Here is a 57,671-nt window from a genome sequence, read left to right on the forward strand (position 1 = left end):
CTGTGTTGTGAACGGTAATACATAATTTTTAAATTTTTTTATTTTCATTCAAAATGTATTCCTGCAAAGAAAATGAAACTTAATTACGACAAAGTGGCTGTATTTAATCTCTAAATGCGACTTTATGGCATTTTCGGTTTTAGAAAAACCGCAAATTGGCTGAAGTAGTTAACTACTAAAGTTTGTAAATTTGCATCCTAAACAATAAAAAAATATGTATCCTGAAGAAATAGTAAAACCCATGAAGGCGGAATTAACCGAAAATGGTTTTGAGGAAATGCTGACCGCTCAAGAGGTTGATGAAACATTAAAAAAAGAAGGAACTACATTGGTAGTTATTAATTCGGTTTGTGGTTGTGCAGCCGGAAGCTGCCGTCCGGGTGTATTAATGGCCGTTCACAATGCCACTAAAAAACCAACTCGTTTGGTAACAAGTTTTGCTGGTTTTGATATAGAAGCAGTAAATAGAGTAAGGGAACATTTATTACCTTATCCACCATCATCCCCATCCATTGCCTTGTTTAAAGACGGGAAGTTGGTAAGTATGGTTGAGCGCCATCAAATTGAAGGTCGCCCGGCACAAATTATTGCCCAATATCTTATCCATGAGTTTGAACAATTTTGCAACTAATCGTTGTACTTTGTTATAGATGTGTTAGTAATGTACGAAGTCTCGTTTCTACGAGACTTTTTTCTTTTGGTTGAAATAGATTAATTTACACGTTTGCCATTTTCTAATTATCATTGCACATTCAAAATTTCACATTAACAAACGGTTATGTATCCTAATCTATATTATGTTTTTAAAGATTTATTTGGGGTAGAGTGGAACGGATTGAAATTAATTAACTCATTTGGTTTTTTTGTAGCCATTTCTTTTGTTGTTTCTGCATGGGTATTAACGCTGGAATTAAAGCGTAAGCAAGCAGCAGGTATTTTAACTTATACCGAAAAAACCATTGTAGTGGGTGGCCCCGCCAGTGTGAATGAATTGATTTTAAATTTTATATTAGGATTTGTATTAGGATTTAAAATTATAGGTGCATTTTTAATACCAGCTGCATTGTCCGATCCCCAAGCCTTTATTTTATCCGCTCAGGGAAATTGGCCTTTAGGTATTATTTTAGGAATTGTATTTGCTTTTTTAAAATGGCGTGAAAAAGAAAAAGAAAAGTTAGCAAAACCCGAAAAGCGAATCATACGCGTATGGCCACAAGATAGAGTGGGCGATATTGTTATTTATGCTGCCATTTTTGGATTTGCCGGCGCCAAAATATTTAATAGTTTAGAAACCTGGGATGATTTTGTACAAGATCCCATTGGTTCATTGATTTCTTTTAGTGGATTAACATTTTACGGTGGTTTAATCTGCGCAACAATTGCCTTATATTATTACACAAAAAAACATAAAATTCCTTTTATTGCTCTTTGTGATGCTGCTGCACCTGCACTAATGTTGGCTTATGCCTTAGGCCGAATTGGATGCCAGGTAGCTGGTGATGGTGATTGGGGAATTTTAAATAGTGCCTATATTAGTAATGCCGAAGGAAAATTGGTGCCGGCTACTATGGAGCAATTTAATAGAGCATTACAAGCAAACCAACTTTATTACAGTCAACAATTTTCCACTTTTAAAATTCAACATCTTTCTGTTCAAGCATTCTGGGGTTTACCCAAATGGTTATTTGCTTACAATTATCCTCATAATGTGGTGAATGAGGGTATCCATTTTGCTAATTGCACCGGTAATTATTGCTCCTTCTTACCCATAAGTGTATTTCCTACACCTCTGTATGAAATTATTATGTGTCTAATTTTATTCTTTGTATTGTGGGCTTTGAGAAAAAAAATTACCACACCGGGTAAGTTATTTGCTATTTATTTGATATTAAATGGCTTGGAAAGGTTTTTAATTGAAAAAATTCGCGTGAATACCCGTTACCATTTTTGGGGGTTGCAACCTACACAGGCAGAATTAATTTCCAGTGCACTGGTTATAGGTGGTATTATACTCTTCATTTATTCCAAAAAAATCAAACTAAAACAATATCCGGCTTTATAAATAAAGTCAAGATTTGTACAACTACTTTACTAAGCCAATCTCAAAAGGATTGGCTTTTTTTCGCCTATTTGCTGGTGTTTTGCTTTATTTCCACCAAGTAACATGAATCGATCACTGTAACTTTTAGGTACTTTAACCGTTCCAATTCTATACTTCTCATAACATTCTTCTTCCATTATCGCCATTCATCCTGCAAAATTTGCCATTCGATATAAAACAATGTACTATGTTTTACATACTACTTAGTTTTGTGATGTAATATTTAAAAACCAGAACTTAAAAAATAAAACATGAAAAAGAATATTGTATCACTCATGCTTATGACAGTTTTAATTGTCATTGCCTTTAGTAGCAAAGCTCAAACAGGTAAAACATACACCATTTCGGGTGAAATAACTGGCCAGAAAAAAGGACTGGAATCGGCTAATGTTATACTGTTAAATGAAAAGGATTCTGCCGTTGTTAAAATGGTTATTACCAATAAAACCGGGCAGTACATTATGGAAAACGTATCTGCCGGATCTTATATAATCAAAACAATAGCAATTGGTTACGAAACTTATTTTTCAAATTCATTTAGATTATCTGCGTCACAAAAACTAGACTTTCATTTAAAACCATTAACGCAAGATTTAGCAGCAGTAACCGTTACCTCGAAAAAGCCATTAATTGAACAAAAATTAGATAAAACAATCATTAATGTAGATGCTTCGCCATCTAATACAGGATTAACTGCAATGGATGTTTTAGAAAAATCACCCGGCGTTTTAGTAGATAAAGATGGTAACATTAGCTTAAAAGGAAAACCCGGTGTATTGGTATTAATTGATGGGAAACCTTCTTATTTAAGTTCAACTGACCTTGCTAATATGCTGAAAAGCATGTCAAGCAGTACTATTGATCAAATTGAATTAATGACCAACCCACCTGCTAAATATGATGCTGCCGGTAATTCAGGTATCATTAATATTAAAACCAAAAAAACGAAAACGGTAGGTTATAATGGCAGTGTTACAGTTGGTTATGGGCAAGGTGTTTACCCTAAAAGCAATAACAGCATCAATTTAAATTATCGCAAAGACAAGGTTAATTTGTTTGGGAATTTCAGTTATAACTACTACGGTGGCTTTCAGGATTTGGGCATAACCCGCAATTTTAGAACCAGTAATGGTGAGGATATTTTATCCATATTCAAGCAAAGAGCATTTATGAAACGGCAACAAAATAATGTTTCCTATAAAGTTGGGGCCGATTATTATGCTTCTAAAAAAACAACTTTAGGGGTAGTAGTTAATGGTTTTTCTAATCCATCAACAGAAAATAATTATAACGTTACTGATATATTGAATCCAAATAACCTTTTACAAAGCACAACCTTGGCTTCTTCTAATATTAAAAATAACTTGAATAATATAGCTTTCAATTTGAATGGAAGACATGTTTTTGACAGCACAGGGAAGGAATTGTCTATGGACTTAGATTACGTTCATTACAATACTTTAAATGATCAAATGTTTGTTAACTCTTTCTATGATAATGCTGGGAACAAAATGATGCCTGACCAGTGGTTAAAAGGAAATTTACCGTCAGACATCAATATATATTCAGCCAAATCCGATTACACACAAAAACTAAAGCATAATATTAAAATGGAAGCAGGTTTTAAAGTTAGTTATGTAAAAACCGATAATGTTTCTAGTTATTTTAATCAGTTGGGCAATCAATGGGTAATGGATAGCACGCAAAGTAACCATTTCATTTATGAAGAAAATATTAATGCTGCCTATGTATCCTTCAGTAAGCAGCTTTCAAAAAAATGGAGTTTGCAACTTGGTAGCCGCGTTGAAAACACACATTCAAAAGGTACGCAATTGTTTAATGGCGTTTCATTCGATAGAAATTACACACAGTTATTCCCAACTTTCTATTTAGGATATAAGCCAAATGATAATAATCAGTTCTCATTAAATTATGGAAAACGCATACAACGTCCTGATTATGAAGATTTAAACCCTTTCTATTATTTTTTAGATAAGTACACTTATATGGTTGGAAACCCATATTTATTACCACAAATCAGCCAAAATATTGAAGTGAACCACATATACAAAGGATTTTTAACGACAAGTTTAAGCTATGGTGTGATAGACAACTTTATTACACAAGTATTCAATCAAGTTGATAGTATTCATACCACTTATGTTAAGAATGATAACATAGCTCGGGTTCAAAATTATACTTTAAGTATAAATGCCTCATTTTCACCTGCAAAATTTTGGAAGATAAACTGGTATAACCAATTTAATATCAATAAGTTTAATGGTTACGTAAATGAAGGCCCCATCAGCGTATCCGGCTTTAATTATTCAACCAACTTTTCTAGCACATTTGAGGTAAAGAAAGGTTTAAATGTGGAATTAAATGGGTTTTATCGTACCGTAACGCAGGAAGGTACCATAACTGCGAATGAAATGAGTCAATTAAATCTTGCTATTAGTAAGCAGATTTTTAAAGATAAAGGTACAATTCGGTTAAATTGCCGCGACTTTTTAAAATTACAACATTTTAGTGGATATAGCCGATTTCAAAACATTGATGTTCAATTATATAACACTTGGGATACCAGAGTTTTTAATTTAAGTTTTACATATCGCTTTGCTAAGGGAAAAGCCGGCGCTGCACCAAGAAAATCTGCCGGGGCTATTGATGAAGCCAATCGTGTAAAATCGAACAATTAGAAAGTTTGGAAAACCAACATCCAATAATTCAATCAAGGGATTAATTAATTACAATGCAATGCCATTCATTTATTAATGAGTGGCATTTTTGTTTGAATGATCATTAGAAATTGATTGATTATTTTAAGGTGGTTGTAAGTTGAAAATGAGCTTATTAATGATCCAAATCGTTAGACTTAAAGTATTTCTTTTTTCTTATAATTTATATTATGTTAAATAAAGAAAATCGAAATAAATTGCAACATACACTCTATGACTGTGTTAATATTCCCATCCAATCAATTCAAAAAATCAAAGGTTATACCCGTCTAATACACTCATTGGTTTTGTGGCTGGAAGATTTTAATATTTGATGATATGCACCATCCCAAAGTGCCAAGCGTTTTTTTAGGGCTTCAACCGTTGCCTCTTCAGCTTCTTTCCAAATTTGTTGGTCGTTACCACAAAGATGTGCGGTCATTTGTAATGCCAGCTGACTGTGATGGTCGCCATCCACTTCAATATGTCGATCTAAATAATATTTAAAAATGGAAATGCTTTCAGGAAAGTTTTTATGGATATCGTTTACCATGGATAAAAACATTCCGGGAATCAAATCTTCTCGCCCAAATGTGAAAACGGCAGATTGTAAAAATGCTTTTTCAGTTCCAATAATTTTGAAAGTATAATCGACAAACTCATAAGCTTCTTTGGGGGTATTGGATGCAGTAAGTGCTGCTTTGAGGTTGCCATCCTTCTGCAAAAGGTTAATAAAACCTTCAATTTGTGAAGTATCTGCCCCGCATTGTTTCATAGCATCAATATATAATTCGAAATGGCTTTTTCGGTTACCGAAACTATCAATGTCTGATTCTTCACCCACCACTATTTCATTAATTAGGTATCGCGTATCGGCCAAACCTTTTGGGAACCATGGAACCGATGTGCAAGTTAATTTGTTTTGTAGTGCTTTTAATAAAGACATAAAATCCCAAACAGCATATACATGGTATTGCATAAATACTTTGAGGTCATCTATATTTTTAATGGCTGCATAAACTTTATGATGCATAATTTCCTGCCTCAATGGTTCAATGGTGTGTTTAATTTTTTCTATTTGTTCCGTCATCTTTAATTTGTTAATTGGCTTCGAAATTAAATCGATTAAAGAAGATTTCCTTGGTTTGTTTTTATTGTAGGCTCAACCATTTTAGTTGATTAAACAGTCTATTGTATTAGTATGCAAATAAATTTGTAAAAATGAAAATCCCACAAAGACATGCCTTTGTGGGATTTATTATCGTAAAATGTAAATGTTATTTGCTACAAATATTAATGTCCGCTAGCAGAAATTAACTGGTCATAGAATTTCACTTTTGCATCATAGGCATCGTACAAAGTTGGATTAGTAGTTTTTACTTTATCGCGTTTGTAACTATACATATTATACAAAATATCTAAACATTTGTTATATACATTTTTTTCAGCTTGCGACTTGTCCTTTACAGCATTAAGTGCTCTGTAAGCATTTTCCAACCATAAAATGGTACTATCGGCTAAAGCAGCTGCTGGTTTTTCTAAATCAGCATTAGCTTTTTTCAAAGCATCAACTTGTGGTTTAATCTGAGCATCGTAGGCTGCTTTCTTTTTGGGGTCTTTAATATCAGCTTTCGCGGCATTTAATTTTTGTAATGAACGAATATTATCGCGCATTTTATCATCAATGTTATTAAATTCCAAGTTGTATAAAACACCGGCATTGTATGCAGCTATACCATTCGTAGTATCTTTAGTATAAGCTCGCTCAAATGCGGTTCTTGCTTTATTTTTATAGTACACTTCTTCAGTACTATCCATTTTATCTCTATCCTCTTTTGGAATATTAGCAAACATTTCTCCAAATTGAAGATATTTAGCGGCTGTTAAAGTGCCTGCTGCATCTTCTTTATCAAACAGTTCAGCTTTTTCTTTCAGCGTATAATTTTTATTTAAATAATCTGCTTCATAATCATCCCATTCGCCATTGGGATAATATTTTTTTGCCAAAGACAACCATTTATCAAAAGCTGTTTTATCCTTGTTGTCGCTGGCACTTACTAATAAAAATTTATAAATATCTTCATATTCTTTGCCATTAACACCACTATCGGCTAAGCGGCTGTAGTACTGGTAAGCTTTGTCTAATTTTTTGTCATTTTGATTGGCATATGCTGCGTATAAAATGGAAGTTGTATCAAAGGTCATTTTAGAGGTGCTCCATTTATTTTCAAAAATTACATCACTATACTTTACTGCGTAGCCAAAGTAAAACGCAGCAGAATCCCATTTTTTCGAGTTAAATTCCTTTACGCCTTGGCCAAAAGATGTTACATATAAATTAAAAGGAATGTCCTGTCCACCATTTTCTTTTAAAATTTTATAATCAGGATCCATTTCCTGGTATTTTTTAAAAGCTTCAGCAGCGGTAACTTCAGTATTGGGGTATTTTTCACGGGTTTTATCATCTTTATACAATGCTGCATAAACTTTTGCTTTCCAGTACCAACCTTCTGCCTTTGCCTGTGCTTTAGGTTCTTGCATTAATTTATCTATTTCTGTTTTAGCGTTTTCCAGCTGATTTAAAAGTAAAGCAGTTTGTACCTTTTTAAAATCCTGCGCTTTCAAGGCCGATAAACCAAAACAAAGAAAGGCAAACAATAAAAGTTTTTTCATGAGTGTAAGTTTAAGTTATCTAAAATGGTTATGTATTTACTTAGTTTTCAGGACTTGGATTTGTAGGTTCTTCAGATGGGTTGTTCGTGCTGTCAATATTACTTTCGTTGGTTTCACCATTCTCCGCATCGGTTGTATTTTCCTCTGTTTCAGAAACCTGTTCTTGAATGGTAGATATGGCAGCAATGGCATCATCAGCATCTAACCTTATCAAAATTACGCCTTGAGTAGCTCTTCCCGATTCTTTAATATTAGCAATTGGGGTACGTAAAGTTATGCCCGATTTGCAAGTAATAATTAAATCTTCGGTATCATCTACGGCAGTTATTCCCACTAAATTACCGGTTTTTTCGGTTATATTAATGGTCTTTACCCCTTTTCCACCACGGTTGGTAATTCTATAAACGTCTTCACCATCGGCATCAACTAATGGTGTTCTTTTGCCAAATCCTTTTTCACTAATTACTAATATGGTTTTATTTCTATCTTCTTTATCTACACATACCATGCCAACTACTTCATCATTGGCTTCATCTACTTCAATACCTTGTACACCAATGGCACCCCGTCCGGTAGGACGAACTTTTTCTTCAGGAAAACGAATTGCTCTACCGGATTTAACTGCTAACATTATTTCATGGTTACCATTGGTCATTTTAGCTTCTAAAAGTTCATCACCTTCAATGATGGTAATAGCATTGACACCTGAAGCTCTCGGACGACTAAAATCCTCTAAATATGTTTTCTTAATGATGCCTTTCTTTGTACACAAAACAATGTATTTATCGGCAATAGAGGCTTTGTCTTCTAAATTGTTTACATTTAAAATGGCTTTTACTTTATCATCAGGCGGAATTTGTATAAGGTTTTGAATGGCACGACCTTTACTTTGTTTATCGCCTTCAGGTATTTCATAAACTTTCAACCAAAAACAACGACCTTTTTCAGTAAAGATGAGCATGGTATCGTGTGTTGAAGCCACAAATAAATGTTCAACATAATCTTCTTCTCTGGTTTTTGTACCAATGGCTCCTCGCCCACCTCTTTTTTGCTGACGGTACTCCGTTGCCGTAGTTCGTTTTATATAGCCTAAGTGTGAAATGGTAATAACTACATCTTCTTCTTTAATGAAGTCGAGCATATTCATTTCTTCGGCTAAATATTGAATTTCTGAACGGCGTTGGTCGCCAAACTTTTCTTTTATTTCAATTAGTTCTTTAGCAATTAAATCGTAACGTAATTGTTCACTTGCCAATAATTCTTTTAAATGACGGATTTCATGAATTAAACTGTCAAATTCTTCCACAATTTTATTGCGTTCCATTCCGGTTAAACGTTGTAAACGTAACTCCAGAATTGCTTTAGCTTGTAACTCGGATAAGCCAACGGCTTGCTGATATAATTCTACTGAAACATCCGTAAACAGTTCTTGCGATAAATACCATTTTTCCTCGGCACTTTTTTGCATTAAAGCAATTTTTGCTTCATCGGGTGTTTGGCTGGCACGGATTAATGCTATTACTTCATCTAAGTGGTCTAATGCTTTCAGGTAACCTTCTAAAATATGCGCTCTTTCTTCTGCTTTACGTAATTCAAATTTTGCTCTGCGGGTTACTACCTCCATTCTAAACTGAATAAATTCAGCAATCAGCTCTTTTAAATTCAGTGTTTTAGGTCTTCCGTTTGAAATAGCAACATTGTTAATACCATAACTGGTTTGCAGCTCTGTGTATTTATATAATTGATTGATGATAACGTTGGCAACAGCATCACGTTTTAAATCAATTACAATTCTAGTACCTTCCCTGCTATTGCTTTCGTTATTTACATGGGCAATGCCTTCAATGGTTTTATCATTTACCAACTGCCCTATTCTATCTGTTAATGCATCAAGTCCAACCTGGTAAGGTGCTTCCGTTATAATGATCTGTTCTCTGCCACTGGGTTTGGTTTCAATATGGCATTTGCCGCGTATCACTACTCTTCCCCTTCCGGTTAAAAAAGCTTGTTTAACGCCATCCATGCCATATATAATTCCACCGGTTGGAAAATCAGGTGCTTTAATGTGTTGCATTAGTTCATCAATGGTAATAGCTTGATTTTGAATGTACGCAACACATCCATCAATTACTTCACTTAAGTTATGGGGCATCATATTGGTTGCCATACCAACGGCTATACCACTGCTACCATTGATTAACAACTGTGGAATGCGTGTAGGAAGTACAGTAGGTTCTTGCAATGAATCATCAAAATTCAATTGAAAATCTACTGTTTCTTTTTCAATATCTTCCAACATGGCTTCCGCAAAGCGATGTAATCGAACCTCTGTATAACGCATGGCTGCCGGCGGGTCGCCATCCTGATTACCAAAGTTTCCCTGACTATCAACCATTACATAGCGCATTGTCCATTCCTGGGCCATACGCACCAAAGTGTCATAAATAGAAGCATCGCCATGCGGGTGGTATTTACCCATTACCTCACCCACAATACGGGCTGATTTTTTATAGGGTTTATTACTATTGTTTCCTAATTCATGCATGGCGTACAAAACCCTTCTATGTACAGGTTTAAATCCATCCCTAACATCGGGTAAAGCCCTGCCAACAATTACCGACATTGAATAATCAATGTAGGCAGTTTTCATTTGTTCTTCGATATTTACCTGAATAATACGGTCGTTATCGTTTGTTTTTTCCGGCAATAAATTCTCTTCCATGAATAATGTGTAGTACTAATCAATAAAAAATATTCCTAAACACCGAAAATAGGTGTTTAAAGGGATGGCGAAGATAACTTTTTTGCCGCTAAAATGAGCCATTTTAAGGGCTTTTTTCGTGTATTTATCCACAAAAAAATGCTGCAATGTGCAATAATTTTTAAGCCAAGCTGAAATGCTTTTCATGCACCTCGTAGTTTGGGTATATCTTTGAATAATATTAAAGAAAAACGATTGACTCACTATTTGATTGGTCTTGTTTATGAAATCAATTTTATTATTTGGTGCCGGCAAATCGGCCACTGTTTTAATTGAATATTTAAAGAAAGTTTCTGCACTTAATCACTGGCAGGTTACTGTAGCTGATGCAAATTTAACTGTTGCTCAGGAAAAAGTAGGGCAACATGATTGGGTGAAAGCTGTAAGCATTCAAATTGAGTTGGAAGCTCAACGACAACAGTTAATTCAACAAGCGGATGTGGTAATATCCATGCTGCCACCTGCCTTGCATTTTTTGGTTGCAAAAGATTGTTTGGTATTAAAAAAACATTTACTAACGGCCAGTTATGTTGATGATAATATGAAACAAATTGCCGCAGAAATACAACAGCAAGGTTTATTGTTTTTGTGCGAAATGGGCTTAGACCCCGGCATAGACCATATGAGTGCCATGAAAATGATTGCTGAGATAGAAAAAATTGGTGGAACAATTACTGCATTTTATTCACATTGTGGCGGCTTGGTAGCACCTGAAAGCGATAATAATGCCTGGCACTATAAAATAAGTTGGAATCCCAGAAATGTTGTAATGGCAGGTAGTGCAGGTGCTGTTTATAAAGAGAATAATACAACAGTTGAAATTGACTATAAAAACATATTTTCTAATTGCACCCCTTTAAAGTCGGCAACAATACCGGGTTTGTGTTACTACCCCAATCGTGACTCACTGCAATACATGCAGCAATATGGTTTAAGTAATGTAGCAACATTTAAACGTACTACCATTCGATATACAGATTATTGTAATGGATGGCAATGGTTAGTAAAAGCTAACTTAACCAGTGAAGCTTTGCAATATGATACAGATGGTTTATCGTTTGCAGCATTTTTTGAAACTCATTTTTCTAAAACCAATCAACAACAACTTTATCAGCACATCACTCATTTACCTGAAATGCAGGCTTTGCTGCAAGACATTGGTTGGTTTGATACAAAAACATTCATCAATAAAGGCGTGTGCAGTGCTGCTGTTGCACTACAGTTTATTTTAGAAAATAAATGGGCCATGCAACCCAATGATAAGGATATGGTATTGATGATACATGAAATTGAGTATTTATTAAGTGGTAAAAATATGTTGCATAAAGCCGAATTAAAAGTTATTGGCGAAAATGCCATGCATACTGCCATGGCCAAAACGGTTGGTTTGCCTTTAGGTATTGCAGCTAGTCTATTACTTAAAGGTGAATTGTTATTAACAGGTCTTCACATACCAACCCATCCACATATTTACAATTTAGTTTTACCCTTACTTGAAAAGGAAGGTGTATGTTTTAATACATCTACACAATCGGTTTAATTTGTATGAATCATTCTACCAAAGCAGTGCTTACTGCATTTTATGAAACACAAATAAAGGCACATAATATTGGTATACAAAAGCTAAAAAAATTCATTAATTGGCTCGCAATTTTGCGGGCTCTTGTTTTTATAATTGCAGTATTATGTCTCTATCAATATTTCAACAGCCCTAATCATTTGTTTATTTTTCTGTTCATATTTTTTGTTATAGTATTTTTTGGATTAGTGGCATGGCATATTCAAAAAAAGCAAAAAAAGCAATTACTGGAAAATAAGTTGCGATTAGCCCAAAACGAATGGAATATTATTCATGGAAAGGAAAATGAATTTGACGATGGAAGCGAGTTTTTGCAAATGTCGTCGTATGCTGTTGATTTAGATATTTTCGGAAAAAACTCTTTGTTTCATGCTTTAAACAGAACTGTAACCTTTGCAGGCAAACTTCAATTAGCAAAACGTTTATCAAACACTATTTTAGATAAAAAAACAATTATAGCTTATCAGGAAGCAATAAAAACCTATAGCACGCAATATCCTTTTATTGAAAACTGGATAGCCACCGCCTTGTTACATAAAAAAGAACATAACCCATCAGATTTACTTTTGAAGCAGTGGATAGTGGACTTTAAAAGAATGAAGCATGTTGAATATTACAATGTTATCCGTTGGGTATTGCCTGCCTATACATTAGCTGCATTGTACATTGCATTAGATAGCGGTCAATATTTTTTACTTTCTATTGGTATTGTATTAAATTGGATTCATGTAATCCGAGTAAAAAATCAGAATATTCAAGCTTTCCATTTTCTTAGTAAAAACGAAGATATTATAGCACAATACCATCGGTTAGTAGAAACATTTCAACAGGTGCAACCCGGCAACAGCGATATTTTACAAGAACTAAAAAATAATTGTAAACAGGCTAATAAAAGTTTTCAAGAACTGGCATACATTACTAACCTAATTCATCAGCAGCACAATTTGTTAGCTTCTACCCTTTTAAATAGTTTGTTAATGATTGATGTTCACAGTGCATTATCATTAAATAAATGGCACAATAAATATTCATTAAAATTCTCTAAATGGATAGACTCAATTGCTGAAATTGATTATTTAAATACAATGGCCATATATGCCCATAACCATAGTGCATTTGTGTATGCACAATTGAGTGAAGATGAACTTTTCATAAGTGCAAGGAACATGGCACATCCTCTACTTTCCGAAGATACTCGTGTTCCTAACTCATTTGCTTTTAATAACAAGGGAGTTAGAATTATTACGGGTTCAAATATGAGTGGAAAGAGCACTTTTTTGCGAACTGTAGGTATAAATGTTTTGTTGGCACAAATGGGTGCACCCGTTTGTGCGGATGAATTTTTATTAAGTCCAATGTATATTTTTTCTTGTATTAGAATAACAGATTCATTGCAGGAAAATCATTCTTATTTCATGGCTGAGTTGCAACGATTGTATGATATTAAAACCGCTATAAATACTCATTATCCGGCATTGGTTTTAATGGATGAAATTTTAAGAGGCACTAATTCTGCCGATAAGTTTGAAGGCTCTACGCAATTTCTTGAGCAAATGATGCAATTACCCTGTATTGTTTTATTTGCAACACACGATTTAAAATTAAGCACTTTAGAAAAGGATTATCCGGAAAGTATTTCAAATTATTGTTTTGAAAGTACCATTTCAGATACCGACATTCATTTTGATTATATTTTACGTGAAGGAGTTGCACAAAACAAAAATGCCACATTTTTAATGAAAAAAATGGGCATTATTTAAGTGAATTGAAATTTGAACTTAGCTGAGTTTTCTTACCCAAATGTTTCTAAAACTAATGGGTTTGCTTTTATCTCCATGTGCTTGTAGTTTGATGGGCTCGGCACCATGTGCTTTATAAAAAGGTTGACCAATATAAAGTGTTTGTCCTTTCAATATGGTATTATTTTGAATAAGTACGCCGTTTTGAAAGGCAGTAACCCTAGCCGGTGATTTTAAGGTGCCATCATCATTAAAGCGAGGTGCTGTCCAAATAACATCATACGATTGCCATTCACCGGGTTTACGGCAAGCATTCACTAATGGAGGAAATTGTTTATAAATACTGCCGGCTTGACCATTTACGTAAGTTGTATTTTTATAATTATCCAATATTTGCAATTCATAGCCTGCATCGCCCGGTCCGGTAGATGCCAAAAACAAACCGCTATTGCCCCTGGCCTGGCCTTCGCCTTCAATATCGGCAGGTATTCGCCATTCAATATGTAATTGGTAATCTGTAAACTTTTCTTTTGTTTGAATATTTCCTGCTTTTTTGTTAACGGTCAAAATGCCATTCTTAACATCCCATAGTGCGGGTTGACCGGGATTATTAACACTTTCCCAAGCATTTAAATTCTTACCATCGAACAAAATAATTGCATCGGATGGTGGATTAATGAAAGCAGAAATGCCAGGCGTTACAACTGGCGGTACCGGTGTCCATTGCTCAGTGGCTTCAGGATTATTTTGGGAAAATGCTTCTAAGGATACTGTTAGAACCATTGCGAGTAGTAAAGTTTTTTTGAGTAACATGGTTGGTTGTTTTAAATGTAGATGAAAAATTATTTTCTTTTCTTTTTTTTGTTTGATACACTTTTTGTCGTGTTTTTTTTCTTATTTGAATTGGAATTCGGCACCCATTCATAGTCTAGTTGCCTTTTTTCTAAATTGGCAGCAACTACTTTAATCATTACTTTGTCGCCCATTCTAAACTGTCTGCCACTTCGCCTACCTACTAATGCATATTCCGATTCTACGAGTTTAAATTCATCATAATCGTTTAAATCAACAATACTTACAAGGCCTTCGCATTTATGTTCAACTGTTTCAACCCAAAAACCAAAAGATGCAACACCACTTACCACGCCTTCAAAAACCTCGCCTAATCTATCCTGCATAAATTCTACTTGTTTATATTTATTTCCTGCTCTTTCACATTCCATTGCGGCTCTTTCGCGTTCACTGCAGTGTTTACATTTTTCTTCCATTTTTTTGTCAACAATAGGTTTGTCTTTCAAAATAGATGCTACTATTCTATGCACTAATATATCAGGGTAACGTCGAATTGGTGAAGTGAAATGACAATAATACGCAAACCCAAGTCCGTAATGTCCAATGTTTTTTTCCGTATAAATGGCTTTCGACATGGTTCTAATGCCAAGTTGTTCCAGCACGTGTTGCTCGGGTAAGCCTTGAACTGCTTGCAACATTTCATTAAAACTAGCAGCAATCTTTTCCGGTGTATCAATGTTAAACTGATGCCCATATTTTCTTGCAAAAGCAATAAACGGGGTTAACTTATCCTCATTAGGTTTATCATGAACCCTGTATGGAAAAGGAATTTCTTTTCCATCTTTTGTTTTATGGTTAGCAACAAATTCAGCAATTGATTTATTAGCCAATAACATACATTCTTCAATTAACTGATGTGCTTCTTTACTTTCTTTAATGGTAATACCAATGGGTTTCCCTTTTTCGTTTAAAACAAATCTTACTTCTTGTGAAGAAAAATTGATGGCACCTTTTTGAAAACGTTGTTTACGCCACTTTTGTGTTATGTTATTCAATAACAAAATTTGTTCTGCATAAATTCCCTCTTCTGATTCAATAATAGCTTGAACATCTTCATAAGTAAACCGATGATCTGAATGAATAACTGTTCGGCCAATCCATTGTTTTTTAACTTCGCCTGATGTGGTTATTTCAAATATGGCTGAGAAGGTAAATTTATCTTCGTGCGGGCGTAGGGAGCATAATTCATTTGAAATTTTTTCAGGTAACATAGGGTTTACCCTATCCGGTAAATAAACTGATGTTGCTCTGCTATAAGCTTCATCATCTAATGCAGTATTGGGTTCAACATAATAACTTACATCTGCTATGTGAATACCCAATTCATACAAATTATTTTTAATTTTTTTTATTGAGATAGCATCATCAAAATCTTTAGCATCAACCGGATCTATTGTAAACGTTAAAACATCTCTGCAATCGCGACGTTTTTCAATTTCTTTTTGATTTAACTCGGTAGGAAGCTGTGCTGTTTCAGCTAATACATTTTTTTCAAACGATAAAGGGAAGCCTGCTTGTGCAAGTATTTCCTTCATGGCTGCATCATTTTCATCTTCAGAAGAAAGAATGCCAATGATTTCGCCTTCCGGTTTTTTGTCACCTTTATCCCATTTAATAAGGCGAGCAATTACTTTTTCTTTGTTTTTAGCACCATTTAATTTATCAAGCGGTATAAAAATGTCTGGCATCGGGCGTTCCGTATCGGGTATAAAGAACGCAAAGTTGGTAGATAGCTGTAAGTGTCCAACGAATTCGGTTTGACGGCGAGCTATTACATCAACAATTCTTCCTTCCTTTTTTTTAGTAGTAGCACTTTCTTTGATAATTTTAACGGAAACTGTATCACCATGTAATGCAGTGTTGAAGTTGCCTTGTCGAACCAATACATCGCCATTACCGTTATTTACAACTACATAACCTAATCCGCTTCGTGTAATTTCTAAAACACCGGTAACTACTAAAGATTTTTGCGTGTTTTTAGTAGTGCTATGTTTTTTATTTTTTTGCTTGCTCATGTGTTTTATTAAAATTTACAATGTATTGCTCAACTGCCGATTCAAACAAAGATGCTTCATCAAATAAAAACCTGTGCTTTATAGGTAAAACATATAATGGTAAATCTACCAATTCCTGCTTAAATTTGGTAAGTCTTACTGCATCTTTCTCAGTTGTAAGAATCATTTTTTGAGGTACATCAATTGCTTTATAGCGTTCTATAATTTCTTTTAAATCATCAATAGTAAAAATGTGATGATCATTATAGTTTTTTTGATAGTAAGTAGCCGCTTGTTGGTGCAAATAATCTTTTAATGGTTTAGGATTGGCGATTCCACAAACTAAAAGCACTTCATCGTTTTCGGTAATGGGTTTTAGTTCATGCGTTATAATGTGATAAGGGGTATCATATTCAATTGTGGTAAAATACACCAATTGGGTATTTAAGGGATGTAAATTGCGTAAAATTTTTTGTTTTTTATCGAAGGTTAAATCAGGTGGACATTTGGTAACTATAATAATATCAGCTCGTTTTACAGAACGACGTTCATCACGCAAATCACCGGTAGGTAGAAAGAAATCGTAAATGTATAAATTGTTGTAGTCGGTTAAAACGATATTTAATCCTGCTTTAACTGCACGGTGCTGAAAAGCATCATCCAAAATTATAACTTGTAAATCGGGTACGTCGTGCAATAATTGTGGAATTGCCACTAATCGTTCTTCACCAACTGCAACGGGCACATTAGGAAATTTAAGATGAAACTGCATGGGTTCATCACCTATTTCTAAGGCAGTTGTGTTTTCATTGGCTAACGCATATCCCTTTGTTTTTCGCTTATACCCCCTGCTTAACGTGGCTACTTTGTAGGTAGGGTGTAAAAAATTCAGCAAATATTCTACCATAGGCGATTTTCCTGTTCCTCCTACCGCTACATTACCAATGCATATTAATGGAAAATTAAAAGTTGTTTCGTGTAGTAAAAAATTCTTATCGTACAATTTATTTCTAATGAATATTATAATGCCATATGCAATTGCAAATGGCAACAATAAAACCCTAAATGATTTCAAAAAAAAAGCATTAAAATTCATATCGTTTATTCGGGGTAATACAATAAGTTAAAGGTACGTCAAAAGGTTGGGTATCACTTATTTTAACTACAGGCTCAAAATAAGAAAATCCGATGGTGATAATGTTTTTATTGCATTGAATAAGGTATTTATCATAAAATCCTTTTCCATACCCTACTCTATACCCTTTTAAATCAAAAATTAATAGGGGTACCAAAACTAAATCAACCATCTCGGGTGCAAGCCAATCCCCATCCGTTGGTTCAGCTATACCCCATTGATTAATGGAAAATATGGTATCATCATTTGTAAGCCTGGCCTGCATAGTATTGCTTTTGGTATCTGTTACAGGATAGGCTATTTGTAATTCGGGATAAAAATATTTTAAATAGCGAGTAAATAATTGCGTATTGGGTTCATTGTGTTGTAAAAGCGGCCAATAGCTTAAAACATAATGAAGGTTATTAAAATTCAAATTTTGAAATTGTAATAACATTAAATCATCTGCAATCAGTTTATCTTTTTCAGACAATTGCTTGCGCTTTTCTAAATAAATTTTTCTTAATTCATTTTTAGTCATAGCAATTCTAATAATCGCGCTTTTATTTTAGCTGCTTGCTTTTGTACAAACCAATGGTTAGGATTTTCGGTAAATGGAATATTGCCAATGTAAGGAATGCCTGACCAATTCACTATTTCTTGTTCATATTGTAAATAATGATCATTAAAAATCCATCCAATTACTTTAATATTTAAATCTTTGCAAACTTTAGCAGTTAATAATGAATGGTTAATACTTCCTAAATAATTTCTGCTAACAAGTATAACCGGGGTTTGTAATGTTGTAATAATATCGGCAATGAATTGTTGTTGATTAATAGGCACCATTAACCCACCGGCACCTTCAATTATTAAGTAAGGGTTATTGCTTTTAGGAATAGATTGTTGAATTTTATTAATATCAATAGTAATATTTTCCGCTGCAGCAGCAATATGTGGCGATGCGGGCATTTTTAGCCGATAGGCTTCAGGATGTATTTGAGTAACTTCATTACTAATTAAATTTTTTACTGTACCGGCATCTGTACCTTCGTCAAGCCCTGCCTGTATGGGTTTCCAATAATCGGCTTGCAGTGCTTCTGTAACAATGGCACTGATTAATGATTTACCAACTCCTGTACCAATTCCTGTAATAAAAATTCTTTGCTGACTCATAGAAATTTATATATCATTTTATGATGTTAGTGCAAATTTTAATTATCTGAACTAAAAAAAGAAAATACCGTTGTGCCATAGTTTCTTTCAAACTGATAGCATTTAAAGTTTTGATAATTGTTTCTTGGTGTATGTTCTAAAACAAAGTAACCACCTGGCGCAATCATTTGTTGTTCAACAATAATTCTGGGAATATCATCAATATTTCCCAGGGCATAAGGCGGTCCTGCAAAAATAAAATCGAATTTATCTTTGCAACTACTTAAAAAGTTAAAAACATCTTGCCGGTATATTTGAAATTGATTAGGCAATGCACCTAATTGTGTTAAGTTATTTTGTATGAAGGTTGCCATGGTATTGTCTTTTTCAACAATAGTTAAAAAACCTGCACCTCTGCTGGCCAACTCATAACTAATAGCACCGGTGCCTCCAAATAAATCTAATGTTTGTATGTTATGGAAGCTGATTCTGTTTTGTAAAATATTGAATAAACCTTCTTTAGCAATATCGGTAGTGGGGCGCGTAAAAGGCATTTTGGCCGGTGGTTTAATTTTTCTCCCCCCCCATTTACCGGAAATAATCCTCATAAAACAACATTAAAAAAGGGTTGCAAATAATGTTCGGGATAATAATTTTTTTCAATTAATATTTGTTCGCCTTTAAAACCAGGCTGCCACTGCACATCGGGTATTAACTTTTTAATGGCAGTATGCATTTCATCTGACTCATGTAAAATTCCACTAATATGAACTTTCAAAGGCAAAGTTTGCATATTATAGGTATTTAATATGCTTACTAATCTAAAAATAATATCTTCAACACAAGTATAGCAATAACTTTCTGCTAAATGCAATTGCTGTTGTTGAAGACTAACTATAGAAAAACTTCCGGGATAAAATTGTATATGCCAATAATTTTGAAATTCGCTGCCTAATTTTAAAGCAGTTTCAATTTGTTTGCGTAAACTATTATAAACCGGAATTTCAGAAAAACTTACATGAAACATCTGCCGTAAATCTGCCGGTAATTGACTTGCTATATAGATTTGTTTATTTTGTATGTAAATACCATCATAATTTAAATCGTTACTTTTCCACCCATGCAAAATTTGCAGAAAATGATGGGTAAGATCATTTTTATAAAATTTTTCAGGAATAATGGTTTGTTGAAATCCATTAATAAAAATTTGTTTTGATGCATAATTTATGTCAAACAAAATAGATTGTAAACGTACTTCCTGAAATATCTGATACCAGTTATGTTCAAATTTATTAAAAGTAAAAAGTTCAACTGCGGTAATTGATTCTGATGCAGTAACAACTTCAATAATAGCAATATAATGTAACCCAACTTCAATAGTTAGTTGCTTTTCTATTGCAGCAAGCTCCTCTCTGTCAAGGCTATATTGACTTATTTCTTTTTCAACCATTTTTCAAATATACAATTACTGTTTAAAAAAAGAATAGTGAAGTTTTTAATATTGCCCGTGTTTATTGTAGTAGTTTTGTTGAAAGTATGAACAGCATAACCCAAGCTAACACCGATTATAGAGTATCAGTTTCCAACCGACAAATTTTAAAAATTGCGTTGCCAATTGCTGCTGCTACGCTGGTTCCACAATTAAATTTTATTATTAATAATGTTTTTTTAGGCCATTTAGGTGAAGAGCAGTTGGCAGTAGCCGGAATAACAGGTGTATATTATTTAATTTTTGCGGTTATTGGTTTAGGGCTGAATAATGGCATGCAGGCTATTATTGCACGACGGGCCGGAGAAAACAAAATTGAAGCCATTGGTAATTTATTTGCTCAAGGTGTTCGTATTTCTTTTGCATTGGCTATATTAGGAATACTTTTAACTTGGATTGTAGTTCCCTTTATTTTAAAACATACTTTACACAATGCATTGCATGTAGAAATGGCTGTAAAGTTTTTGCGCATTCGCATTTTTGGCATTGTATTTTTATTTTTATATCAATTACGCAATGCGGTTTTGGTGGGTACTAACCAAAGCAAATACTTAATTATTGGAACAGCTGCAGAATCAATAGCCAATGTTTTTTTTGATTATACCTTAATTTTTGGGAAGTTTGGATTACCACAATTAGGATTTAATGGTGCAGCTTACTCATCAATCATAGCTGAATTTACCGGCCTTATGGCTATTTATTTTGTAATTAGAATAAAAGGAATTGACAAACAATTGCATTTATTTCAGTCATGGAAATATGATAAATCAAACACGCTGCTCATATTTCGAATTTCTGCGCCTTTAATAGCACAATTCTGCTTGAGCATTGTAAGTTGGGAGTTTTTTTATATTCTTATTGAACACCATGGGTCAATGGATTTGGCCATTTCCAATATTATGCGCAACATTTTTGGATTTTTTGGTTGTTTTACCTGGGCTTTTGCAGCTGCCACCAATACAATGGTAAGTAATATTATTGGACAACAAATGCATGATAAAGTAATACCATTAATCAAAAAAATAATGCTATTATCTCTGCTATTTGCAGGTTGTGTTTTTTTGTTGATTAATATTTTTCCGGTTGTGTTTCTATCATTTTATGGACAAGGCCAAACATTTATACAACATGGTATTCCTGTATTAAGGGTAGTTTCAACTGCATTATTACTCATGTCGGTTTCAACCATTTGGTTAAATGCAGTAACCGGTACCGGAAGTACCCAGGTAAATTTGGTGATAGAATTTGTAGCCATTTTAATGTACTGTATTTACAGTTATTTTACATTAGAACAATGGCATTTACCAATAACCATTGGTTGGGGAAGTGAATGGGTTTATTGGATAACTTTATTTATTCCCTCTTTTTGGTACATTAATAGTGGTAAATGGAGGAAAAAAACTTTTTAAAAAAGAATAATTACATTAAAGAATCTAATAATTTCTGTCCTTCTGCTTTTAATGCGGCATCATCGGGCGTTCTTATAGGTAATTTTACCAATTGTTGTAATATTTCAATAGCTTTTGAAGGATTATTATTGGCCTTGTAGCTTTTTGCCAAAATAAGATAATTTAAAACATAGTAAGGTTCTGTTTTGCGGCATTTTTCCAAATAAACAATGGCAGAATCGTAACTGGTTGCAGGTACACCACCGGGATACATGGTTTTTAGGGCTAATTTTTTTGCCCAGTTTAATTCGTTCATTTCATAATGCCAACGCCCTTCTACAAAATTAGCCATGCCCAAATTAGGGTTAATGCTAAGTGCTTTGTCGGCATTGGTTTTTATATCTTTTACATATTGAACCAGTTGTTTTTTATTGCTCTCAACTTCAGTCATTTTAGCCGAAGCCAAAGCTAATGCATAGTAACTTTCTGCTGCTTCAGGATGAGCAGCTACTGCTCTTTGAGCATAAGCCAATGCGGACTGAAAAGTTATGCGTTTATCATTGGCAATAGGTAATCTTTCGCCTGTAGAGCAACTTAGTTCTGTTGCTTTAACTAAGGCTTTTAAATTATTAGGGTCAGTTACTAAAATCTTTTTATATAAATCTAATGCCTGCTGCTCATTTAAAGCAATTTCAGCATTGCTGGCTTGTTTAAACAATACATTGTTATCCTGGGCAAAAGTTTTATGAATGTTCAATCCAATTAAACAAAGTATTGTTAGGCTATAATGCAGTAATTTTTTAGTGAACATAGGCAATCTATTTATTTACGAATCAAATTATCGTTTATGAAAAAAATTAAGATCTGTCTAGTTCAAAACTAACACTTACAGAGCCTTTAAAATCAGCTATGGGCGGATTTAACTTTTTTATTGAAATTACAACCTTTTGTGCCATTGTAAAGTGGGTAAATATTTCATTAGCTATATCAACTGCAATTGATTCTAATAATGGCGTAGGTTTTTCCATTCTATGTTGCACTAATTTGAATAGTGCAACATAGTTAATGGTATCGTTAATACTTTGAAATGTGTGGGGAATGGGCGGCGTATAATCAACGCGCAAATTTACTTCAAACTCATTACCGGTAATTTTTTCCTCCTTATACAATCCATGGTATGCCCAAAAAATTACGTTATTTAAGTGTACAGATAGCATAGCAGCAAGCAATTAAATATGCCCTTTGGCGCTTAAATAACGTTCGGCATCTAAAGCAGCCATACATCCGGAGCCAGCAGCCGTAACAGCTTGCCTGTAAGTTTTATCTTGAACATCACCGGCAGCAAAAACACCTTCTACATTGGTTTTTGTGGTTCCAGGAATAGTTTTAATGTAACCTGCTTCATCCATTTCTACCCAGGGTTTAAAAATTTCACTATTCGGCTGGTGGCCAATGGCAACAAAAAAGCCACTAATGGGAATGGTTTGTTTTACATTGGTTTTATTGTTTTTAATAATAACACCTTCAACTTTTTTATCGCCTAAAATTTCCTCGGTCTCGCTATTCCAGTAAACTTTAATATTGGGGGCTTTTAAAACTCTTTCTTGCATTATTTTACTGGCACGCATTTGATCGCGGCGAACAATCATATGCACTGTTGTACATAATTTTGAAAGGTAAAGTGCTTCTTCAGCCGCGGTATCGCCGGCACCTACAATAGCCACTTCTTTTCCTTTAAAGAAAAAGCCATCACAAACTGCACAAGCACTTACTCCATAACCATTTAAACGTTGTTCACTTTCTAAGCCCAACCATTTTGCAGAAGCGCCGGTAGAAATAATAATTGCATCTGCTTCAATTAATTTTTCATCATCAATCCAAACTTTGTAAGGTTGTGCACTAAAATCAACTTTTGTTGCAATACCATACCGAATATCGGCCCCCATTCTTGTAGCTTGTTTTTCAAAGTCTATCATCATATCAGGGCCTTGTACACCATTTGGGTAACCGGGGTAATTTTCTACTTCTGTTGTAATGGTTAATTGACCGCCCGGCTGAATGCCTTGATATAATACGGGTTTCATGTTGGCACGAGCGGCATAAATTGCTGCTGTATAACCTGCGGGACCTGAACCTATAATTAAAATATGAACTTTTTCTACAGTTGAATTATCCATGCTAATAAATTTTTGGCAAAGGTAAGGAATGCCGTATTTGAATTTTGTGCCTAAAGTAACAGAGTGCAGAAACAAAAACCCCCTGTTGTTAAAACAGGGGGTAATTTCATTTTTTAATTAACCCAAATAAGCTTTTAATGCATTGCTGTATCTGGCTTTTTGTAAGCGTTTTATGGCTCTTTCTTTAATTTGACGGATACGCTCTTTGGTTAAATCGTACTTTTGACCAATTTGTTCAATGGTTACACCATTTTCTCCATCTAAACCAAAGTAAGCATTCACAATTTCGGCTTCACGAGGGCTCAATGATTTTAATACTCTTTTGATTTCTTCGCGTAATGAGTCTTTCATTACATCGTCGTCAGTATCATCGCTGCCTTCTAATAAGTCGCCCATTGCTACATCCTCAGCTTCATGTACCGGAGCATCTAATGAAGTATGGCGGGTGTTACTTTGGAAAATGTTGTTAATTTCTGTTTCACTCATTTCCAAAATTTCACTCAATTCTTCAGTAGAAGGTTCACGCTCATGCTCCTGTTCAAAAGCCATATAAGCCTTGTTGGCTTTGTTATAAGTGCCAATTTTGTTTTGAGGCAGGCGGACTAATCTTCCCTGCTCTGCCAATGCCTGTAGTATCGATTGGCGAATCCACCACACGGCATAAGAAATAAATTTGAAACCTTTGGTTTCATCAAAGCGTTGTGCCGCTTTTATTAAGCCGAGGTTACCCTCGTTAATCAAATCGCTAAGTGAAAGGCCCTGGTGCTGATACTGCTTAGCTACAGATACCACGAAACGTAAGTTGGCCTGCACCAATTTGTCGAGCGCTCTCTGATTACCCATTTTAATTTTCTGAGCCAGTGTTGTTTCCTCTTCGGGAGTAATCATTGGAATTTTAGAAATTTCCTGCAGATACTTTTCTACGGCTTGAGAATCTCTGTTGGTAATCTGGGTTGCAATTTTGAGCTGCCTCATAGTATATAGTTACAATTTATTTACAACAACATATAGACGCTAAAACATGCCATTTGGTTGCAAGCATAGCGTTAAAATTATTCCCATAAATTTCAAAAGTGTGCAAATCTACATTAAATACTCTGATTAAACGAATGTTTTTGTAAAAAAGTGCCTTTTTAAAAAAAATTAAATCTGCTTACTACCTGCAAAAAATTATAAGAACGCATTTATCTTCGCAAACCTATGCCTTTAATTATCGATTATCGTTCCGATACGGTTACTCGCCCAACACCGGCCATGTTAGAAGCCATGTTTTCAGCCAAAGTTGGTGACGATGTTCTGGGGGAAGATCCTACCGTTCAATTACTGGAACAAAAAGCAGCCGCAATTTTTGGGATGGAAGCCGGTTTATTTTGCCCCAGTGGTACTATGACCAACCAAATTGCCATAAAAGTACATACTCAACCGGGTGATGAGGTAATTTGTGATGCATTATCGCATATTTACCTTTATGAAGGGGGGGGTATTGCATTTAATAGCGGAGCTTCTGTTAAACTATTACAAGGAAATAATGGCAGAATTACTGCGCAACAGGTGGCAGGTGCAATTAACCCCAATGATGTGCATAAACCCCAAACTACCTTGGTAAGCCTTGAAAACACCAGTAATCGTGGTGGGGGCAGTTGTTATACTTTAGAGGATTTGCAGTCCATTCATGAAATATGCCAACAAAACCAGTTAAAATTACATTTAGATGGTGCCCGATTGTTTAATGCTTTAGTTGCAACCGGGCAACAAGCAGAAACCTATGGAAAGATTTTTCACTCAATTTCCATTTGCTTAAGTAAAGGATTAGGTACACCTGTTGGCAGTGTTTTATTAGGTACTGAAACTTTTATTGCTCGGGCCCGCCGTATAAGAAAAGTATTGGGCGGCGGTATGCGACAAGCAGGTTATTTAGCAGCGGCCGGTATTTATGCGCTTGATCATCATGTTAAAAGATTGGCACTAGACCATGAACATGCCAAAACCATTGCTGCTGCTTTGCAAAAAAAGGATTTTGTGGGAGAAATGATGCCCGTTGAAACCAATATCATCATTTTTGAAGTGAAAGGCAGGTTCACACCCAAATCTTTGGCTGCTAAATTGGAAGAAAAACACATTAAAGTGATGCCGATTTCACCTACTCAGGTGAGAATGGTATTGCATTTAGATATACACACCACTATGGTAGACTATACACTAGAAACATTAGAAGAATTATAAAACTACAGCTATTATTTTTTGATTAAAATTGAACATTTATGCTACCGAAAATAAATCCCACCAATACACAAGCCTGGTTTTTACTAAAAAAACACCACGATGAAGAAATGAATCGTCGCCATATGCGCGATTTGTTTGCGGCAGATAAAGATCGATTTGAAAAATTTTCTATTCAGTTTGAAGATATTTTATTTGATTATTCCAAAAATATCATCAATCAAAAAACCCTGCAATTATTGTTGCAATTGGCCGATGAATGTCATTTGAAAGAAGGTATTCATGCTATGTTTGCCGGTATAAAAATTAATGAAACAGAGCATAGGTCGGTTTTGCACACAGCATTGCGTAATTTTTCCGATACACCCATTTTAGTTGATGGTAAAGATGTTATGCCCTTGGTTAGAAAAGTGCTTAACCATATGAAAACATTTTGCCGTCAAATACATGAAGGTGAATGGAAGGGATACACCGGAAAAAAAATTAAACATATTGTAAACATAGGTATAGGCGGCAGTGATTTAGGCCCGGTGATGGTTACAGAAGCATTAAAGCCTTATTGGATAAAAGGCATGCATGCGCATTTTGTTAGCAATGTTGATGCCACTCAATTGGTTGAAATACTAAAAGAAGTTAATGCTGAAGAAACGCTTTTTCTAATTGCTTCTAAAACTTTTACCACTCAGGAAACCATGACTAATGCACACTCAGCAAGAGATTGGTTTTTGAAACAAGCAAAAGATGAAGCCCATGTTGCCAAACATTTTGTTGCATTAAGTACCAATGAAAAAGAAGTAACAAAATTTGGTATTGATAAAGCAAATATGTTTGAGTTTTGGGATTGGGTTGGCGGACGTTATTCCTTGTGGAGTGCCATTGGTTTATCCATTGCACTTACTATCGGCTATGATAATTTTGAGCAGTTATTGAAAGGAGCCTTTGCCGTTGATGAACATTTTAAAACCGAACGTTTTGAAAAAAATATACCGGTCATCATGGCGCTTGTAGGTATTTGGTATATTAATTTTTTTGGTGCACAAAGCGAAGCTATCCTTCCTTACGACCAATACATGCATCGTTTTCCGGCCTATTTTCAACAAGGCAATATGGAAAGCAACGGAAAAAGTGTTGACAGAATGGGCAATCCGGTTAATTATTCAACAGGCCCGGTTATTTGGGGTGAACCCGGTACTAATGGTCAACATGCATTCTATCAATTAATTCATCAGGGTACACCCTTAATTCCTTGCGATTTTATTGCTCCGGCTAAAAGTCACAATCCCTTGGGGGATCATCATACTAAATTACTTTCCAACTTTTTTGCACAAACAGAAGCTTTAATGAATGGTAAAACAGAAGCTGAAGTGAAAGAAGAATTAATGAAAGTAATGTCTAATGAAGATGAAGTTAAAAAATTAGTGCCATTTAAAGTTTTTGCGGGTAATAAACCCACCAACTCCTTTTTATTAAAAGAAATAACCCCCTACTCTTTAGGTAGCCTAATTGCGCTTTATGAACATAAAATATTTGTTCAAGGTTTAATTTGGAATATTTTCAGTTTTGACCAATGGGGGGTTGAATTAGGAAAACAATTGGCAGGAAAAATTCTGCCTGAATTAAATGATGATAAAATGGTAACATCGCACGATTCATCTACCAATGCATTAATTAACCATTACAAAAAAATGCGGAAATAAAGCATGGAGTTGTGTAATATCAGGCCTATTGAACCCAAAGATAATGCTGCTTTAGCCACAATTATACGCACAGCATTAGAGGAATTTAATGCGAATAAGCCCGGCACCGTTTATTTTGATGCAAGTACCGATGATTTGTATAACTTATTTCAAAACCACGACAAAGCAAAGTATTTTGTAGCTGAACATAATGGTGAAATTTTAGGTGGTGCCGGCATTTATCCTACAGAAGGTTTACCTGAAGGTATGTGTGAGCTGGTAAAAATGTACTTGAAAAAAAGTGCTCGTGGTAAAGGATTAGGTAAATTTTTAATTGATAAATGTTTGCAAACGGCAAAAGAAGAAGGATTTAGCCAGGTTTATATTGAAACCATGCCCGAATTAAGTAAAGCAGTTTCAGTTTATGAAAAATTTGGTTTTACCTATTTAACAGGGCCAAAAGGGAATTCAGGGCATTCCGGTTGCACCATTTGGATGTTGAAAAATTTAGCGTAATTGAAAAAATTATTTGGGTTGATTTTTTTCAGTTTCTTCCTGTTTCTCTACTGCTACCAAATCGCTAAGCTCAATATTCATGGGAAGTAAACCAACCTGAACAATGGCTCTTTTACCTCTTATTTCCTTTACTGTACCTACTTGGTAATTTTTCTTCAATTTCACCAACATACCTTCTTTAATGGTGCTGTTTAATTCTTTGTATTGATGGTTGATTTTTTTGACTTGTTTGGGTTGAACTATTTCATTTTTTTGAAAAAGTAAGTTTTTCAAATTTTTTATTACCTCGTTCTTGTCTTCCGCTTTTTTATAGTCCAATACAATTTGTTTTAGCTTACGTTCCATGTTTTTTAAGTAAGCTAATTTTTCTTCTGATAATTTATTTTGATGTTTTAATAATTCAATTTGTTGTTTGTGCTTTTCTTTTTTTAGTGTTGCTTCCAGTTCTTTTTTTAAGTCTGCATTTTCTTTCAATAATTTTTTTAATTCTATTTTTTCAGAATGCAACTGCTGCAAATGTTGTTCCGTATTGTTCAATAGTTTATCTAATTTAAAATGCTGTTCATCTACTAACTTTCTGGCACGATTAATTAATGCAATAGGAAGCCCTATTCTTTCGGCAATAGCAAAAGTGTAAGAACTGCCCGGCTTACCAATCATTAATTGATACAGGGGTTCTAACTTTTTCTCATCAAAGGCCATTGCGCCATTCACTATACCGGGTGTTTTATTACCCATAATTTTTAAATTTAAATAATGGGTTGTTACAATACCAATGGAATGTTTGCGACACAATTCTTCCATGATGACTTCAGCAAATGCACCGCCCAAGTTGGGGTCACTGCCGCTACCCAATTCATCAATAAAAAATAAGGTTCTACCATTCGCCATTTCAATGAAATGCTTTAAATGCAATAAATGCGAAGAATAGGTGCTTAACTCAAATTCAATACTTTGGGTATCACCCATTAAAATAAATAGTTGCTTAAAAATACCTATTTGCGAGTGCGGATGAACAGGAACTAATAAACCACTTTGTACCATTAACTGAATTAGCCCAACAGTTTTCATGGTTACTGTTTTGCCACCGGCATTAGGGCCGCTAATAATTAAAATTCGCTTTTCATCATTCAATTCAATGTTTACCGGAATAGTAGGTTTATTGCTTTTTTGATTATTTAAAAATAAAATAGGATGATAAGCTCGTTGCAAATGCAACATTGATTTATCAATAATGTCGGGTTTTTCGGCGTGCATATCCATTGCCAACAAAGCTTTGGCCTTAATAAAATCAAACAAACCGATAATGTTAAGATAGTTCAGCAGTAATGGTGCATAACTACTTAAATTGGCTGTTAACTGTTTTAATATGCGTTTTACTTCAGCTCGCTCTTCGTTTTCTAAAGCATAAACTTCATTATTCAAGTCAATGGTTTCTTCTGGCTCAATAAATGCTGTTTTTCTACTGTCACTTTCTCCATGAAAAATACCCTTAACTTGCCGCTTGTGTTCCGAGAAAACAGCCACTACCCTTCTGCCACTACTAAAGCTTTCTTCAATATCGGCGGTATAACCGGCTTTACTTAGTTTGTGTAATACTTTTTCAAAAACGCGTCTTAATTCATTTCTCTTTTTCCACAAACGTATTCGAATGTTTTGTAAATCAGCACTGGCATTGTCTTTTACATTGCCGGTATCATCAATAACTTCTTCAATATATGTTATGATGTTTTTTTCAAAATAACTATTTTCAATTACTTTGGTTAATGCCGGGTAGGCTAATCGTCTTTCAGTATCAAACCAACGAAAAATAGCCTGTATATTATATGCCAATGATCTTATTTCTAAAAAATCTTCTCCTAAAAGTGTAGATCCTTGAATGCTTAATAACTGAATTTCTTTTTGTAAATGGGTGGTGCAATCAATGGGAAAATATTGCCCATGTTGTAATATTAATTTAAATTCATGGGCTTGCTGTAATTCTAATTCAATAAAATTAATTTTTGTATGTAAGCGTAATGATGCGGCTTTTTCAGCGGCAATGGTTGTTTTACAATATTGACCTAATAATTGTTGTACAGTATTAAATTCTAATAAAACAGGTGCCAGATTAGGATATAAACGCATAATATAAAGTGCAATAACAACAAAGTTAATTTGTAAACGGCATTGAATGGATGAGTAATTTTACACAATAATGTTGATGTGTTCAATATTAAACAATTAACTGTAGTTACACGTTTTAATGGTATAATTTTGCTGTTATGCTTTTAAAATTCTATTTCACAGGTTTGTGCTTTATAAGTACTTTTTGTTTATCCTGTGCTCAACCGGCGAAAAATAAGGAAACAAAGGAAATAACACATAATATGGACAATAAAACAATTCCGGCAGGACTAAAAACAGATACCGCCTATTTTGGCGAAGGGTGTTTTTGGTGTACAGAAGCTTTTTTTCAACGATTAAACGGAGTTTATGAAGTGAATAGTGGCTATGGCGGCGGCCATGTACCCAATCCAACATATGAACAGGTATGCGATAAAAATACCGGACATGTTGAATTAGCACAAATCATCTATGATCCTAAAGTGGTTTCATTTGATGAATTGTTGGAAGTATTTTGGAAAACCCATGACCCCACTACACTTAATCAACAAGGTGCTGATGTAGGGCCTCAGTATAGAAGTGTAATTTTTTATACCAATGAAGAGCAACGCCAAAAAGCAGAAGCATATAAACTTGCATTAGATAAAAGTGGTGCCTTTAACAAACCAATCGTTACTGCAATTGAACCATTCAAAAACTTTTATCCGGCTGAAAACTATCATCAAAATTATTACAACAATAATGGTGACGCGCCTTATTGCCGTTTTGTAATTAGACCTAAATTAGAAAAGTTTGAAAAAGTGTTCAAAAACAAATTAAAACCCGGTGTGGAGTAAGAAGATTGATTTTGAATTTACTGCTTATTAACAGATATTATTTTGGTGTGCCTCAACTCCAATAGATTTAAGGCATTCGGCTCAAAGCCTTGCACGTTATTTTGTACAAAATGTATAACCATGTCATAAAATAAGGGTACTACAGGGGCATCATCCATTACTAATTGATCCATTTGGCGGTACAGTGCATACCTGATGGAATCATTATCGGTTGCTACTGCTTGGGTATATAGATTATCGAAAGTTGTATTCTTGTATCGTGTATAATTGGGCGGTGCAGGATTCTTACTGTAAAAAACAGCCATATAATTTTCTGCGTCCGGATAATCAGCCATCCAACTACCCCTGAAAAATAAGGCTTTTGATTGTGCTGTTTGTTCTAACAAAACACTTTTTTGAACCACTTCTACTTGTACCGGAATGCCAACATCTTCACATTGTTTAGCAACAAAACTGGCTAAATTGGCGTAAGTGGGAATGGTTAACAAATGAATCGCTGCCATATTTTGAGAGGTTATGCCAGATTCTAAAAGTAATTGCCTCGCTTTATTAGGATTGTAGCTATAACCTTTTACATAAGCTGTATTATTTGATGGTAAACCCATGGGACAAAAACCCGCATTGGCCGCATATCCTATTGAATTACGTAAGTACAGCATCATTTGTTCTTTATTAATGGCATAATTAATAGCCTGTCGAATTTTTTTATATTGAAGTGGCGACTGTTTAACAATTGCCAAAGAGGTATCCATTAAAATGCCTAAATATTCGGTGTTTAAATAGGGATGCTTTTGTAATTGCATTTTGCCTAACCAAGCTTTTTGTAATGATCCATATTTGGTTAATACCTCATCTTTAAAAACAGGATCTATGTCGTTGATAAATGAAAGTTCACCCTGCCTAAACTGTAAAAACTCGGTTGCTTTATTTTGGTAAAAGCTAATTTTAATGGCATCTAAATACGGCAATGAAGTACCGTTATTATCTTTTTCCCAGTAATGCTTGTTTTTATGTAAAACTAAAGCCACCCCTTCTTCCCAAAAAAATAATTGAAAAGGGCCGGTACCACAGGGTTTTCTTCCAAAATTTTTTCCTTCCTTCATCACTACTTCTTTTGGAACAATGCTGCAGTATTGCATGGTTAGTATTTCTAAAATAGGATGAAAGGGATGTTGTAATTTTAATTGAAAAGTAGTGTCGTTTAAAGCTGTAAAAGCATTATCATTTACCACATGGCCATTAAAAATCCATGCACCGCTGCTAGCGGTATTTTTATCAATAATTCTGTTTAAACTAAATACTACATCATGGGCAGTGCACCTTCTTCCTTTACCATTTATGAATGCCGGGTTATCTTGAAAATAAACATCATTCCGCAAATGGAAAGTATAAATTAGTCCGTCATTACTAATATTCCAACTTTTGGCAATGGATGGTTTTATTTCCAAATTGCTATCCAGTTCTACTAAAGTATTGTATAATTGATGTACTGCCCAAATTACAGATTGATTTTTGGCAAAAGCAGGATCTAATGTTGCAATACCGGTACTTTCATTGTAAGCAAATACTTGTTTTTTTATTTCCGGCTTTGAATAACAACTAAAAAAACAACTTATAAAAGTTATTAAAATAAACTGTAAGCCTTTTTGAAGATATAACTTTTGATACATTTTCGTTAGCTTCATATTTTCATTTCAAATTATTAATTTATAACCATGTGCAATAAATTTTTATGGCTTATTTTGCTTTTAGCCTTTCCTTTTGGGGGTTCAGCACAACTACTACAAAATAAAACAGTTTTCACACATGCCGATACATTAAGAGGAAGTGATAATGCACAACGCAATTGGTGGAATGTATTACACTACAGCATTACAGTTAATCCGGACTTTGAATCGAAAACCATACAAGGTAAAACTACCATACAATATGCTGTGGTTAAACCAGTAACTACTATGCAAATTGATTTGCAGCAACCTTTAATTGTAGATAGTATTTTCTTTCATAATAAAAATTGGGAATTTAAGCGAGAGGATAATGTAGTTTATTTAGAAAAATTACCTGTTGCAAAAATTGGAAGCCATGATTCGATAACAATATTTTATCATGGAAAACCACGAGAGGCAGTAAGGCCACCATGGGATGGCGGATGGATATGGAAAAAAGATTCTTTAAACAGACCTTGGATGACTGTAGCTTGCCAAGGTTTGGGCGCCAGTGTTTGGTATCCTTGTAAAGATTATCAGGGTGATGAACCGGACAACGGAGCCACCTTGTCAATTATTTCGCCCGATACCCTTATGGCAGTGGGTAATGGCAGATTAAAAGAAGTAGTGAATACAAATAATCAAAAGAAAATATATACATGGCAAGTTGTCAATCCAATTAATAATTATGACATTATTCCATACATTGGAAAATATGTCAATAAAAAAGATACCTTATTAGGCGCAAAAGGACTATTAAACTTACAGTTTTGGGTTTTAGATTATGATACCACAATTGCATGGCAACAATTTCAGCAAGTGAAACCCATGTTACGGGCATTTGAATATTGGTTTGGCCCCTATCCTTTTTATGAAGACGGTTATCAATTAATTCAAGCACCACATTTAGGTATGGAACATCAAAGTGCAGTAGCTTATGGTAATCATTTTAAAAATGGATATTTAGGCAGAGACTTAAGTGGAACGGGATGGGGTTTGCGTTGGGATTTTATCATTGTACATGAAAGCGGACATGAATGGTTTGGCAATAATATTACTACCAAAGATGTAGCCGATATGTGGGTTCATGAAGGCTTTACCAATTATAGTGAAACTTTATTTACGGAATATTATTATGGTAAAGAAGCCGGAACGGATTATAATGTAGGTAGCAGAAAAAATATTTTAAATGATAAACCCATTATAGGCCCTTATGGTGTAAATAAAGAAGGCAGTAGCGACATGTATTACAAAGGAGGTGCTTTACTGCATAGCATTCGCCATTCAATGAATAATGATGTGTTATTTCGAAAAATTCTGCACGGGTTGAACAAGGAGTTTTATCATAAAACTGTAACTACAGCTAATATTGAAAACTATATTAATCAACATGCCGGATTTAATTTTCAATACGTGTTTAATCAATACTTAAGAACTACGCAAATACCTGTATTGGAATATGCCATTGATTCGGCTGAACACAAGGTTCGTTTTAGATGGATAAACTGTATTCCTAAATTTAATTTACCCATTAGTTTGTGGGATGATTCAGGTGTAAGCATTAAAATATATCCTACTACATCCTGGAAATTGATAACGGTGAGTTCAAAGCAAATGCACTTATTTAATGATGCTTTGATTCAACGTTTGTATTATGTTAAAACAAAAAAATCGTAATGTTTTTTCTTTAGCAATTAATATTGGGTGGGCAGAGATTGCTGTGTTTTCTTCCATAAAAGAAATAAAGACATAATCCTAAGCCCATCCATATAAAAAACCACATCCAACTTATTGCAGGTATTTCAATCATTAAATACAAACAAAACAAGGCACCTAATACCGGTATGGTAGAATAGTTTTTTAAAAAGCTTAAAATTGCTACTACTACCAGTATAGCAACAAATACAATAAATAAAATTTCCTGATAACTTTCCGTATTCATTTGTTCAAAGGCAAGTGATAACCGTTGGTGAAATGCAATGATAAAAAAAATGGCGAGAATGGGGATAATAAACTTACCATTAATATAAGGTAATTTAAAACGACCTTGCTTTGCATTCTGCATTTTGGGTAAAACCAGCACTCCAAAACAAACCAATACAAATGCAAATAATGTTCCTATGCTGGTTAAATCGGTCATTAAACTACTTGGTAAAATTAAAGCAGGAATGGCTACCAAAAAGCCGGTAATAATTGTTGAAAATGCTGGTGTATGAAATTTGGGATGTATTTGTGCAAATTTCTTTGGCAATAATCCATCTCTACTCATGCTCATCCAAATGCGTGGTTGCCCTAATTGAAACACCAGCATTACACTGGTAGTTGCTACCACAGCACTGATAGATATAATGTAGCTTACCCAAGGCAAATTAATTTTGCTAAAAACAAAAGCAAGCGGGTCATTTACTTTTAATTCGGAATAGTGAACCATTCCTGTTAATACCAGGGCAATTAATATATATAATACAGTGCATATAATTAAAGAATAAATCATGCCCCTAGGTAAATCGCGTTGAGGATTTTTACATTCTTCGGCAGTAGTAGAAATGGCATCGAAACCTATATAAGCATAAAATACAGCAGAAACACCTGCTAAAACACCACCAAAACCATTAGGCAGAAATGGTGACCAATTGGCTGGTTTAACGTAAAAAAATCCTAGAACTATTACGAAAATAATTACTATAATTTTAAAAATCACCATAAAATTGGTTGATTTCTTACTCTCTTTTATACCCACATAAGCCAAAATGGTAATTAATACAACAATGATGAATGCAGGCAAATTCATTAATATGTGCTTGCCCAAAAAAACCGGAGCATTAGTCCAAGTGTCAATGGCTGTTGTTAAATGCTGTGGTAAGGGTTGATTTTTGGTTGTAAATGCAATTGCTTCCTGATAATCTTTGGCAGCCGAAAATGGATCAGTTAATAACCATCCGGGTAAGTGAATACCTAAACCCATTAAAAGATTATTAAAGTAACCACTCCAGCTAATAGCCACTACAATATTTCCAATAGCATATTCTAAAATTAGTGCCCAGCCAATTATCCATGCTATTAATTCACCAAAGCTAACATAAGCATAAGTGTAAGCACTTCCGGCTATGGGTACTCTACTTGCAAATTCAGCATAACACAATGCACTAAATCCACATGTAATTGCTGTTATAATAAATAGAAATGCAATACCAGGCCCACCATTAAATGCTGCGGTACCGATTGTTGAAAAAATGCCTGCACCAATAATGGCTGCAATACCCATGAATGTTAAATCCTTTACCGTTAGTACGCGGTTTAATGATTGATGATGGCTATCTGTTAATCCTGCCTCGGAATCGGCAACAATTTTGTCAATTGATTTTTTACGAAATAAGGTCGACATGCAATCGCTGTTTATTAAAAAAAGGAAGATACATTAATAATCTCTTTGAATGAGAAATGCGGCTATATCTTTTAAATGTTTTTTTCGTGAGCTTTGAACAGCAACTTCTTCTAAATGATACATTGCTTTATTCAAATATTCTTCTTTTAAAGCTTTGGCCCATTCAGGTACACCACATTCACGAAATAGTTGAATAACAGTTTCAACTTTATTATCAGCATTGTTATTCATAGCATCGTTCAGCTTTAGTTTTTGTGCATCTGTAGCTACCTCTAATGCCCGAATAAGCAAAGCTGTTTTTTTATTTTGTTTAATATCGCCACCAATTTCTTTACCAAATTTTGCAGCATCGCCAAAGGCATCCAAATAATCATCCTGTATTTGAAAAGCAATGCCCAAATTTTTCCCGAAAGCATATAAATGTTTGCTGCTTCCTTCACTGGCACCACCTATAATTGCACCCATTTCTAAACTGGCTGCTAATAAAACAGATGTTTTTAGTTCAATCATTTTTATATAATCATATAAATCAATGCGATTATCTTGCGCATAATCCATATCTAATTGTTGACCTTCACAAACTTCTACAGCTGTTTTATTAAACAAATGCAAAATATTTTTCAAATATTCCGTTTGAATATTTTCTAAATATTGGTATGCTTTTATCATCATTACATCGCCTGATAATAAAGCAGCAGTATTACCGTACTTAGTATGAACAGTAGGTTTGCCTCTGCGCAAATCAGCTTCATCCATAATATCATCATGAATTAAAGTGAAGTTGTGAAACAGTTCAATTGCTGTTCCCACTTTATAAGCATCTTCATGAATTTCACCAAACAATTCATTACCCATTAAACAAAAAACCGGTCGAATTCTTTTGCCGCCTAACTGAAGAAAATATCGACAAGGGTCATATAAGTTTTTAGGTAACGTTGGCAGTTGTTGTGCTGAAAAATAATTTCCAAACAATTCAGTAAGTTGTTCAAATGTATGCATACCACAAACTAACAGGAAAAATTTGAAATAAATTGATTCAGCATCAAAGTTTTATACACAAAAAATTGGCACGATTTTTTAATAATTTTGCCAAAATATGTATTATGAAAAAATTATTCATCCTTAGCCTTTTCTCTTTATTCGTTGGTATTGCTTCATTGCAAGCACAAAATTTAAGTAGCTCATATCAAACTGCTGTTGGTTTAAAAATATATCCCGGTGCAGTTTCCGTAAAACATTTTGTAAATGGAAATAATGCCATTGAAGGTTTGGGCTATTTTTGGCAATATGGTTTTCGATTAACAGGTTTGTATGAAATACATGGTGATATTAATGGTGCACCCGGCTTAAAATGGTATGTTGGCCCGGGTGCTCATATAGGTTCTTATAACAATAATTGGACAAGAGATTATCCTAATAGAAATAGTGGTGTGGCTATTGGCATTGATGGGGTGTTGGGATTAGATTATAAAATTAAAGGTGCACCTTTAAATGTTAGTTTTGATTGGCAACCCTCATTCAATTTAGTAGGCTATTCGTACTTCGAAGGCGGTTGGGGTGGTTTAGGTATCAGATACACCTTCTAATATTAAACATCAAAAAAATATTATTGAAGAAGTTCGAAGTATTAATGCCTTCGAACTTCTTTGTTTATAACCATTACTGATGTTGTAATGAAAATAAACTATCCACAAATTCTTTTTTATCAAATACCAATAAATCATCAATTTTTTCTCCTACGCCAATAAACTTTACTGGAATTTTAAATTGGTTGGCGATTGCTAAAACAACGCCACCTTTTGCAGTTCCATCTAATTTAGTAACGGTAATAGCCGATACATCGGTTGCAGCAGTAAATTGCTTAGCTTGCTCTAATGCATTTTGTCCGGTTGAACCATCCAGTACCAACATTACTTCATGCGGGGCATCAGGAATTACTTTTTGAATAACACGCTTAATTTTAGATAGCTCTTCCATTAAATGTGCTTTGTTATGTAAACGGCCGGCTGTATCAATAATTACAACATCAATATTTTTGGCAACTGCACTTTTAACGGTATCGAATGCCACGGCACTGGGATCACTGCCCATAGCCTGCTTTACAATAGGAACCCCTACTCTTTCGCTCCAAATAGTTAATTGATCTACAGCTGCTGCCCTAAATGTATCTGCTGCACCAAGTAAAACAGAATAGCCTGCTTTTTTATAGTTGTGGGCTAATTTGCCGATAGTGGTTGTTTTGCCTACCCCATTTACTCCAACAACTAATATTACAAAGGGCTTTTTATTGTTAAGAATTTCAAAGTGCTTTTCGGTTTCATCACCAACTTTTAAAACATTTTGAATTTCATCTTTTAACAAATGATTCAGCTCAGTAGTATTAATGTATTTATCTTTTTTTACCCGCTCTTCAATACGTTCAATAATCTGTAAAGTGGTATCAACACCAACATCGGCACCAATCAATGCTTCTTCTAATTCATCCAACACTGTTGCATCTACCGTACTTTTACCGGCAATGGCTTTTGATAATTTAGACAAAAAACCTTCTTTGGTTTTTTGCAATCCCTGGTCTAAACTTTCTTTTTCTTTCTTGCCGAATAATTTATCAAAAAATCCCATAAAATTTTTTTCAATGAGTATGTAAATGTGGGTACAAAGTAACACTAAAATTCATAGAAAAATTTTGTGAATACATCAAAGCCAAGTAAACACTGCATTTAATACTAATTTATGTATAAAAAAAAAGCTTTCCAGTGGGGAAAGCCTTACATAATTTAAGTGCAAAAAACTATTTAGATAAAAATTCTTTTACTTTATCCTTGTGCACAATAGCTTCTTTAAACGTGTAAGCGCCGGTTTTAGGGCTGAGTACAGGTTTAATTACTTTAGTCCAGTTTTTTGCTTCAGCGGCGGCCTTTTGGTCTTTGGTCTTAATCGCTGTTTTTGCTGCTTTTGCCATAATTATTTAATTTCTTTATGAACAGTAACTTTTTTCAGAATGGGGTTGTATTTTTTTAATTCCAGACGTTCCGGGGTATTTTTTTTGTTTTTTACGGTTATGTAACGACTGGTGCCCGGCATGCCTGAGGCTTTATGCTCGGTGCATTCTAATATTACTTGTACTCTATTACCTTTCTTTGCCATTGTAATGGGTAATTTACTGGTTTAATTAAATTTTTACGCCGTCGGCTCTTAATTGCTTAATTACTGAGGCCAATCCATTTTTATTAATGGTACGAATGGCGTCAGCAGAAACTTTTAAAGTTACCCAACGGTCTTCTTCTGCAAAAAAGAAACGTTTAGTTTGCAAATTTGGCAGAAAACGACGCTTCGTTTTAATGTTTGAATGTGAAACTTTGTTTCCTGTTAATGGTTTTTTTCCTGTAACCTGACATACTCTTGCCATGATGCTATTTTTTTCGGGACGGCAAAGGTAATAAACTGAAATGAAATATCCATATTAATTTCATCTTTTTTATACAAATTATACACAAGCCGTGGAAATGTAAATTTTGTAGGCAAAACAAATGCATTTTATACACATTTAGCCGATAATTTTTCAATAAAGAAGCAAAAAAACTCGGTATAACTTCGTTTTCAATAAAAAATTAAAATTACAGTCTTTATATACCAGGCATTTCGTAACTTGCTGCGCATAATGAAACGCTTCTTACAATATAACCTCGATTTTTTAGATCATCCCTTGGGGTAATGGTATTTCTATTCTTTTAGGTTGTTCTTATTTATTTATGCTTAAGCCTTTCTAAAGGGCTTTTATACTCATTCTTTATTATTAATTTATTCATTTTTTAAATTGATTTTTATGTTAACACAGCAATTATACAGCAGCAGCTATTTTATTGAATTAGAAGAAAAATATGGCGCACATAATTATCACCCGTTACCGGTTGTACTGGAAAAAGGTGAAGGTGTTTTTGTATATGATGTAGAGGGAAAGCGGTATTTTGATTTTCTAAGTGGTTATTCTGCCGTTAATCAGGGACATTGCCATCCTAAAATTATTGAAAGTTTAATTGCTCAAGCAAAAAAACTTACCCTTACTTCCAGGGCTTTTTACAATAATAAATTGGGTGAATATGAAAAATACATTACCGACTATTTTGGGTATGATAAAGTTTTACCCATGAATACGGGTGTTGAAGGGGGAGAAACTGCCATAAAACTGGCTCGCAGATGGGGTTATGTAAAGAAGGGAATACCGGAAAATAAAGCTAAAATCATATTCGCTGAAGGTAATTTTTGGGGAAGAACCCTTGCAGCCATTTCAGCCTCTACCGATCCATCTAGCTATAAAAACTTTGGCCCATACATGCCCGGTTTTGAACTGGTGCCATACAATGATTTAACTGCACTGGAAAAAGCGTTGCAAGATAAAAATGTAGCCGCCTTTATGGTTGAGCCTATTCAAGGTGAAGCGGGTGTAGTGGTACCAAATGATGGTTATTTAAAAGGTGTTCGCGATTTATGTAATGAATATAACGTTTTATTCATTGCCGATGAAATTCAAACAGGATTAGCCCGTACCGGAAAAATGTTGGCTTGCGATCACGAACATGTTCGCCCCGATATTTTAATATTAGGAAAGGCTTTAAGTGGCGGCACCATGCCCGTAAGTGCTGTACTTTGTGATGATGAAATAATGCTAACCATAAAGCCAGGAGAACATGGCAGTACTTATGGAGGTAATCCTTTAGCTTGTGCTGTTGCCGTTACCGCATTGCAAGTTATTAAAGATGAAAAAATGGCCGAAAATGCCGAGAAAATGGGCAATATATTTAGATCGGAATTAGCCAAGATAAATAGCCCACATATTCAAACCATACGTGGCAAAGGCTTGTTGAATGCCATTGTTATTCAACATGCCAATGAAGATGCCGCCTGGGAAATTTGTTTAGCATTAAAAGAAAATGGTTTATTGGCCAAACCAACACATGGAGATAAAATTCGTTTTGCACCGCCATTAATTATTACGGAAACACAACTAAAAGAAGCCATTCATATTATTAAAACAACGTTGCAACAATTTCAATAGTGTTTTTATTTATTTTTAACCCATGTTAGATACCCATTTGCACCACAAAGAAGAACATTTACAAAGTTCAGATTTATTAACAGACATTGTAATTGGCATGAGCGACGGACTTACCGTTCCATTTGCATTAGCGGCAGGATTAAGTGGTGCAGTGGGGCATCAGGTAAACTTAATTTGGGTAGCCGGAATTGCTGAAATTGCAGCAGGTTCAATTGCCATGGGTTTGGGCGGTTACCTGGCAGGAAAAACTGAAGTTGACCATTATAACAGTGAAATAAAGAAAGAATTTTGGGAAATTGAAAATAAAACGGAGGTTGAAATTGAAGAAGTCCGTTCTGTATTTAGAAACTGGGGGCTAAGTGAACAAGTACAAGAAGAAGCTACGCAAGAAATTATTAAAGATAAACAGCGCTGGGTTGATTTTATGATGAAGCATGAATTAGGTTTAGAAGTACCCGACCCCAAAAGGGCCAGAAAAAGTGCTTTTAATATAGGTTTGTCTTATATCGTAGGAGGGCTTGTGCCTCTTAGCCCCTATTTTTTTGTTAGTGAAGCCATTAACGGATTGAAAATTTCAGTAATAGTAACCCTGATTTGTTTATTTATTTTCGGATATTTTAAAAGCAAAATTACCGGCATTTCGCCATTATTGGGAGGTTTACGTGTAATGATGATTGGTGCTGCTGCAGCTGCGGCTGCCTTTGGTATAGCCAAACTAATAGAAGGGTAATAAATTTGCTAACGAATATTTCGCTCAACAGGTACATTTAATTTAGGTAACAATGTCATTACTAATACAATTGCTCCTAAAATTAAAGTAACGTATAACCCCATTTTTATTTGTGGGCACTCTCCTGCCCTGCATAGTGAAAATAAAACAAAGTTTTTTACCGCCCAGGCCATATTAATAAATCCAAGGAAAATATTGGTGCGCTTTGCCCATATTTTGGGAAGTAAAAAACCAATGATTAACAAACATGAGAAAAAAACTTGTGAAATGATTTGTTGACCAAAAGTAAATTGCTCGTTCACTGTTCCATGAACACCATTTAAAGTTAAATTGACAGAGGGTATATATATCCAAGGCAAATAGCAATTAGCTATCATTAAAATGGCTGCAATAATTCCAATGGTTTGTGTGTATTTCATAAAGAAAAGAAAGGATTACCAAAGTAATCCTTTTATGTTTAGAGGTCCCGAGCGGATTCGAACCGCTGTACAAGCTTTTGCAGAGCTCTGCCTAGCCACTCGGCCACAGGACCATTTGTTTCAGGCTGCGAAAATAAAGCATCGTAACTAAATACAAAATTCTAATTTTGCAACTTCAAAAAAAAATTATGAACACTATTGCTCCATCTGAACTAATTATTAATGAACGTGGTGCTGTTTACCACGTTGATTTAAGGCCTGATGAATTAGCCGATACCGTTATTACAGTAGGCGACCCTGACCGTGTAGAAAAAATCAGCAAACACTTCGATTCTATTGAAGTTAAAAGACAACATAGAGAATTTGTAACCCATACCGGATATATTGGCAAAAAACGTTTAACCGTTATTTCCACCGGAATTGGGCCGGACAATATAGATATAGTGATGAATGAATTAGATGCACTTAAAAATATTGATTTTACCACACGTACCATTAAACCTAATTTACAATCTCTAAAAATTATCCGATTAGGTACTTCAGGTGCATTACAAGCCGATATTCCTGTTGATAGCTTTGTGGTAGGTACTCATGGACTTGGTTTAGATAACTTACTGCATTATTACCCCTATCAAGCTAATGAAGCGGAACAACAAATTCTAAAAAATTTTATTGCACACACACAATTATCAGGCAATATTCAACCCTACATAGCTACCGGAAGTATTAGCATCTTAAAACATTTTGTTGAAGGCTTTCACCATGGCATTACCGTTACCTGCCCGGGTTTCTATGGTCCACAAGGTAGAGTGTTGCGATTAGGCTTAGCTAATCCGGGATTGGTAGATAATTTTAGCAGCTTCAGCAGTGGTGAACATCGAATTAGTAACTTTGAAATGGAAACCAGTGCTATATATGGTTTAGGTAAACTATTAGGCCATCAGTGTTTATCCGTTAACGTAATTGTAGCCAATAGAATACGAAAAGAATTTAGTAAAGATGGAGCACTGGCCGTTGAAAACTTAATTAAAAAAGCTTTATCTATTATAAGTACACTATAAATTATATGCAACTTAATTTTTATAAATATCAGGGTACCGGTAACGATTTTATTATACTTGATAACCGAACAAAAAATTTTACGCTTACTACCGAACAAATTAATTTTCTCTGTAATCGGCGTTTTGGTATTGGTGCCGATGGTTTAATGTTATTAAATCAAAGCAATACCTACGACTTTGAAATGAAGTATTATAATGCTGATGGCAATGAAAGTACCATGTGTGGTAATGGAGGCCGCTGTTTGGTAAAATTTGCTAATGATATTGGTTTAAAAAAAGAAAATTACCATTTCATAGCTATTGATGGCCCACATGAAGCGCATTTTGAGAAAAATGGTTGGGTTGATTTACAGATGAAGAATGTTGATAATATTGAACATTATTATGGTGATTTTTTATTGAATACCGGTTCACCACATTATGTGAAAATTGTTACAGACATTGATAATTACGAAGTGTTTAAAGAAGGCCGCGCCATTCGTTTTAGCAAAGACTTTGAAAAAGAAGGCATTAATGTAAACTTTGTGGAAATGGTGAATGAGGATACCATTACCGTTAGAACTTATGAGCGGGGTGTAGAAAATGAAACCTTAAGTTGTGGAACAGGAGTAACTGCTGCTGCTTTGGTTTTTGCACATAATGATGCCGGCTTTAACCGTATTGAAGTAAATACCTTGGGTGGAAAATTGGCAGTAGAATTTGATAAATTAGGAGAAAATTTTTCTAATATATGGTTGTGCGGCCCTGCCACTTTTGTTTTTAAAGGCGAAATTGAATTATAAAAAAATTAAAATTATGCACCAGCCTATTGCATACGAAAAATTGAGTAAGCCTCAAAAATTCACCATTCGTGTTTACGGTCTACTGATTCATAACAACCAAATTTTGGTGAGTGATGAATACATTCGTGGTAATTATTTCACAAAATTTCCGGGTGGTGGTTTAGAACTGGGTGAAGGTACTCGCTCATGTCTTGAACGTGAATTTTTAGAGGAAACCGGCTTACATGTTTCAATTCAGGAACATTTCTATACCACCGATTTTTTTCAAATATCCGCCTTCAATACTATTGATCAAATAATGTCAATCTATTATAAAGTTTCTGCCATTGATGAGGATATTGCACATTTAAAAACCACTTCCCGCCCCTTTGATTTTACACCTGAAGAAATTGCCGATACAGCAGGCCAATATGAAAGATTAAGATGGGTTCCATTATCAGCATTAACCAGCGAAACTGTTCACTTGCCAATTGATAAAGTTGTTGTGAATATGCTGATAAATGAATTTTCCAAACAGGCCTAAATTAAACTTTACAACTTAAAGGCTTAAGAAATAAATTGCTTCCAATAATAATAAGCTACCATTAAAGCCTAATAACCATTTTGGCGCCAATTGAATAAAACTTCTTTTAAAAATTAAATTTAACAGCAAATAAATATTTAATATAATTACCGCATGCCCTGCAACCACCCAATAACTTTCTAAATCTTTATTCTGAAATATAGGGCCGCTATAATGCATAATCATTGTCACCATAAAAGCTATATTACCAATAAAAGCCACCCGGTTTAAGAATAAAAATTGCTGTTTCATAAAATTTCGTTCAAAATACCATTAATTTGCCTTTGCAAAAAAACAATGTTACATATAATATGTCAACTTGTAATTGTTAATCATAACATGAATTAAACATACATTGGTTTCTTTAAACAATAAAAACAACCACATGAAAAATGTTGCTTTAAAAAATTTATTGCCACATATCATTGCCATAGTATTATTTGCAATTGTAGCTGTTTTGTTTTCAAAACCCACCATCGAAGGAAAAGTGCTTCAACAAAGTGATGTTATTCACTGGCGGGGAATGGCGCAAGATTTAATTCAGTATAAAGATACCCATGGTCATTACCCTTTATGGAATAACAATTTATTTGGTGGCATGCCTGCCTATCAAATTATTTTAACAGCAGCCAATCCGGTTTCTATAGTATATGCGCATCCGTTATTCATGTTGTTTTTACCTAAACCTATTGGTTATTTCTTTTTATTGTGTATATCGTTTTATTTTTTGAGTCAAGTGGTTAAAACCAATTATTGGATTGGCATAGCAGGAAGTATTGGTTATGCCTATGCTTCTTTTTCTGCTATTATTGTTGCTGCCGGACATGATACACAAATGCTTGCATTAGGATATGTGCCTGCATTAGTTGGAGCCATATGGCTTATTTATGAGAAAAAATATTGGTGGGGAACAGCTTTAACCGCTTTATTTAGTGGTTTATTAATTGCTCAAAACCATTTACAAATTGCTTATTACTTTATTATTATAGCAGCATTTATGACCATTGGATTTATTATTCAATGGATAAAGGCAAAAGATTATAAACATTTAGTTAAAGCATTAATATTAACATTTATTGCCGGGGCTATTGGTGCCTCATGTAACTTAGTAACGTTGGCTACCACCAACGATTATTCAAAAGCCACTATGCGTAATGGCACGTTGAATTTAGATACCGCTGCCAATGCAACGTCCACTCGAAAAACTGCCGGATTACCCATTGACTATGCCTTTAATTGGAGTTACGGAAAAGCGGAAAGTTTTACATTACTAATTCCTGATGTATATGGCGGTGCCTCTAGTGGTGAACTTAATGGAGATTCACACATTGCTAAAATGTTGCAACAAAAAGGTGTACCCGATGATCAGGCTGCTCAGTTTGCTGAAAGCATGCCTTCTTACTGGGGTAATCAGCCTTTTACTAGTGGTCCGGTTTATTTAGGCGCCGTTTTGTGTTTATTATTCATTTTTGGAATCGTTTATTTGAAAACACCACACAAGTGGTGGTTGTTAATATTAACGGTAGTGGCTTTGCTAATGAGTTGGGGCAAAAACTTTATGTTCTTTAACGAGTTTTTATTCAACCACCTGCCACTCTACAACAAATTTAGGGTACCCACAATGACGTTGGTAATTCCTCAGTTTACTTTTCCTTTTGTAGCAATATTGGTACTGCAACAATTATTTTTCGATACTAAAGACAAAGCTTTTGCCATTTTTGCATTGAAAAAAACGCTGATTATTACAGGTGCCTTTTTTGTATTGGCCATATTGCTATACTTTAGTTTTGATTACGCGGCTCCGGCAGACGCTAATTTGAAATCGTATTTTACGCAATTAACTCAAGGCAATACTACAGAAGCGAACAGCATTTATAATGCATTGATAGAAGATAGAAGAAGTTTATTTGGTGCAGACTTGCTACGTTCTATCATTTTTGTTGTTTTGGCTGCTGCCAGTATTTTCTTTTATTTGAAAAACAAACTGAAAGTTACTTATGCCATAGCTGCAATAGTTATACTAATTGCCGCGGATAACATAAGTATTGATCGCAGATATTTCAGTGAAAAAAACTTCCAAGATGAAGAATCCATTGATGATGCTTATTTTAAACCTTCGGCTGCAGATCAACAAATTTTAAAAGATACATCGTACTATCGGGTTTTGAATTTAACACAAGATGTTTTTAACGATGCACTAACCTCCTATCATTTTCATTCCGTTGGCGGCTATCATCCGGCCAAATTAAGTATTGTTGAAGACTTACTGAATTTTCAGCTAAGAAAACAACCCATGAACAGGCAGGTATTAAATATGCTGAATACCAAGTACATTATTGTTAATAATCCAGCTACCAATAAACCCGAGGTACAATTAAATCCCGAAGCATTAGGTCCTTGTTGGTTTGTAAAAACCGTACAATTTGTAAACGGTCCGGCTGCGGTAATGAAAGCATTAAACAACTTTACACCAAAAGATACTGCTATTGTTGATGCTGCACAACAGTCATTGGTAACTTATACAAATACAACCGATACTGCTGCCAGTATTCAATTGGTAAAAAATGATAATGATATTATTCATTATGTATCGAACAGCAGTAGCAATGGTTTTGCCGTATTTAGTGAAATTTATTACAACAGAGGTTGGAAAGCCTATATTGATGGCAAGGAAGTTCCTATTATTCAAACAGATTATGTTTTGCGTGGCTTGTCAATTCCTGCAGGTAAACATGAAATTTTGTTTGAATTTAAACCTGCATCATATTATGATAGCACTAAGATTGCAATTGGTGCATCAGCATTGGTATGGATATTAATTATTGCCGCTATTGTTCATTCATTCAGGCTAATAAATAGTAAGCCTGAATAAAATATAGTATGCGAATACTAGCTATTGTTTCTTACAAAGTATTCCCGGCAGAAATGGGTGGGCAAAAAGGGATTGTAGATTTTTATAAATCTTTAGCTCATTTTGATGAAATATTCATTGCTTGTGCAGAGAATAATAATTGGAATGATATCCCATTCGAACATAAATACAACCAATTATATGTTCAAGGTAGAGGCATTGCCAACTTAATAAAAGTACCTGCGCTTATTCAATATATTAAAAGAAACAACATTCAAGCAATCATTATTGAGCATTCGTATTGGGGATGGTTAGGTTATTTATTACATATTTTCACCGGCTTACCTTACATTATTCACTCTCACAATATTGAAGGCTTTCGATTTAAATTATTGAACCGCAGCTATTGGAAATTATATTTAAAGTACGAAAAATGGATGCATCAACTATGTACTTATAATTTTTTTAAGTGCGAAGAAGATGCAGACTATGCAATAAAGCATTGGAAATTGCATCCTTCAAAATTGGCTATTGTTCGTTATGGAACATTTCAGCAATTTCCACCTTCTACATCAGAAAAAAATAAAGCTCGCAAAGCTATTTGCAGCAAATACAATATTGCTGAAAATAATTGTTTGTTGTTGTTTAATGGTACCCTTAACTATGCACCCAACATTGAAGCACTACAAAATATCATTCATTATGTAATACCATTGCTTCGCCATAAGCAATTCAATTTTACCCTTATTATTTGCGGTACTGCATTACCCACTTTTTTAAAAGATGCATTTGAACCAATTGCTGAAATAAAATACATAGGTTTTGTAAGAAATATAGACGAAATGAATTTGGGCGTTGATGCATTCATTCATCCGGGAACAATGGCAACAGGTATTAAAACCAAGTTAGTTGAAGCGCTTGCGCAAAATACTACAGTAATTACTACTACATCCGGCAGTAGAGGTATTCCAAACAATATTGCGCAAGAAAAGTTATGGATTGTGGCAGACAATGACATGAATGCTTTAGCTGAAGCAATTATACTAGCTACAAAATTTAATAAGGAAACCCCGAATTCTTTTTATAAAGCATTTTTTTGGGGTAATATTGCGCAAAATGCACATAGTATTTTAGAAAATTTGCATGGAAAATAATATTCAAATATCAGTTGTTATCTGTACTTACAATCGTGCTACTTATATTGAGGCAGCACTTAATAGTTTAGTGCATCAAACCTGCAATAAAAATTTATACGAAGTAATTGTGGTAAATAATAATTCCACAGATAATACAGAAGCTATTTGTCAATCATTTATAGCGGCACATGCCGATTATGCTTTTTATTATTTGAATGAATCCAAGCAAGGCGCCTCATATGCACGTAATACCGGTGCTGCATTGGCGAAAGGGGCTTTATTGTGTTTTATGGATGATGATGCTGTAGCAGAGCCTGATTATTTAGAAAAAATCATTGATTTTTTTAAAGCCTACCCTAATGCAGGTGGTTTAGGCGGAAGAATTATTCCGAAATATATTCCAAGTGAACCTAAGTGGATGAGTTACTATGTATCATCATTAGTGGGCAATTTTGATTATAGCTCGGAAATATGTGTATTTGCCCCGGGAAAATATCCGCTAGAGTCAAATATGATTATTCGAACTGATGACTTTAAGTTGGTAGGTGGTTTTAATGAAATGTTACCCGGTGTTGTTGGAACGGTGCGTATTGGTGGTGAAGGAAAAGATTTTTTTTACAAACTGCAGGCATTAGGCAAACAAATTTATTATCATCCACAAATCATTGTTCACCATATTGTTGAAGTAAAAAAACTTACAAAAGAATATATGTATCGTGTGGCCAGTGGCATTGGCCGTGGTGAACGAAGAAGAGTTTTAGCCATTAGTCGTTGGGCTTTTGTTAAAAAAAATATTGAATATACATTTAAATTAGCTGCATCGGTTATTTTAGCAATTAAATACACATTTCAGGGACATCCTGCAAAAGCATGGCCGGTTATTCAATTTAGAATTGATGCATTTAAAGGCCTTTTAAACTACTAAGCATGAATTTTGAAACATTTGTTAATAGAAAAATTAAAGGCACTTTAACGCGTTTGTTTGGTATTCAATTTAATTATACTTCTGAAACCAGTAAAGTTAGAAAGTGGGTATTACCTTATTGCGAAGGTAAAGGATGCGATATTGGTTTTGGTGGTGATAAAATTAAAAAAACTGAATGTGATGGCATTGATTATCCACAGCCTTATGCCCATGCCGGAAAAGATAAAGTAGATATACCTTGCGATGTAATTAATGATGAAATTCCGGTTGCTGATAATACATATGATTATGTGTACAGTAGTCATTTAATTGAAGATGTACCTAATACGGCAATGGTATTGCGTAAGTTTATCAGAATTTTAAAAAGCGGTGGGAATTTAATTTTGGTTTTTCCCGATCAACCTAAATATGAGGCAATATGCAAACGTATTGGCCAACCTATGAATCCATATCACGTTCATGCCGATATGGGTTATGATTTTATGCTACAACAACTAAATAGTCTTTCCGATATAAAATACAAAGTACTTTTTAGCAGTAATTGTGAAATAGACTACAATGTAGTGATGGTTTTACAAATTCAAAAGATTATGCATTCGTAATTTTAATACCTAAAGGTTTTAATATTTTATTCGTAAAAGCCATTAATCCGGTTGATTTTTTTTCTGCTTTAGCATAGGCACATTGCAAATGAATGTATTGTGCGTAGCCATTTTCATATACCTTATTTCGGTAAGCTTCTAACAACTTATTTAAAACCGGTAGTTGCAAAAGGTTAAACCTGGTTTGATGTCTTGATAAGATTTGTGGGGTTTCAAATTTATAACCACTGATGTGCAAAAAAACAAGCGGTTCTTGATTATTCACCCATACTTGATTGTTATTGAGCGCCAAACTTCTTTCATGTAAATTCCAATATGCTACATTATAACCTTTATGGCTTATTATGGCAATTTTTTCGAAAAAAAGTGGAACTAAGTTTAACCAATTTTGATCAACAGCCATGCCTTCGGCAAAATTATAAAAACATTGATTGGTTAACCGTTCAGCCCACCATTGCAAGAAATTATCGGTAATACTGTGTTGCTTCATGGCAATAAATCCGGCATTGTAAATGCCGGATCTTAAAACATCACGTTCCATCGGCAAGGCACCATCGTTAATTGGTGTAAAAAAATGCGGCGTAATGGCTATTGCATTTTCATTTAAAATTTGTTCAGCTTCGCTCGGCGATTGATAAAAATAAATATCTGCATCAACATAAAGTAAAATATCAGGGTATTCAGTATTAAAAATATATTGCGCAATGAAAGGTTTTAAAGCGCAATTCAGTTCAATTAAATTATATTGAATACTCATTGCATCAAAATTTGGAATTGCCAACGATTCCACTTCAACAATGCGATGAGGTAAGAAATCCTCTTGTTTAAAGCGTTGATTATTTTTATCAGCCAACCCAATAATTACGGTATAATCAGGTGCATGTTGTATTAAACTATCGGCCATAGTTTTTGCATAAGCTAAATGGTTAGCCGAGCAAACTGTAAATGCCATTTTCTTTAAGCCGTTTTCCATGAATTGTTATTGTTTAAAACAGTCTTCAATTTTTTCCGCTACAATAATTGTGTTCAAAAAAAGCCGTTTATTTACCGGCCATAATTTTTCTGTTGCAATAAATAATAAATTAAAAAAGGGTATCATTACTTGCCGCACCATTTTCTTAAAAAAATTGAATTTTGATAAAATAAAAACACGATTCAACCAATCGTCGTGTAAATACACCATGAACATCTGATGTAAAGCGGCAGTAGCATGACCATTTTTATCGGTTATTAAAATACGAAATCCATTTTTTTGCAATAAACTATGCAAAGCAAATTGGGTATATCGGGCATAATCAACGGGTATTTCATGTTCTTCCCATGCAAATGGGCAAGTAATTAAAATTTTAGCACCCGGCTTCAGCACACGGTTTATTTCAGGTAAAATTGCCTCTAAATTAAATACATGCTCAAAAACTTCTGAACTAAACAAACTATCGAAACTATGGGTTTCAAAGGGCAAAGTATGTCCATCATAAAAAAAATCAATTGATTCATTTTGATGGGCATGTCCTTCGCTGTCATAATCCACCCCAACATATTTATTTACATGGGCAAATAAAGTTTGGTAAGGTTTAGCGCCACATCCAAAGTCTAACAAGTTTCCGTTTAATTCAACACTGTATTGCTTAATTTTATTGTACAAACCTTTACGTATAATGTACAGCGGATGGCGAAATGATGGATTAAAGTTGTTTGAAACCATACAAAAATCAATACAGTTAAGTTGGCAAGATAATTTGTTTTGAATAAATATATAGGGCCTAAACCGTTTATTTGTTAACCGAATACATAAATTTGGCGCTTAATATAGCTTTTACCTGCATTCATTATTATGGGTAGTATACGGCACCAAACTATTGTTTCAAGCATATTAGTGTACCTGGGCTTTCTGGTGGGTGCACTAAACACATACTTTTATGTAACCAATGGTTCATTTACTCCCGAACAATTTGGATTAACACGCATTTTTTTTGATTTTGGGCAGAATATGTACATATTTTCCAGTTTAGGCATTATTCCTGTTATTTATAAATTCTACCCATATTATAAAGACAATTTGCCTGCTCAAAAAATTGATATTGTTACTTGGGCAATGGGCACTGCATTAACCGGTTTTATTATTTTGTTGGTAGCAGGTTTTTATTTTCAACCTTTAATTGTACATGCCTACCAGCAAAAGTCACCACTAATTGTTGATTTTTATTACCTGATGTTTCCCTTCGCTTTAGGCATGCTGCTTTTTTCAGTTTTAGAAGCTTATTGTTGGGCCATACATCAAACTATTATTTCCAACTTTTTAAAAGAAACCGTAATGCGCATTGTGACTACGGTTTTTATCTTATTATTTTATTTCAAAATAATTTCATTTAACACATTTGTATGGTTGTTTACCTTTTTATATGCATTCATATTTATTGTGTTGGTGGTGTATTTACGCAGAAGAAAACAATTGTATTTTCCATTTCAAATAAGCCGCGTAACCAAAAAGTTTCGCAAAAAAATGTTAAGCATGCAAGCTTTTATTTTTGGTGGAACCTTAATAAGCTCTATTGCTGCAACGGTTGATAGTGTATTTATTGCACATTTTCAGGATTTAGTTTCGGTAGGTATTTTTGGACTATCACAATATGCGGCTAATTTGGTACAAGTGCCCCAACGTAGTATTCAAGCTATTGCAACGGGCTATTTGGCCAAAGCCTGGAAGGATAAAGATTACAAGGAAATTAACCGAATCTATGTTCGGTCGTGTATTAATTTGCTACTATTAGCGCTTTTTATATTTGGCAATATTTGGCTCAATGTATCGCAAGGTATGGAAGTATTGCATGTGCAAAACAAATACCAATCGGGTTTAGGTGTATTATTTATTTTAGGTATGGCTCGAATTATAGATGCAGGAACCGGTGTAAATAATGTGTTAATTAACACCTCAACCTATTGGAAATTTGATTTCAATTCCGGCGTTATCTTATTAACGCTGCGCCTTCCATTAACCTGGTTTTTAATAAAACATTATGGCATTATAGGCTCTGCCATTGGTGAATTGGCTTCCTACACAATTTATAATTTCATACGATTTGAATTTTTACGAAGAAAGTTTCAAATGCAACCCTTTAACGGCAAAACGGTATTAGCTATTTTATTGGGTTTCGCAGCTTTTTTTACTAGCTTTTTTTTGTTTAACCACCTGAATGGATGGACTGGGATTATATTTCGCTCGGCAATTTTTTCTATTCTGTTCATAGTTGGTATATTTATATTCAAATTAACACCCGATGCACATCAGCTTTTTGAAAAGTGGATGCGAAAAAATAAATAACCTAACCTGGTAAAACCTAAAATGCCATGCTTAATTTTTTAAAAGGATTGGTATATGACCTGGTTTTAATACTTGCCATTACCGGACGAAGAAAAAAAAATACAACCCCTAAAGCACTAATAGTACGTACAGATGAGATTGGTGATTTTGTTTTATGGCAATCTTTTATTGCGGAAATGGTGCAATGTAATTTGTTGCAGAATTATGCTGTTGATTTTGTTGGCAATACTTCGGTAAGAACACTTTTTAACCTGCAAGCAAAAAATTATTTTTCCAATAGCATTTGGTTGCATAAAAATGCATTTAAAACCAATATGTTTTACAGATACAAGTTTTTGCGAAGTATTTATTTGGAAAAATATGACATTGTAATAAACCCTATATATAGTCGTGCTAAAAGAATTGATGATAGTATAGTAAAAGCAGCCAAAGCTAAGAATACTTATGGGATGTATAGAAATAAACAGAATTATGCAACATATGAACAGTTGTATGATTTTAGATTATACAAACATTTAATGCCCGAAATGCAAAAACCGGTATTTGAGTTTTATAGAAACAAAGCATTTACTGAATTTGTAACAGGTAAAACCAGTGAAGTATTTAAACCAACTTTCCCCATCAATATAATACACTCAGATGTTACTTCGCGAATTTATCACGATTACTTTGTTATATTTCCGGGTTCACGCCATGAGAAAAGAATTTGGCCAACCGAAAATTTTGTTGAAGTAAGTAATTATTTATATGAACGCTTTAATTGGATGGCAATAGTTTGTGGTTCAAGAAACGACTTACATTACAGCCGATCATTTGTAAAGCAATATAACCATCCGCTTAAAGATTTAACCAACAAAACTACCTTGCCGGAATTATTATTAGTTTTAAAAAATGCCAAATGTTTAATTAGTGTTGATACAGGTGCCATACACTTGGCAGCGCTTGTAAACTGCACCACATTTGGCGTTTTCAATGGATCGCAATACGGCCGATTTGCACCGTATCCTGAAACAATCAGTAACAATATTGTAGCTGTTTATCCACATACAATAGATGATGCAATTCAAAAAAATGATGTAAGAATCATGAAAAAATTAGAATATGTAGTGAACATTCCTTATGCCGATGTAACCGCAATTAAGATGATTACTACCATAAAAAAATTTTTCGATACCCATCCCCCACATTAACTTGCATCCATTCAACACAAAGTAGAAAATGATTTTTAAACCCATTAAAGCTTTCAAAGTATTATTTGGTTTAGAGGCTAAACAATCTCCTTACCCATTAGATTTTGAACCCTTTCACATACAAATTATTGAAAAAGTAAGACCTTACACTATGACCAGCAATGAACGGTTGTTTGGTCTTATTGAGGCTGTTAAATATGTTATTCAACATAATATTCCCGGTGACTTTGTAGAATGTGGCGTTTGGAAAGGTGGCAGTATGATGGCTATTGCAGAAACTTTATTGCAATTAGGTGTAAATAACAGACAGCTTTATTTATATGATACTTTTTCAGGCATGACGCCACCAACTGAAGAAGATAAAGACTCATTGAATAGAAATGCGGCAGATCAATTACAGAATGAAGCCAACAACAAATCGGAAAGTGTTGTATGGGCTTATTCAACATTAGATGAGGTAAAAAAGAATTTGGCTAATGTTGCTTATCCATCAGCAAATATTCATTTTATAGAAGGCGATATTTTGCAAACTATTCCCAAACATATACCCGATCAAATTGCGCTACTAAGATTAGATACAGATTGGTATGCCTCAACCCGGCATGAAATGATACACCTTTATCCATTATTAAATAAAAACGGTGTTTTAATTATTGATGATTATGGTTTTTGGAAGGGTTCACGGCAGGCCGTTGACGAATACATTATTGAGCAAAATATTCAAATATTGTTGAACAGAATGGATGATACCGGCAGGATTGCCATCAAAATGTAATCTTCATCAGTGGTTTTCTAAACCTAATTTCTTCTTTACAAGAAATAAAAATTTTCCAACCCTTGTTTGCAGTAATAAATACAGCATTTTTAAACGCCATTGCCATAAACGACATTTAAGTGAAAAGCCGAAATGGCTTTCATAAATAACAATATTTTCTTTCAAAGAGGCTAAGTATTGTGTTGAGCTAATGCCTGTATCGTCAAACTTTGTTACAGGGGCATTATAAAAGGCATAAGGTTCATCTTTAATTTTGCAAAGCATGTCATAGTCCATTCCAATTTTGTATTGCATATTAAAATAACCACAACGTTCATATACTTCTTTTTTCACAAACCAAGTTGGGTGTGCAATGCTTCGCATACCTCTGTATAATTTTTTTGCATCAAAAGGCTTACCAACGGTAACCCAATGTTGTGCACGCTTTAAAATAATCTTTCCGCTCATCCAACTAATGTTGGGATGGGCATTTAAAAAATTATTTATCTGTGAAAAAACATTCTTATCTGCATAAATATCGCCGGAATTTAATAAATGAATAAACCCTTCTGGAGCATGTTGAACGCCTTTATTAAATGCATCGGCAATGCCATTATCCGGCTCATTTATCCATTGGCGATATACAGGCTGTTGGGTTTCAGAAAGCCAATTGGCAATATCATTGTTAGTAGAACCATTAATAATTAAATGACAAAAAGGTGCATTAGTTTGTTCATCTACTGAAGCGCAGGTTTTTTGAAGATCTGCTAAATTATTGTAACAGATGGTTACTACAGTAATAATGGCCATGCAGAAATGGTTAAACGGTTTTGAGTAAAGATAGAAATAGTTCCAAACCTTTCCTTTTATTATCCGTCAATTCATAGCTGATATTTTGTGTGTAGTAGGTATGCAGGTTATATGTGCTATAATTTAACTGAGCCAAAACTTCATTTAAATGCTCAATGCCCAAAGCATTAGCCTTGTTAAATTCAGCAATAAAATTTTCATTTAATGGTTTATTGGCAATCCATGCTGCAAAAACAAATGGCAATCCGGTCATTTTTATCCAATTCCCTGCCAAATCATAAATAAATGGTGAAATTTTTCTTTGTTCTAATGCCCTATCGCCAATTACAACCCCGGCGGTAGTACCTTTTATTTGCGCTCTGAAATCAACGCCGCCATCTACAAAAATCACCTCTTTTTTCCAGTAATGTTTCAACAATACTTTTGCTAAATTAACAGAAGTTCGGCTCTGGTAATCGAGCAGAACATGGGTAATTTCTTCAATGGGTTTTTCACTGAAAAGACAAACAGAGGCAACATCATTTTCCGCACCAATGCAATAATCAGTAATAATATAAGAAGCCTTCATTTTGGGTATAACCGCAACAGGAATCAGGCCTACATCAATTTCATCGTTTAATAGCATATTGGCAATACTTGCAGGATAATCCTCAATCAATGCTATTTGTTCTAACAGTGCTGCATTCTTTTTTACACCATATAATAATGGCTTGGTATTTAAATAACTTACAGCCCCAACTCTTATTCTCTTGTCCAATTCGTTTACTTTTGCATGCAAAGAAAAGAAAATTCACTGTTTTAACAGATATATGTTTTAAAGTGAATGATTATTTGAACGATTAACTGTAACAAACCCAATAAAACTTAAAAAACATTTTTCAACCGGAAAACTATTTTTACATGGAACTTACTTCACTTACCGCTGTTTCACCAATTGATGGACGTTATAGAAAACAAACGGCTTCATTGGATAATTATTTCTCGGAATTTGCTTTAATGAAATACCGCGTACAAGTAGAAGTAGCTTATTTCATATTTCTTGCACAAAAAAAATTTTTTAAGTTACCCGCAGCACAACAAAAGAAAATACAGAATATAGCTGATTCGTTTAGTTTAGCTGATGCTAATCATATTAAAGCGTTAGAGGCTACTACCAATCATGATGTAAAAGCGGTTGAATATTTTATAAAAGAACAATTAGATAAAATAGGTGCAAGTGCGTTAAAAGAATGGGTACATTTTGGTTTAACATCGCAAGACGTGAATAATACTGCAATTCCCTTAAGT

At 34.3% G+C, this 57,671-nt stretch carries 54 protein-coding genes and 1 tRNA gene (2 of these 55 running past the window's edge); 25 read left to right on the forward strand and 30 right to left on the reverse strand.

What is annotated here, in order from left to right; translation table 11 throughout:
- Positions 1 to 23: the beginning of an Hsp20/alpha crystallin family protein gene (locus LX80_RS01740; protein ID WP_111293303.1), read on the reverse strand. Its footprint begins 376 nt before the window's first position; the window shows 23 of its 399 coding nt (coding positions 1–23); the start codon lies at positions 21 to 23; its stop codon lies off the left edge, out of view.
- Positions 24 to 214: 191 nt separating this feature from the next.
- Between LX80_RS01740 and LX80_RS01745 the strand changes: the two genes are divergently transcribed.
- The 3 genes from LX80_RS01745 (at position 215) to LX80_RS01755 (ending at position 4,800) form a co-directional block, all read left to right on the forward strand.
- The gene (locus LX80_RS01745) at positions 215 to 631 is read left to right on the forward strand and encodes a BrxA/BrxB family bacilliredoxin (RefSeq protein WP_111293304.1); all 417 of its coding nucleotides are present in this window, start codon (positions 215 to 217) and stop codon (positions 629 to 631) included.
- 147 nt (positions 632 to 778) lie between these two features.
- The gene (locus LX80_RS01750; protein WP_111293305.1) at positions 779 to 2,062 is read left to right on the forward strand and encodes a prolipoprotein diacylglyceryl transferase; all 1,284 of its coding nucleotides are present in this window, start codon (positions 779 to 781) and stop codon (positions 2,060 to 2,062) included.
- 290 nt (positions 2,063 to 2,352) lie between these two features.
- A complete protein-coding gene (locus tag LX80_RS01755) occupies positions 2,353 to 4,800 on the forward strand; it encodes an outer membrane beta-barrel family protein (RefSeq protein ID WP_111293306.1) in 2,448 nt (815 codons plus the stop codon).
- 298 nt (positions 4,801 to 5,098) lie between these two features.
- Here the strand turns inward: LX80_RS01755 and LX80_RS01760 are convergent, their stop codons facing one another.
- The 3 genes from LX80_RS01760 to gyrA all read right to left on the reverse strand — a co-directional run bounded on the left by LX80_RS01760 (position 5,099) and on the right by gyrA (position 10,213).
- Complete coding sequence (locus tag LX80_RS01760; RefSeq protein WP_111293307.1) at positions 5,099 to 5,908, reverse strand: DUF3050 domain-containing protein; 810 nt, start codon at positions 5,906 to 5,908, stop codon at positions 5,099 to 5,101.
- 203 nt (positions 5,909 to 6,111) lie between these two features.
- Positions 6,112 to 7,491: a hypothetical protein gene (locus LX80_RS01765; RefSeq protein WP_111293308.1), complete on the reverse strand. Its 1,380-nt coding sequence runs from the start codon at positions 7,489 to 7,491 to the stop codon at positions 6,112 to 6,114.
- A 40-nt stretch (positions 7,492 to 7,531) separates the two neighbouring features.
- Positions 7,532 to 10,213 carry a DNA gyrase subunit A gene (gyrA, locus tag LX80_RS01770; RefSeq protein WP_111293309.1) on the reverse strand — a complete coding sequence of 894 codons (2,682 nt, stop codon included), beginning with the start codon at positions 10,211 to 10,213 and terminating at the stop codon, positions 7,532 to 7,534.
- 262 nt (positions 10,214 to 10,475) lie between these two features.
- Between gyrA and LX80_RS01775 the strand changes: the two genes are divergently transcribed.
- Positions 10,476 to 11,792 (forward strand): saccharopine dehydrogenase C-terminal domain-containing protein, encoded by a 1,317-nt coding sequence (locus tag LX80_RS01775; RefSeq protein WP_111293310.1) that lies wholly within the window; start codon positions 10,476 to 10,478, stop codon positions 11,790 to 11,792.
- A 227-nt stretch (positions 11,793 to 12,019) separates the two neighbouring features.
- The gene (locus LX80_RS01780; RefSeq protein WP_170120352.1) at positions 12,020 to 13,591 is read left to right on the forward strand and encodes a MutS-related protein; all 1,572 of its coding nucleotides are present in this window, start codon (positions 12,020 to 12,022) and stop codon (positions 13,589 to 13,591) included.
- An 18-nt stretch (positions 13,592 to 13,609) separates the two neighbouring features.
- On the opposite strand, the gene LX80_RS01785 is transcribed toward LX80_RS01780, so the two are convergent.
- The 7 genes from LX80_RS01785 to LX80_RS01815 are packed head-to-tail and all read right to left on the reverse strand — an operon-like array spanning position 13,610 to position 20,135.
- Entirely contained in the window at positions 13,610 to 14,383 is a 774-nt protein-coding gene (locus LX80_RS01785; protein ID WP_111293312.1) for a 3-keto-disaccharide hydrolase, read from the reverse strand.
- 29 nt (positions 14,384 to 14,412) lie between these two features.
- Positions 14,413 to 16,437, reverse strand: a complete 2,025-nt coding sequence (gene rnr, locus LX80_RS01790) for a ribonuclease R (RefSeq protein ID WP_111293313.1) — start codon at positions 16,435 to 16,437, stop codon at positions 14,413 to 14,415.
- A complete protein-coding gene (gene lpxK / locus LX80_RS01795) occupies positions 16,418 to 17,491 on the reverse strand; it encodes a tetraacyldisaccharide 4'-kinase (protein ID WP_245897923.1) in 1,074 nt (357 codons plus the stop codon). Before lpxK ends, rnr begins: the two co-directional genes overlap by 20 nt.
- Positions 17,492 to 17,501: 10 nt before the next feature.
- Entirely contained in the window at positions 17,502 to 18,071 is a 570-nt protein-coding gene (locus tag LX80_RS01800; RefSeq protein ID WP_111293315.1) for a 5-formyltetrahydrofolate cyclo-ligase, read from the reverse strand.
- Entirely contained in the window at positions 18,068 to 18,706 is a 639-nt protein-coding gene (bioD, locus tag LX80_RS01805) for a dethiobiotin synthase (RefSeq protein WP_111293316.1), read from the reverse strand. Before bioD ends, LX80_RS01800 begins: the two co-directional genes overlap by 4 nt.
- A 38-nt stretch (positions 18,707 to 18,744) precedes the next feature.
- Complete coding sequence (locus LX80_RS01810) at positions 18,745 to 19,293, reverse strand: RsmD family RNA methyltransferase (protein WP_111293317.1); 549 nt, start codon at positions 19,291 to 19,293, stop codon at positions 18,745 to 18,747.
- Positions 19,290 to 20,135: a DUF3822 family protein gene (locus tag LX80_RS01815; protein ID WP_111293318.1), complete on the reverse strand. Its 846-nt coding sequence runs from the start codon at positions 20,133 to 20,135 to the stop codon at positions 19,290 to 19,292. Before LX80_RS01815 ends, LX80_RS01810 begins: the two co-directional genes overlap by 4 nt.
- Before the next feature lie 86 nt (positions 20,136 to 20,221).
- On the opposite strand from LX80_RS01815, the gene LX80_RS01820 reads away from it, so the two are divergent.
- Positions 20,222 to 21,583, forward strand: coding sequence for an MATE family efflux transporter (locus LX80_RS01820; protein WP_111293319.1), 1,362 nt, complete (start codon positions 20,222 to 20,224; stop codon positions 21,581 to 21,583).
- A 10-nt stretch (positions 21,584 to 21,593) separates the two neighbouring features.
- Here LX80_RS01820 and LX80_RS01825 read toward each other — a convergent pair whose 3' ends face one another.
- The 4 genes from LX80_RS01825 to LX80_RS01840 all read right to left on the reverse strand — a co-directional run bounded on the left by LX80_RS01825 (position 21,594) and on the right by LX80_RS01840 (position 24,714).
- Positions 21,594 to 22,373, reverse strand: coding sequence for a tetratricopeptide repeat protein (locus LX80_RS01825; RefSeq protein WP_111293320.1), 780 nt, complete (start codon positions 22,371 to 22,373; stop codon positions 21,594 to 21,596).
- Between the two features lie 46 nt (positions 22,374 to 22,419).
- Positions 22,420 to 22,779 (reverse strand): dihydroneopterin aldolase, encoded by a 360-nt coding sequence (gene folB / locus LX80_RS01830; protein WP_111293321.1) that lies wholly within the window; start codon positions 22,777 to 22,779, stop codon positions 22,420 to 22,422.
- 12 nt (positions 22,780 to 22,791) lie between these two features.
- Complete coding sequence (trxB, locus tag LX80_RS01835) at positions 22,792 to 23,739, reverse strand: thioredoxin-disulfide reductase (RefSeq protein ID WP_111293322.1); 948 nt, start codon at positions 23,737 to 23,739, stop codon at positions 22,792 to 22,794.
- Between the two features lie 117 nt (positions 23,740 to 23,856).
- Positions 23,857 to 24,714, reverse strand: a complete 858-nt coding sequence (locus LX80_RS01840; protein ID WP_111293323.1) for a sigma-70 family RNA polymerase sigma factor — start codon at positions 24,712 to 24,714, stop codon at positions 23,857 to 23,859.
- Positions 24,715 to 24,939: 225 nt separating this feature from the next.
- Here LX80_RS01840 and LX80_RS01845 point away from each other — a divergent pair, with 225 nt between their 5' ends.
- The 3 genes from LX80_RS01845 to LX80_RS01855 are packed head-to-tail and all read left to right on the forward strand — an operon-like array spanning position 24,940 to position 28,151.
- Positions 24,940 to 25,962, forward strand: a complete 1,023-nt coding sequence (locus tag LX80_RS01845; RefSeq protein WP_111293324.1) for a threonine aldolase family protein — start codon at positions 24,940 to 24,942, stop codon at positions 25,960 to 25,962.
- A gap of 38 nt (positions 25,963 to 26,000) precedes the next feature.
- Entirely contained in the window at positions 26,001 to 27,656 is a 1,656-nt protein-coding gene (pgi, locus tag LX80_RS01850) for a glucose-6-phosphate isomerase (RefSeq protein ID WP_111293325.1), read from the forward strand.
- 3 nt (positions 27,657 to 27,659) lie between these two features.
- Positions 27,660 to 28,151 (forward strand): GNAT family N-acetyltransferase, encoded by a 492-nt coding sequence (locus LX80_RS01855; protein ID WP_111293326.1) that lies wholly within the window; start codon positions 27,660 to 27,662, stop codon positions 28,149 to 28,151.
- 9 nt (positions 28,152 to 28,160) lie between these two features.
- Here LX80_RS01855 and LX80_RS01860 read toward each other — a convergent pair whose 3' ends face one another.
- On the reverse strand, positions 28,161 to 30,278 hold the full coding sequence (locus tag LX80_RS01860) for an endonuclease MutS2 (protein WP_111293327.1): 2,118 nt from the start codon (positions 30,276 to 30,278) through the stop codon (positions 28,161 to 28,163).
- A 242-nt stretch (positions 30,279 to 30,520) separates the two neighbouring features.
- On the opposite strand from LX80_RS01860, the gene msrA reads away from it, so the two are divergent.
- Entirely contained in the window at positions 30,521 to 31,093 is a 573-nt protein-coding gene (msrA, locus tag LX80_RS01865) for a peptide-methionine (S)-S-oxide reductase MsrA (RefSeq protein WP_111293544.1), read from the forward strand.
- Positions 31,094 to 31,110: 17 nt separating this feature from the next.
- On the opposite strand, the gene LX80_RS01870 is transcribed toward msrA, so the two are convergent.
- Positions 31,111 to 32,778, reverse strand: coding sequence for an ABC transporter substrate-binding protein (locus tag LX80_RS01870; protein WP_245897925.1), 1,668 nt, complete (start codon positions 32,776 to 32,778; stop codon positions 31,111 to 31,113).
- A 30-nt stretch (positions 32,779 to 32,808) separates the two neighbouring features.
- Between LX80_RS01870 and LX80_RS01875 the strand changes: the two genes are divergently transcribed.
- A complete protein-coding gene (locus LX80_RS01875) occupies positions 32,809 to 34,476 on the forward strand; it encodes a M1 family metallopeptidase (protein ID WP_111293329.1) in 1,668 nt (555 codons plus the stop codon).
- A 10-nt stretch (positions 34,477 to 34,486) separates the two neighbouring features.
- On the opposite strand, the gene LX80_RS01880 is transcribed toward LX80_RS01875, so the two are convergent.
- The gene (locus tag LX80_RS01880) at positions 34,487 to 36,184 is read right to left on the reverse strand and encodes an amino acid permease (RefSeq protein WP_111293330.1); all 1,698 of its coding nucleotides are present in this window, start codon (positions 36,182 to 36,184) and stop codon (positions 34,487 to 34,489) included.
- A gap of 33 nt (positions 36,185 to 36,217) precedes the next feature.
- Positions 36,218 to 37,183, reverse strand: a complete 966-nt coding sequence (locus LX80_RS01885; RefSeq protein ID WP_111293331.1) for a polyprenyl synthetase family protein — start codon at positions 37,181 to 37,183, stop codon at positions 36,218 to 36,220.
- 104 nt (positions 37,184 to 37,287) lie between these two features.
- On the opposite strand from LX80_RS01885, the gene LX80_RS01890 reads away from it, so the two are divergent.
- Positions 37,288 to 37,770, forward strand: coding sequence for a hypothetical protein (locus LX80_RS01890; RefSeq protein ID WP_146250355.1), 483 nt, complete (start codon positions 37,288 to 37,290; stop codon positions 37,768 to 37,770).
- 73 nt (positions 37,771 to 37,843) lie between these two features.
- On the opposite strand, the gene ftsY is transcribed toward LX80_RS01890, so the two are convergent.
- The 4 genes from ftsY to rpmB form a co-directional block, all read right to left on the reverse strand.
- Complete coding sequence (gene ftsY / locus LX80_RS01895) at positions 37,844 to 38,806, reverse strand: signal recognition particle-docking protein FtsY (protein WP_111293333.1); 963 nt, start codon at positions 38,804 to 38,806, stop codon at positions 37,844 to 37,846.
- Positions 38,807 to 38,975: 169 nt separating this feature from the next.
- Positions 38,976 to 39,146 (reverse strand): DUF4295 family protein, encoded by a 171-nt coding sequence (locus LX80_RS01900; protein ID WP_111293334.1) that lies wholly within the window; start codon positions 39,144 to 39,146, stop codon positions 38,976 to 38,978.
- 2 nt (positions 39,147 to 39,148) lie between these two features.
- A complete protein-coding gene (gene rpmG / locus LX80_RS01905) occupies positions 39,149 to 39,331 on the reverse strand; it encodes a 50S ribosomal protein L33 (RefSeq protein WP_111293335.1) in 183 nt (60 codons plus the stop codon).
- Positions 39,332 to 39,356: 25 nt separating this feature from the next.
- Positions 39,357 to 39,593 carry a 50S ribosomal protein L28 gene (gene rpmB / locus LX80_RS01910; protein ID WP_111293336.1) on the reverse strand — a complete coding sequence of 79 codons (237 nt, stop codon included), beginning with the start codon at positions 39,591 to 39,593 and terminating at the stop codon, positions 39,357 to 39,359.
- A 417-nt stretch (positions 39,594 to 40,010) separates the two neighbouring features.
- Here rpmB and rocD point away from each other — a divergent pair, with 417 nt between their 5' ends.
- Positions 40,011 to 41,240 carry an ornithine--oxo-acid transaminase gene (gene rocD, locus LX80_RS01915; RefSeq protein WP_111293337.1) on the forward strand — a complete coding sequence of 410 codons (1,230 nt, stop codon included), beginning with the start codon at positions 40,011 to 40,013 and terminating at the stop codon, positions 41,238 to 41,240.
- A gap of 22 nt (positions 41,241 to 41,262) precedes the next feature.
- A complete protein-coding gene (locus LX80_RS01920) occupies positions 41,263 to 41,970 on the forward strand; it encodes a VIT1/CCC1 transporter family protein (protein WP_111293338.1) in 708 nt (235 codons plus the stop codon).
- Between the two features lie 8 nt (positions 41,971 to 41,978).
- On the opposite strand, the gene LX80_RS01925 is transcribed toward LX80_RS01920, so the two are convergent.
- Complete coding sequence (locus LX80_RS01925) at positions 41,979 to 42,389, reverse strand: hypothetical protein (RefSeq protein WP_111293339.1); 411 nt, start codon at positions 42,387 to 42,389, stop codon at positions 41,979 to 41,981.
- Between the two features lie 42 nt (positions 42,390 to 42,431).
- A tRNA-Cys gene (locus tag LX80_RS01930) sits at positions 42,432 to 42,502 on the reverse strand.
- A gap of 75 nt (positions 42,503 to 42,577) precedes the next feature.
- On the opposite strand from LX80_RS01930, the gene LX80_RS01935 reads away from it, so the two are divergent.
- The 3 genes from LX80_RS01935 to LX80_RS01945 are packed head-to-tail and all read left to right on the forward strand — an operon-like array spanning position 42,578 to position 44,755.
- Positions 42,578 to 43,450 carry a nucleoside phosphorylase gene (locus LX80_RS01935; RefSeq protein WP_111293340.1) on the forward strand — a complete coding sequence of 291 codons (873 nt, stop codon included), beginning with the start codon at positions 42,578 to 42,580 and terminating at the stop codon, positions 43,448 to 43,450.
- 5 nt (positions 43,451 to 43,455) lie between these two features.
- A complete protein-coding gene (dapF, locus tag LX80_RS01940) occupies positions 43,456 to 44,232 on the forward strand; it encodes a diaminopimelate epimerase (RefSeq protein WP_111293341.1) in 777 nt (258 codons plus the stop codon).
- A gap of 13 nt (positions 44,233 to 44,245) precedes the next feature.
- Positions 44,246 to 44,755: an NUDIX domain-containing protein gene (locus LX80_RS01945; RefSeq protein WP_111293545.1), complete on the forward strand. Its 510-nt coding sequence runs from the start codon at positions 44,246 to 44,248 to the stop codon at positions 44,753 to 44,755.
- A gap of 15 nt (positions 44,756 to 44,770) precedes the next feature.
- Here LX80_RS01945 and LX80_RS01950 read toward each other — a convergent pair whose 3' ends face one another.
- The gene (locus LX80_RS01950; protein ID WP_111293342.1) at positions 44,771 to 45,046 is read right to left on the reverse strand and encodes a hypothetical protein; all 276 of its coding nucleotides are present in this window, start codon (positions 45,044 to 45,046) and stop codon (positions 44,771 to 44,773) included.
- 133 nt (positions 45,047 to 45,179) lie between these two features.
- Here LX80_RS01950 and LX80_RS01955 point away from each other — a divergent pair, with 133 nt between their 5' ends.
- The 4 genes from LX80_RS01955 to LX80_RS01970 are packed head-to-tail and all read left to right on the forward strand — an operon-like array spanning position 45,180 to position 50,308.
- Positions 45,180 to 47,666 (forward strand): YfhO family protein, encoded by a 2,487-nt coding sequence (locus LX80_RS01955; RefSeq protein WP_146250356.1) that lies wholly within the window; start codon positions 45,180 to 45,182, stop codon positions 47,664 to 47,666.
- An 8-nt stretch (positions 47,667 to 47,674) separates the two neighbouring features.
- Complete coding sequence (locus tag LX80_RS01960) at positions 47,675 to 48,799, forward strand: glycosyltransferase (protein ID WP_111293344.1); 1,125 nt, start codon at positions 47,675 to 47,677, stop codon at positions 48,797 to 48,799.
- Positions 48,789 to 49,706: a glycosyltransferase family 2 protein gene (locus LX80_RS01965; protein WP_111293345.1), complete on the forward strand. Its 918-nt coding sequence runs from the start codon at positions 48,789 to 48,791 to the stop codon at positions 49,704 to 49,706. Before LX80_RS01960 ends, LX80_RS01965 begins: the two co-directional genes overlap by 11 nt.
- A gap of 2 nt (positions 49,707 to 49,708) precedes the next feature.
- Positions 49,709 to 50,308, forward strand: coding sequence for a class I SAM-dependent methyltransferase (locus LX80_RS01970; protein ID WP_111293346.1), 600 nt, complete (start codon positions 49,709 to 49,711; stop codon positions 50,306 to 50,308).
- Here LX80_RS01970 and LX80_RS01975 read toward each other — a convergent pair.
- Together LX80_RS01975 and LX80_RS01980 are read right to left on the reverse strand one after the other, a co-directional pair.
- Positions 50,295 to 51,281: a glycosyltransferase family protein gene (locus LX80_RS01975; protein WP_111293347.1), complete on the reverse strand. Its 987-nt coding sequence runs from the start codon at positions 51,279 to 51,281 to the stop codon at positions 50,295 to 50,297. The two genes, LX80_RS01970 and LX80_RS01975, sit on opposite strands and share 14 nt — an antisense overlap.
- A 6-nt stretch (positions 51,282 to 51,287) precedes the next feature.
- The gene (locus tag LX80_RS01980) at positions 51,288 to 52,013 is read right to left on the reverse strand and encodes a class I SAM-dependent methyltransferase (protein ID WP_111293348.1); all 726 of its coding nucleotides are present in this window, start codon (positions 52,011 to 52,013) and stop codon (positions 51,288 to 51,290) included.
- A gap of 129 nt (positions 52,014 to 52,142) precedes the next feature.
- Here LX80_RS01980 and LX80_RS01985 point away from each other — a divergent pair, with 129 nt between their 5' ends.
- From LX80_RS01985 to LX80_RS01995, 3 genes are read left to right on the forward strand one after another with little or no spacing between them, the layout of a single operon-like run.
- Complete coding sequence (locus LX80_RS01985) at positions 52,143 to 53,630, forward strand: lipopolysaccharide biosynthesis protein (protein WP_111293349.1); 1,488 nt, start codon at positions 52,143 to 52,145, stop codon at positions 53,628 to 53,630.
- A gap of 26 nt (positions 53,631 to 53,656) precedes the next feature.
- Complete coding sequence (locus LX80_RS01990) at positions 53,657 to 54,820, forward strand: glycosyltransferase family 9 protein (protein ID WP_111293350.1); 1,164 nt, start codon at positions 53,657 to 53,659, stop codon at positions 54,818 to 54,820.
- Between the two features lie 28 nt (positions 54,821 to 54,848).
- A complete protein-coding gene (locus LX80_RS01995) occupies positions 54,849 to 55,595 on the forward strand; it encodes a TylF/MycF/NovP-related O-methyltransferase (RefSeq protein WP_111293351.1) in 747 nt (248 codons plus the stop codon).
- A 6-nt stretch (positions 55,596 to 55,601) separates the two neighbouring features.
- On the opposite strand, the gene LX80_RS02000 is transcribed toward LX80_RS01995, so the two are convergent.
- Positions 55,602 to 56,384, reverse strand: a complete 783-nt coding sequence (locus tag LX80_RS02000; protein ID WP_111293352.1) for a glycosyltransferase — start codon at positions 56,382 to 56,384, stop codon at positions 55,602 to 55,604.
- Positions 56,385 to 56,394: 10 nt separating this feature from the next.
- Complete coding sequence (locus LX80_RS02005) at positions 56,395 to 57,141, reverse strand: menaquinone biosynthetic enzyme MqnA/MqnD family protein (protein ID WP_111293546.1); 747 nt, start codon at positions 57,139 to 57,141, stop codon at positions 56,395 to 56,397.
- A 143-nt stretch (positions 57,142 to 57,284) separates the two neighbouring features.
- On the opposite strand from LX80_RS02005, the gene purB reads away from it, so the two are divergent.
- Positions 57,285 to 57,671, forward strand: the beginning of a protein-coding gene (purB, locus tag LX80_RS02010) for an adenylosuccinate lyase (protein WP_111293353.1). Its footprint extends 960 nt past the window's final position; 387 of the gene's 1,347 nt are visible here — the first part of the coding sequence; it begins with the start codon at positions 57,285 to 57,287; its stop codon lies beyond the right edge, outside the window.

It is taken from the genome of Hydrotalea sandarakina (assembly GCF_003254115.1).
In the GTDB taxonomy this organism is placed as follows: Bacteria; Bacteroidota; Bacteroidia; order Chitinophagales; family Chitinophagaceae; genus Hydrotalea; species Hydrotalea sandarakina.

Excerpts from the sequence above, each read along its gene's own strand:
- LX80_RS01745 (WP_111293304.1), top strand. The coding sequence starts at position 215 with ATGTATCCTGAAGAAATAGTAAAACCCATGAAGGCGGAATTAACCGAA.
- LX80_RS01750 (WP_111293305.1), top strand. The coding sequence starts at position 779 with ATGTATCCTAATCTATATTATGTTTTTAAAGATTTATTTGGGGTAGAG.
- LX80_RS01755 (WP_111293306.1), top strand. The coding sequence starts at position 2,353 with ATGAAAAAGAATATTGTATCACTCATGCTTATGACAGTTTTAATTGTC.
- LX80_RS01760 (WP_111293307.1), bottom strand. The coding sequence starts at position 5,908 with ATGACGGAACAAATAGAAAAAATTAAACACACCATTGAACCATTGAGG.
- LX80_RS01765 (WP_111293308.1), bottom strand. The coding sequence starts at position 7,491 with ATGAAAAAACTTTTATTGTTTGCCTTTCTTTGTTTTGGTTTATCGGCC.
- gyrA (WP_111293309.1), bottom strand. The coding sequence starts at position 10,213 with ATGGAAGAGAATTTATTGCCGGAAAAAACAAACGATAACGACCGTATT.
- LX80_RS01775 (WP_111293310.1), top strand. The coding sequence starts at position 10,476 with ATGAAATCAATTTTATTATTTGGTGCCGGCAAATCGGCCACTGTTTTA.
- LX80_RS01785 (WP_111293312.1), bottom strand. The coding sequence starts at position 14,383 with ATGTTACTCAAAAAAACTTTACTACTCGCAATGGTTCTAACAGTATCC.
- rnr (WP_111293313.1), bottom strand. The coding sequence starts at position 16,437 with ATGAGCAAGCAAAAAAATAAAAAACATAGCACTACTAAAAACACGCAA.
- LX80_RS01800 (WP_111293315.1), bottom strand. The coding sequence starts at position 18,071 with ATGACTAAAAATGAATTAAGAAAAATTTATTTAGAAAAGCGCAAGCAA.
- bioD (WP_111293316.1), bottom strand. The coding sequence starts at position 18,706 with ATGAGTCAGCAAAGAATTTTTATTACAGGAATTGGTACAGGAGTTGGT.
- LX80_RS01810 (WP_111293317.1), bottom strand. The coding sequence starts at position 19,293 with ATGAGGATTATTTCCGGTAAATGGGGGGGGAGAAAAATTAAACCACCG.
- LX80_RS01815 (WP_111293318.1), bottom strand. The coding sequence starts at position 20,135 with ATGGTTGAAAAAGAAATAAGTCAATATAGCCTTGACAGAGAGGAGCTT.
- LX80_RS01820 (WP_111293319.1), top strand. The coding sequence starts at position 20,222 with ATGAACAGCATAACCCAAGCTAACACCGATTATAGAGTATCAGTTTCC.
- LX80_RS01825 (WP_111293320.1), bottom strand. The coding sequence starts at position 22,373 with ATGTTCACTAAAAAATTACTGCATTATAGCCTAACAATACTTTGTTTA.
- folB (WP_111293321.1), bottom strand. The coding sequence starts at position 22,779 with ATGCTATCTGTACACTTAAATAACGTAATTTTTTGGGCATACCATGGA.
- trxB (WP_111293322.1), bottom strand. The coding sequence starts at position 23,739 with ATGGATAATTCAACTGTAGAAAAAGTTCATATTTTAATTATAGGTTCA.
- LX80_RS01840 (WP_111293323.1), bottom strand. The coding sequence starts at position 24,714 with ATGAGGCAGCTCAAAATTGCAACCCAGATTACCAACAGAGATTCTCAA.
- LX80_RS01845 (WP_111293324.1), top strand. The coding sequence starts at position 24,940 with ATGCCTTTAATTATCGATTATCGTTCCGATACGGTTACTCGCCCAACA.
- pgi (WP_111293325.1), top strand. The coding sequence starts at position 26,001 with ATGCTACCGAAAATAAATCCCACCAATACACAAGCCTGGTTTTTACTA.
- LX80_RS01855 (WP_111293326.1), top strand. The coding sequence starts at position 27,660 with ATGGAGTTGTGTAATATCAGGCCTATTGAACCCAAAGATAATGCTGCT.
- LX80_RS01860 (WP_111293327.1), bottom strand. The coding sequence starts at position 30,278 with ATGCGTTTATATCCTAATCTGGCACCTGTTTTATTAGAATTTAATACT.
- msrA (WP_111293544.1), top strand. The coding sequence starts at position 30,521 with ATGGACAATAAAACAATTCCGGCAGGACTAAAAACAGATACCGCCTAT.
- LX80_RS01870 (WP_245897925.1), bottom strand. The coding sequence starts at position 32,778 with ATGAAGCTAACGAAAATGTATCAAAAGTTATATCTTCAAAAAGGCTTA.
- LX80_RS01875 (WP_111293329.1), top strand. The coding sequence starts at position 32,809 with ATGTGCAATAAATTTTTATGGCTTATTTTGCTTTTAGCCTTTCCTTTT.
- LX80_RS01880 (WP_111293330.1), bottom strand. The coding sequence starts at position 36,184 with ATGTCGACCTTATTTCGTAAAAAATCAATTGACAAAATTGTTGCCGAT.
- LX80_RS01885 (WP_111293331.1), bottom strand. The coding sequence starts at position 37,183 with ATGCATACATTTGAACAACTTACTGAATTGTTTGGAAATTATTTTTCA.
- LX80_RS01890 (WP_146250355.1), top strand. The coding sequence starts at position 37,288 with ATGAAAAAATTATTCATCCTTAGCCTTTTCTCTTTATTCGTTGGTATT.
- ftsY (WP_111293333.1), bottom strand. The coding sequence starts at position 38,806 with ATGGGATTTTTTGATAAATTATTCGGCAAGAAAGAAAAAGAAAGTTTA.
- LX80_RS01900 (WP_111293334.1), bottom strand. The coding sequence starts at position 39,146 with ATGGCAAAAGCAGCAAAAACAGCGATTAAGACCAAAGACCAAAAGGCC.
- rpmG (WP_111293335.1), bottom strand. The coding sequence starts at position 39,331 with ATGGCAAAGAAAGGTAATAGAGTACAAGTAATATTAGAATGCACCGAG.
- rpmB (WP_111293336.1), bottom strand. The coding sequence starts at position 39,593 with ATGGCAAGAGTATGTCAGGTTACAGGAAAAAAACCATTAACAGGAAAC.
- rocD (WP_111293337.1), top strand. The coding sequence starts at position 40,011 with ATGTTAACACAGCAATTATACAGCAGCAGCTATTTTATTGAATTAGAA.
- LX80_RS01920 (WP_111293338.1), top strand. The coding sequence starts at position 41,263 with ATGTTAGATACCCATTTGCACCACAAAGAAGAACATTTACAAAGTTCA.
- LX80_RS01925 (WP_111293339.1), bottom strand. The coding sequence starts at position 42,389 with ATGAAATACACACAAACCATTGGAATTATTGCAGCCATTTTAATGATA.
- LX80_RS01935 (WP_111293340.1), top strand. The coding sequence starts at position 42,578 with ATGAACACTATTGCTCCATCTGAACTAATTATTAATGAACGTGGTGCT.
- dapF (WP_111293341.1), top strand. The coding sequence starts at position 43,456 with ATGCAACTTAATTTTTATAAATATCAGGGTACCGGTAACGATTTTATT.
- LX80_RS01945 (WP_111293545.1), top strand. The coding sequence starts at position 44,246 with ATGCACCAGCCTATTGCATACGAAAAATTGAGTAAGCCTCAAAAATTC.
- LX80_RS01950 (WP_111293342.1), bottom strand. The coding sequence starts at position 45,046 with ATGAAACAGCAATTTTTATTCTTAAACCGGGTGGCTTTTATTGGTAAT.
- LX80_RS01955 (WP_146250356.1), top strand. The coding sequence starts at position 45,180 with ATGAAAAATGTTGCTTTAAAAAATTTATTGCCACATATCATTGCCATA.
- LX80_RS01960 (WP_111293344.1), top strand. The coding sequence starts at position 47,675 with ATGCGAATACTAGCTATTGTTTCTTACAAAGTATTCCCGGCAGAAATG.
- LX80_RS01965 (WP_111293345.1), top strand. The coding sequence starts at position 48,789 with ATGGAAAATAATATTCAAATATCAGTTGTTATCTGTACTTACAATCGT.
- LX80_RS01970 (WP_111293346.1), top strand. The coding sequence starts at position 49,709 with ATGAATTTTGAAACATTTGTTAATAGAAAAATTAAAGGCACTTTAACG.
- LX80_RS01975 (WP_111293347.1), bottom strand. The coding sequence starts at position 51,281 with ATGGAAAACGGCTTAAAGAAAATGGCATTTACAGTTTGCTCGGCTAAC.
- LX80_RS01980 (WP_111293348.1), bottom strand. The coding sequence starts at position 52,013 with ATGGTTTCAAACAACTTTAATCCATCATTTCGCCATCCGCTGTACATT.
- LX80_RS01985 (WP_111293349.1), top strand. The coding sequence starts at position 52,143 with ATGGGTAGTATACGGCACCAAACTATTGTTTCAAGCATATTAGTGTAC.
- LX80_RS01990 (WP_111293350.1), top strand. The coding sequence starts at position 53,657 with ATGCTTAATTTTTTAAAAGGATTGGTATATGACCTGGTTTTAATACTT.
- LX80_RS01995 (WP_111293351.1), top strand. The coding sequence starts at position 54,849 with ATGATTTTTAAACCCATTAAAGCTTTCAAAGTATTATTTGGTTTAGAG.
- LX80_RS02000 (WP_111293352.1), bottom strand. The coding sequence starts at position 56,384 with ATGGCCATTATTACTGTAGTAACCATCTGTTACAATAATTTAGCAGAT.